The sequence below is a fragment of the Thiomicrospira sp. genome (assembly GCF_036568485.1).
Taxonomy (GTDB): Bacteria; Pseudomonadota; Gammaproteobacteria; order Thiomicrospirales; family Thiomicrospiraceae; genus Thiomicrospira.
The window spans coordinates 1-57,111 of record NZ_DATCSL010000048.1 but is presented as its reverse complement, the minus strand read 5'-3'; the positions used below and the strand labels follow the sequence as shown (position 1 = coordinate 57,111).

63 protein-coding genes and 1 tRNA gene (1 of these 64 only partly in view) are annotated in these 57,111 nt (G+C 42.9%); 53 read left to right on the top strand and 11 right to left on the bottom strand.

Features of this window, described 5'->3' with window-relative positions; genetic code table 11:
- The 51 genes from VIM91_RS05195 to VIM91_RS04945 all read left to right on the top strand — a co-directional run.
- Positions 1-683, top strand: the 3' end of a protein-coding gene (locus VIM91_RS05195) for a DUF4942 domain-containing protein (RefSeq protein ID WP_331863758.1). The gene continues 1,036 nt to the left of window position 1, outside the view; only the last 683 of its 1,719 coding nucleotides appear in the window; its start codon lies beyond the left edge, outside the window; it ends in the stop codon at positions 681-683.
- Positions 684-805: 122 nt separating this feature from the next.
- Positions 806-1,681, top strand: coding sequence for a hypothetical protein (locus tag VIM91_RS05190; RefSeq protein ID WP_331863757.1), 876 nt, complete (start codon positions 806-808; stop codon positions 1,679-1,681).
- Positions 1,682-1,859: 178 nt separating this feature from the next.
- The gene (locus VIM91_RS05185) at positions 1,860-2,075 is read left to right on the top strand and encodes a hypothetical protein (protein WP_331863756.1); all 216 of its coding nucleotides are present in this window, start codon (positions 1,860-1,862) and stop codon (positions 2,073-2,075) included.
- A 166-nt stretch (positions 2,076-2,241) separates the two neighbouring features.
- On the top strand, positions 2,242-2,700 hold the full coding sequence (locus VIM91_RS05180) for a JAB domain-containing protein (protein WP_331863755.1): 459 nt from the start codon (positions 2,242-2,244) through the stop codon (positions 2,698-2,700).
- A gap of 162 nt (positions 2,701-2,862) precedes the next feature.
- The gene (ssb, locus tag VIM91_RS05175) at positions 2,863-3,297 is read left to right on the top strand and encodes a single-stranded DNA-binding protein (protein WP_331863754.1); all 435 of its coding nucleotides are present in this window, start codon (positions 2,863-2,865) and stop codon (positions 3,295-3,297) included.
- 467 nt (positions 3,298-3,764) lie between these two features.
- Positions 3,765-4,769 (top strand): DUF7146 domain-containing protein, encoded by a 1,005-nt coding sequence (locus VIM91_RS05170; RefSeq protein WP_331863753.1) that lies wholly within the window; start codon positions 3,765-3,767, stop codon positions 4,767-4,769.
- 237 nt (positions 4,770-5,006) lie between these two features.
- Positions 5,007-5,234, top strand: coding sequence for a hypothetical protein (locus VIM91_RS05165; RefSeq protein WP_331863752.1), 228 nt, complete (start codon positions 5,007-5,009; stop codon positions 5,232-5,234).
- 28 nt (positions 5,235-5,262) lie between these two features.
- Positions 5,263-6,357, top strand: a complete 1,095-nt coding sequence (locus tag VIM91_RS05160; protein WP_331863751.1) for a replication initiation protein — start codon at positions 5,263-5,265, stop codon at positions 6,355-6,357.
- Positions 6,358-6,423: 66 nt separating this feature from the next.
- Positions 6,424-6,651 (top strand): hypothetical protein, encoded by a 228-nt coding sequence (locus tag VIM91_RS05155; protein WP_331863750.1) that lies wholly within the window; start codon positions 6,424-6,426, stop codon positions 6,649-6,651.
- A 97-nt stretch (positions 6,652-6,748) separates the two neighbouring features.
- On the top strand, positions 6,749-7,717 hold the full coding sequence (locus VIM91_RS05150) for a RecT family recombinase (RefSeq protein WP_331863749.1): 969 nt from the start codon (positions 6,749-6,751) through the stop codon (positions 7,715-7,717).
- A 130-nt stretch (positions 7,718-7,847) separates the two neighbouring features.
- Positions 7,848-8,060, top strand: a complete 213-nt coding sequence (locus VIM91_RS05145; protein ID WP_331863748.1) for a hypothetical protein — start codon at positions 7,848-7,850, stop codon at positions 8,058-8,060.
- Between the two features lie 2 nt (positions 8,061-8,062).
- Positions 8,063-8,320: a hypothetical protein gene (locus VIM91_RS05140; protein ID WP_331863747.1), complete on the top strand. Its 258-nt coding sequence runs from the start codon at positions 8,063-8,065 to the stop codon at positions 8,318-8,320.
- Positions 8,321-8,457: 137 nt separating this feature from the next.
- On the top strand, positions 8,458-9,333 hold the full coding sequence (locus VIM91_RS05135) for a hypothetical protein (protein WP_331863746.1): 876 nt from the start codon (positions 8,458-8,460) through the stop codon (positions 9,331-9,333).
- A 51-nt stretch (positions 9,334-9,384) separates the two neighbouring features.
- The gene (locus VIM91_RS05130; protein WP_331863745.1) at positions 9,385-9,558 is read left to right on the top strand and encodes a hypothetical protein; all 174 of its coding nucleotides are present in this window, start codon (positions 9,385-9,387) and stop codon (positions 9,556-9,558) included.
- A gap of 385 nt (positions 9,559-9,943) precedes the next feature.
- A complete protein-coding gene (locus VIM91_RS05125) occupies positions 9,944-10,324 on the top strand; it encodes a hypothetical protein (protein ID WP_331863744.1) in 381 nt (126 codons plus the stop codon).
- An 85-nt stretch (positions 10,325-10,409) separates the two neighbouring features.
- Positions 10,410-10,979, top strand: coding sequence for a hypothetical protein (locus tag VIM91_RS05120; RefSeq protein WP_331863743.1), 570 nt, complete (start codon positions 10,410-10,412; stop codon positions 10,977-10,979).
- Between the two features lie 67 nt (positions 10,980-11,046).
- A complete protein-coding gene (locus tag VIM91_RS05115) occupies positions 11,047-12,012 on the top strand; it encodes an endonuclease (protein ID WP_331863742.1) in 966 nt (321 codons plus the stop codon).
- 1,525 nt (positions 12,013-13,537) lie between these two features.
- On the top strand, positions 13,538-14,677 hold the full coding sequence (locus tag VIM91_RS05110; protein ID WP_331863741.1) for a site-specific integrase: 1,140 nt from the start codon (positions 13,538-13,540) through the stop codon (positions 14,675-14,677).
- Between the two features lie 14 nt (positions 14,678-14,691).
- Entirely contained in the window at positions 14,692-15,486 is a 795-nt protein-coding gene (locus tag VIM91_RS05105; RefSeq protein ID WP_331863740.1) for a PAS domain-containing protein, read from the top strand.
- Between the two features lie 277 nt (positions 15,487-15,763).
- Positions 15,764-15,970 carry a hypothetical protein gene (locus VIM91_RS05100; protein ID WP_331863739.1) on the top strand — a complete coding sequence of 69 codons (207 nt, stop codon included), beginning with the start codon at positions 15,764-15,766 and terminating at the stop codon, positions 15,968-15,970.
- Positions 15,970-16,614 carry a division plane positioning ATPase MipZ gene (locus VIM91_RS05095; RefSeq protein WP_331863738.1) on the top strand — a complete coding sequence of 215 codons (645 nt, stop codon included), beginning with the start codon at positions 15,970-15,972 and terminating at the stop codon, positions 16,612-16,614. Before VIM91_RS05100 ends, VIM91_RS05095 begins: the two co-directional genes overlap by 1 nt.
- Positions 16,598-16,837: a hypothetical protein gene (locus VIM91_RS05090; RefSeq protein WP_331863737.1), complete on the top strand. Its 240-nt coding sequence runs from the start codon at positions 16,598-16,600 to the stop codon at positions 16,835-16,837. The genes VIM91_RS05095 and VIM91_RS05090 overlap by 17 nt, the downstream gene beginning before the upstream one ends.
- Positions 16,838-16,848: 11 nt before the next feature.
- Positions 16,849-17,124 carry an HU family DNA-binding protein gene (locus VIM91_RS05085; RefSeq protein ID WP_331863736.1) on the top strand — a complete coding sequence of 92 codons (276 nt, stop codon included), beginning with the start codon at positions 16,849-16,851 and terminating at the stop codon, positions 17,122-17,124.
- A gap of 152 nt (positions 17,125-17,276) precedes the next feature.
- Positions 17,277-17,573 (top strand): hypothetical protein, encoded by a 297-nt coding sequence (locus VIM91_RS05080; protein ID WP_331863735.1) that lies wholly within the window; start codon positions 17,277-17,279, stop codon positions 17,571-17,573.
- Entirely contained in the window at positions 17,574-19,004 is a 1,431-nt protein-coding gene (locus tag VIM91_RS05075; RefSeq protein WP_331863734.1) for a hypothetical protein, read from the top strand.
- Positions 19,004-21,328 carry a conjugal transfer protein TraN gene (traN, locus tag VIM91_RS05070; RefSeq protein ID WP_331863733.1) on the top strand — a complete coding sequence of 775 codons (2,325 nt, stop codon included), beginning with the start codon at positions 19,004-19,006 and terminating at the stop codon, positions 21,326-21,328. The genes VIM91_RS05075 and traN overlap by 1 nt, the downstream gene beginning before the upstream one ends.
- Positions 21,322-22,080: a TrbC family F-type conjugative pilus assembly protein gene (locus VIM91_RS05065; protein ID WP_331863732.1), complete on the top strand. Its 759-nt coding sequence runs from the start codon at positions 21,322-21,324 to the stop codon at positions 22,078-22,080. The genes traN and VIM91_RS05065 overlap by 7 nt, the downstream gene beginning before the upstream one ends.
- A gap of 69 nt (positions 22,081-22,149) precedes the next feature.
- Positions 22,150-22,455 (top strand): hypothetical protein, encoded by a 306-nt coding sequence (locus VIM91_RS05060; RefSeq protein ID WP_331863731.1) that lies wholly within the window; start codon positions 22,150-22,152, stop codon positions 22,453-22,455.
- A gap of 64 nt (positions 22,456-22,519) precedes the next feature.
- The gene (locus VIM91_RS05055) at positions 22,520-22,825 is read left to right on the top strand and encodes a hypothetical protein (protein WP_331863730.1); all 306 of its coding nucleotides are present in this window, start codon (positions 22,520-22,522) and stop codon (positions 22,823-22,825) included.
- Positions 22,825-23,118 (top strand): type IV conjugative transfer system protein TraL, encoded by a 294-nt coding sequence (locus tag VIM91_RS05050; RefSeq protein WP_331863729.1) that lies wholly within the window; start codon positions 22,825-22,827, stop codon positions 23,116-23,118. Before VIM91_RS05055 ends, VIM91_RS05050 begins: the two co-directional genes overlap by 1 nt.
- 25 nt (positions 23,119-23,143) lie before the next feature.
- A complete protein-coding gene (locus tag VIM91_RS05045) occupies positions 23,144-23,701 on the top strand; it encodes a TraE/TraK family type IV conjugative transfer system protein (RefSeq protein ID WP_331863728.1) in 558 nt (185 codons plus the stop codon).
- Positions 23,702-23,793: 92 nt separating this feature from the next.
- Positions 23,794-24,354 (top strand): hypothetical protein, encoded by a 561-nt coding sequence (locus VIM91_RS05040; RefSeq protein WP_331863727.1) that lies wholly within the window; start codon positions 23,794-23,796, stop codon positions 24,352-24,354.
- Positions 24,351-25,643, top strand: a complete 1,293-nt coding sequence (locus VIM91_RS05035; protein WP_331863726.1) for a TrbI/VirB10 family protein — start codon at positions 24,351-24,353, stop codon at positions 25,641-25,643. Before VIM91_RS05040 ends, VIM91_RS05035 begins: the two co-directional genes overlap by 4 nt.
- Complete coding sequence (locus VIM91_RS05030) at positions 25,630-26,046, top strand: hypothetical protein (RefSeq protein WP_331863725.1); 417 nt, start codon at positions 25,630-25,632, stop codon at positions 26,044-26,046. The genes VIM91_RS05035 and VIM91_RS05030 overlap by 14 nt, the downstream gene beginning before the upstream one ends.
- Positions 26,036-26,617 (top strand): TraV family lipoprotein, encoded by a 582-nt coding sequence (locus tag VIM91_RS05025; protein ID WP_331863724.1) that lies wholly within the window; start codon positions 26,036-26,038, stop codon positions 26,615-26,617. Before VIM91_RS05030 ends, VIM91_RS05025 begins: the two co-directional genes overlap by 11 nt.
- A gap of 3 nt (positions 26,618-26,620) precedes the next feature.
- The gene (locus tag VIM91_RS05020) at positions 26,621-29,299 is read left to right on the top strand and encodes a TraC family protein (protein ID WP_331863723.1); all 2,679 of its coding nucleotides are present in this window, start codon (positions 26,621-26,623) and stop codon (positions 29,297-29,299) included.
- A gap of 69 nt (positions 29,300-29,368) precedes the next feature.
- On the top strand, positions 29,369-29,743 hold the full coding sequence (locus tag VIM91_RS05015) for a hypothetical protein (RefSeq protein WP_331863722.1): 375 nt from the start codon (positions 29,369-29,371) through the stop codon (positions 29,741-29,743).
- Positions 29,736-30,164, top strand: coding sequence for a lytic transglycosylase domain-containing protein (locus VIM91_RS05010; protein WP_331863721.1), 429 nt, complete (start codon positions 29,736-29,738; stop codon positions 30,162-30,164). The genes VIM91_RS05015 and VIM91_RS05010 overlap by 8 nt, the downstream gene beginning before the upstream one ends.
- Entirely contained in the window at positions 30,104-30,733 is a 630-nt protein-coding gene (locus tag VIM91_RS05005; RefSeq protein ID WP_331863720.1) for an EAL domain-containing protein, read from the top strand. Before VIM91_RS05010 ends, VIM91_RS05005 begins: the two co-directional genes overlap by 61 nt.
- Position 30,734: 1 nt before the next feature.
- The gene (locus tag VIM91_RS05000; RefSeq protein ID WP_331863719.1) at positions 30,735-30,974 is read left to right on the top strand and encodes a hypothetical protein; all 240 of its coding nucleotides are present in this window, start codon (positions 30,735-30,737) and stop codon (positions 30,972-30,974) included.
- Positions 30,961-31,440: a hypothetical protein gene (locus VIM91_RS04995; RefSeq protein ID WP_331863718.1), complete on the top strand. Its 480-nt coding sequence runs from the start codon at positions 30,961-30,963 to the stop codon at positions 31,438-31,440. The genes VIM91_RS05000 and VIM91_RS04995 overlap by 14 nt, the downstream gene beginning before the upstream one ends.
- Positions 31,441-31,651: 211 nt before the next feature.
- Positions 31,652-33,112: a hypothetical protein gene (locus VIM91_RS04990; RefSeq protein WP_331863717.1), complete on the top strand. Its 1,461-nt coding sequence runs from the start codon at positions 31,652-31,654 to the stop codon at positions 33,110-33,112.
- 27 nt (positions 33,113-33,139) lie between these two features.
- Positions 33,140-34,144 (top strand): hypothetical protein, encoded by a 1,005-nt coding sequence (locus VIM91_RS04985; protein ID WP_331863716.1) that lies wholly within the window; start codon positions 33,140-33,142, stop codon positions 34,142-34,144.
- Between the two features lie 67 nt (positions 34,145-34,211).
- A complete protein-coding gene (locus VIM91_RS04980; protein ID WP_331863715.1) occupies positions 34,212-34,847 on the top strand; it encodes a hypothetical protein in 636 nt (211 codons plus the stop codon).
- Between the two features lie 45 nt (positions 34,848-34,892).
- Positions 34,893-35,369, top strand: coding sequence for a metal-dependent hydrolase (locus tag VIM91_RS04975; protein WP_331863714.1), 477 nt, complete (start codon positions 34,893-34,895; stop codon positions 35,367-35,369).
- A gap of 543 nt (positions 35,370-35,912) precedes the next feature.
- Positions 35,913-36,668: a hypothetical protein gene (locus VIM91_RS04970; protein ID WP_331863713.1), complete on the top strand. Its 756-nt coding sequence runs from the start codon at positions 35,913-35,915 to the stop codon at positions 36,666-36,668.
- Between the two features lie 9 nt (positions 36,669-36,677).
- A complete protein-coding gene (locus VIM91_RS04965; RefSeq protein ID WP_331863712.1) occupies positions 36,678-37,154 on the top strand; it encodes a hypothetical protein in 477 nt (158 codons plus the stop codon).
- 1 nt (position 37,155) lies between these two features.
- A complete protein-coding gene (locus VIM91_RS04960; RefSeq protein WP_331863711.1) occupies positions 37,156-37,659 on the top strand; it encodes a S26 family signal peptidase in 504 nt (167 codons plus the stop codon).
- A 29-nt stretch (positions 37,660-37,688) separates the two neighbouring features.
- Complete coding sequence (gene traF / locus VIM91_RS04955; protein ID WP_331863710.1) at positions 37,689-38,585, top strand: conjugal transfer protein TraF; 897 nt, start codon at positions 37,689-37,691, stop codon at positions 38,583-38,585.
- A 26-nt stretch (positions 38,586-38,611) separates the two neighbouring features.
- On the top strand, positions 38,612-40,546 hold the full coding sequence (locus VIM91_RS04950; RefSeq protein ID WP_331863709.1) for a DEAD/DEAH box helicase: 1,935 nt from the start codon (positions 38,612-38,614) through the stop codon (positions 40,544-40,546).
- 69 nt (positions 40,547-40,615) lie between these two features.
- Positions 40,616-41,479 carry an ArdC family protein gene (locus VIM91_RS04945; RefSeq protein WP_331863708.1) on the top strand — a complete coding sequence of 288 codons (864 nt, stop codon included), beginning with the start codon at positions 40,616-40,618 and terminating at the stop codon, positions 41,477-41,479.
- Between the two features lie 187 nt (positions 41,480-41,666).
- Here the strand turns inward: VIM91_RS04945 and VIM91_RS04940 are convergent, their stop codons facing one another.
- The 9 genes from VIM91_RS04940 to VIM91_RS04900 form a co-directional block, all read right to left on the bottom strand.
- Positions 41,667-42,554 (bottom strand): restriction endonuclease, encoded by an 888-nt coding sequence (locus VIM91_RS04940; RefSeq protein WP_331863707.1) that lies wholly within the window; start codon positions 42,552-42,554, stop codon positions 41,667-41,669.
- Between the two features lie 96 nt (positions 42,555-42,650).
- Positions 42,651-43,082: a hypothetical protein gene (locus tag VIM91_RS04935; protein ID WP_331863706.1), complete on the bottom strand. Its 432-nt coding sequence runs from the start codon at positions 43,080-43,082 to the stop codon at positions 42,651-42,653.
- A gap of 75 nt (positions 43,083-43,157) precedes the next feature.
- Positions 43,158-45,776 (bottom strand): AAA family ATPase, encoded by a 2,619-nt coding sequence (locus tag VIM91_RS04930; RefSeq protein ID WP_331863705.1) that lies wholly within the window; start codon positions 45,774-45,776, stop codon positions 43,158-43,160.
- A gap of 129 nt (positions 45,777-45,905) precedes the next feature.
- On the bottom strand, positions 45,906-46,985 hold the full coding sequence (locus tag VIM91_RS04925) for a hypothetical protein (protein WP_331863704.1): 1,080 nt from the start codon (positions 46,983-46,985) through the stop codon (positions 45,906-45,908).
- Between the two features lie 194 nt (positions 46,986-47,179).
- Positions 47,180-50,014 carry a type I restriction endonuclease subunit R gene (locus VIM91_RS04920; protein ID WP_331863703.1) on the bottom strand — a complete coding sequence of 945 codons (2,835 nt, stop codon included), beginning with the start codon at positions 50,012-50,014 and terminating at the stop codon, positions 47,180-47,182.
- Between the two features lie 20 nt (positions 50,015-50,034).
- Complete coding sequence (locus tag VIM91_RS04915; RefSeq protein ID WP_331863702.1) at positions 50,035-50,487, bottom strand: hypothetical protein; 453 nt, start codon at positions 50,485-50,487, stop codon at positions 50,035-50,037.
- Between the two features lie 96 nt (positions 50,488-50,583).
- Positions 50,584-51,732 carry a restriction endonuclease subunit S gene (locus VIM91_RS04910; protein WP_331863701.1) on the bottom strand — a complete coding sequence of 383 codons (1,149 nt, stop codon included), beginning with the start codon at positions 51,730-51,732 and terminating at the stop codon, positions 50,584-50,586.
- Entirely contained in the window at positions 51,729-52,598 is an 870-nt protein-coding gene (locus VIM91_RS04905; RefSeq protein ID WP_331863700.1) for an ORF6N domain-containing protein, read from the bottom strand. The genes VIM91_RS04910 and VIM91_RS04905 overlap by 4 nt, the downstream gene beginning before the upstream one ends.
- Entirely contained in the window at positions 52,599-54,167 is a 1,569-nt protein-coding gene (locus VIM91_RS04900) for a type I restriction-modification system subunit M (RefSeq protein WP_331863699.1), read from the bottom strand.
- A gap of 450 nt (positions 54,168-54,617) precedes the next feature.
- Between VIM91_RS04900 and VIM91_RS04895 the strand changes: the two genes are divergently transcribed.
- The gene (locus VIM91_RS04895) at positions 54,618-54,929 is read left to right on the top strand and encodes a hypothetical protein (RefSeq protein WP_331863698.1); all 312 of its coding nucleotides are present in this window, start codon (positions 54,618-54,620) and stop codon (positions 54,927-54,929) included.
- Between the two features lie 118 nt (positions 54,930-55,047).
- Positions 55,048-55,344: a hypothetical protein gene (locus VIM91_RS04890; RefSeq protein ID WP_331863697.1), complete on the top strand. Its 297-nt coding sequence runs from the start codon at positions 55,048-55,050 to the stop codon at positions 55,342-55,344.
- 174 nt (positions 55,345-55,518) lie between these two features.
- Here the strand turns inward: VIM91_RS04890 and VIM91_RS04885 are convergent, their stop codons facing one another.
- Entirely contained in the window at positions 55,519-56,739 is a 1,221-nt protein-coding gene (locus VIM91_RS04885) for a tyrosine-type recombinase/integrase (protein WP_331863696.1), read from the bottom strand.
- A gap of 231 nt (positions 56,740-56,970) precedes the next feature.
- Positions 56,971-57,061, bottom strand: a tRNA-Ser gene (locus VIM91_RS04880).
- Positions 57,062-57,111: the final 50 nt, after the last annotated feature.

The window sequence follows — 57,111 nt, the reverse complement described above, 5'->3', positions numbered from 1 at the left end:
AGCACACAAGCGTTGATTTTAGCTTAGGTAACATCTATGCCGTACTGTCATGGGTGTTTAAAAATGCAAACAAATATTTTGACCAGCAACTCATTCAAACTTATGAGCGGATGATTGAGCAGGCAAACGTGGTGCCATATAAATCAAACCAGCGTGTATTCTCTGATTTTAATTGGCGTTACAACCGCAAGCCAGATGACTTAACCCACTTTAAGCTTGAATATCGGATTGTATTAGAGTCATGCGGTGGAATATTTAATAGCCACTGGACTTGGGAAAGCGGTAAATGGTGTGGGTTATCAGAACGTGCGGCCATCATGATTGATGATCTTATTACAGTGGCTGGAAATCTTGGGTTTAACGTGATTCACAATCACCGCAGTTTTTACTGGACATCCGGCAAGAAAAACGAAATTTGTTACATAGATTCTAACGGTAAACACGCCGTCTTGTTTGAAGCAAGAGCCTTTAAAAACGGGAATCAACACTTGCGGCTTTCTCCAAAATTTGCCGCTAAATTGAATGTCGAGTTTGGGCGTCTAAAGGGCTGGTTAAACAGTGCTGAGCAGGCGGCGGATGAGCTTGATATTAGTGTTGAGGATGCGCAATCTCATTACCGCTCAAACTATGCATTATCAGGCGGTGATAGCGTGTTGAAGTTGGTTCAAAAAACACCCAAATAAAATCTAAAAAAAGTTTTGTTTGGATCTTATTTAGTATCTTTTTAAGTGGTTTTTGGGTCGGAGGTTTAAATTAGCCTCCCCGCCCCACTCTATCCCTATGAACACAACAGGAGGGATTTATTATGCAAACTCAACCCATCGTTTATGACATTACCAAAGCAGCCATCATGGAGCTTAAGGATCGCTACCCAGTCGTAGCAAGCATTCAAGACAACACTCAATTAAAAGAGGTTAAAGCGGCAATAGCTGATGTCAGATCTCGAAGAACAGCTATTGAAGCGCGGCGTAAAGAGCTTAAAGCGGATGCTCTGGAATATGGTCGTCAGGTCGATGCTAAAGCTAAAGAGCTAACTGCGTTACTGCTCGAAATTGAGGAGCCGCTGAAAGTGGTTGCAGAAGAGTATGAAGAGCGCAAACGCCAAGAAAAACTGGCTAAAGAGCGTGAAGAAAAAGAACGTATCGAAAAAATTAACGCGCTGTTTCGTCAGTTTGACAACCCATTAAACCCAATGAGCACTCAAGATGAAATTCAATCTTTCATCAATGAGGTTGGTTCGGTATCCATGGGTGATGAATGGGGTGAGCGATTAGATGAAGCTTTGATGCGCCAGCGACTTGTTATTCAGCAGGCAAAAGCGCAACTTGAACAGCGCAAGCAGTTCGATGAGGCACAAGAGATCTTAAAGCGCGAACAGGAGCGAATAGCGGCTGAAAAGGTTGCATTATCTCAAGCAAGACCCGATCAAACTCAATCTGTATCTGGCTTTATTGATAATCAAAATGAGTTTTGGGATGACAGTATCGGTATTAGCAATGTCAAAAATATTGTTGATGCCAAAAAACCTTCCGACAAACAAATTTTTAACCAAGCCCTGATTGATGCCGCAGCACTGCTAAGACGGGCGCAAAACCAAATTGCTTCACCGGCCTACAAGCAAAGCCTCGGGGTTTTTATTGATACCCTTGAGGAAATTGAGCTTAATTCTGCTACAGCTTAATTCACACCAATCCAGCCCCTTTTTGGGGCTTTTTTGAACCTGCATTAAACCCAATCCAATATTGTTTCACTACTTAATCGGGTTCAATTTGATCCGCTTTTACAGTCATTAATTTTTGCCCCGGACTCACTACTTCTGTTGAGAACTTTTTATTTGAGCTTTTAACAGGAGAAGACCTATGAAGTCGTTGCTTTGTTTCATTAAATTTGCTTTGGTTGTGGTGTTATTTTCGTCTGGACTTGGTGCAATTGTGCTCATGCTAATGATGGACAGATCAATCCCTCAAGAAGTAATTATTGCCTCCGTTCTAATATTATCCTTGCTGGGCAGTATTGTTGTTGGAAGCGCTGTGCTTGAGTTCAAGCATGAAAACCTAAATCGAGCAGTCATTTAATTTTAGTTCAAGCAAGCCCCATTTTTTTGGGGCTTTTTTGGGTCTAAAGTACACCCGTTTTAAATCCAGTCTAAATCGCTTTCAAAACACTTAATACCGCTGGGTAGCCAGGTGTTTTTTTGGAGGTTTCACTACTTCTGTTGAGAACTTTAACAGGAGATGAAAAATGAAATTAACAGCTAAGGAAAAAAGTGTCTTGAAAGAGGCTGAGGCAATATATGAGCGATTAGCACAGGCTCACACAGGCGAGTTTTTGAACTCACCAGAGTTGGTCGCCAACATTTTCAAGGCAAGATTGGTGGGTGAAGAAAGAGAGCATTTTGAAGTTGCCTACTTAGATCAGCAGCATCAACTGCTAACGACTGAAAGGATTTTCTCCGGCACCGTAAACCAAGCAAGCGTGCATCCACGCGAGATTGCAAAGCGTTGTCTGGAGTTGAATGCGGCTGCGGCTATCTTGGCGCATAACCACCCTAGTGGAAACACATCACCAAGTGACTCAGATTTAAGCATCACTAAACAAATTAAGGATGCTTTAAAAATGTTTGAAGTGCGGGTATTAGATCACATCATTATCGGTACTTCTGGTCGCTGGCACTCTATGGCACAAGCCAATCAGATTTAGCTTTTTCAGCAAGCACTCTTCGGGGTGCTTTTTTATACCTGTTATGGGTTTGTTATGGGTTTTTAATGACCTGTTTTGAATTTATTTCACTACTAAGTTTGTCTCAAATTCAATTAACGCGAATCGCCGCACTCTATTACTGCAACAACAAAGGAGTTTGTCATGTCGGATTTAAATAAAATGATGCTTATCGGAACGCTTGGACAAGATCCTGAGTCGCGCTATGCAGCCAATGGAACCTGCTTTACTAACCTCAGTGTTGCAACCAATGAAAAATGGACTGATCGGGCAACCGGTGAAAAGAAAGAATCAACAGAATGGCACCGTGTAGTTATTATTGGCAAACTCGGTGAGATCGCACAGCAATACTTGAAAAAGGGCTCCAAGGTCTATCTTGAGGGTAAACTTAAAACCCGTAAGTGGCAAGATCAAGCTACCGGCCAAGATCGTTACACAACAGAAGTCGTGGTAGATATGAATGGGCAAATGATTATGCTCGGTGGTGGACAGGGTTATCAGCAATCACCGTCTAACTTCCCCACAAGTTCGGCTGCTACACAAACTGACTATCCGTTAGCTGAAGATGATCCGTTTTAGGATTTCCAATATTTGCGGCACGAGCATGGCGTGCTATCTCCTGTAAAGTTCTCAAGGCCGGTTAGCCTTTCATGTAAACCCAACCTAGCCCCGTTTCGGGGCTTTTTTGTATCCAAACAAAACCCAATATGACACCGTATTAATACCAAAACAGGCTAATAAAAACCCTGCTCTTCTGTGGAGCGCTTTTTATTACCTATTACCTCAAGCTTTTTTCATCGTCACTCACTATTTAAGACGTGAACCTTTTACTCACTTAGAAACTTTACAGGAGACTTGTCATGTACTCGGATACCGATACAGACATGGGCGATGTGTTGACGCTGGATGATGTTTTGTCCTCGCTTTAAGCCATTCCCATTTATTCAAAAGAGCACTCTTCGGAGTGCTTTTTCATTTCTGCCATCTGTACATCATTTAATCAAATCGCACTATTCCTGTTGAGAGCATTTAACAGGAGATAAACAATGAACTTTAAAGAAGCAACTGAGCGCCTACGGGGGCAATATGATGCATTTGCTGTTGCGTTTGCGCCGCAGCTCCGAGATGTTATCTTTGCACCTAAAAACAGAAAAATGACTTGCCCTGTTCATGGTGTGGCACAAAAGTTTAATGTACACCCTAAGTTTGCAGTGAATGGCAAATGGTACTCGTATATTGATCAAGATGTTCCACACGGCGTTTTTAACCTACTAATGTGGGCTACTGGCGCAACAACCCAAGAAGTGCTGGAGTTTGCAAAGCAATACTTGGATGGCTCCAATCCTGTTTCTCAAGCTGAAATCATTCAGAGAGAAACACAAGCGAAAGCTAAACAGGAACAGGAGTGGGCAGAAAACGCGAAGCGTAATAATGCGATCTGGAAAGCATCGAGAAATGCTGAAATTGAATTAGCAAAATACTTGCGAGTTCAACGAGGCATAACCAATGCTGCTTTACCCCAAAATGTTGTGTTCAATTCTGCGGTTTTTTATCGTGACTTTGAAACCAACACTACAGGTAAAAGCCCTGCGTTATTAGTTAAGGTTGATCAGCCAAGCGGTAAGGCCGTTGCGCTTCATCGTATTTTTCTGGACGCTAATTGTAAAAAGTCATCATTGGGAAAAAAAATGTTGCCGCCAAGCGGTAATGTCATGGGTGCAGCCGCAAGGTTGTACCCAGTTGTTAATGGGGTACTGGGTATTGCTGAAGGGGTTGAAACTGCTGTGGCTGTTACAACCTTTTTTGGTATCCCAACCTGGTCTGCAATATCCGCTCCAATGCTAAGTGCGTTTGTTTTTCCAGAAAACATTCACACTCTTGTTATATGGGTGGATAAAGACAGGTCGGGGGATGGTGAACTTTATGCCAAGAAACTTGAGCAACGCGCTCTTGATGCTGGTTTAAAGGTTATCTACATGCTTCCACCTGGTGACATTCCTGATGGTTCAAAAGGGATTGATTGGCTGGATGTGTGTTATCCAGTTAATTGACAATTCAAACCAAGCACTCTTCGGAGTGCTTTTTATTTCACCTTAAAACAGCCAAAAACACCTCTCTGCGCGATTTTGATAAACTTTAGCACCCTAACCATACCCAAAGCAAAAAACACTGTCACATCACCACCATTATTCATCTTTATTTTTTAATTTAACAAATAAAACACCAGTAAGGCCTTCTTCTATATTTCTATTATTCTTATAATTCTTATATATATAAGCACAGGTTGTTTGCAAAAAATCAATGACTTAAACGCAATGACACCCAGTGATACGAGAAAAGATAAAGATTTACGGCGAAAAGATAAGGATTTACGGCGAAAAGATAAAGATTTACGGTCAAAAGATAAAGATTTGCGGCGAAAAGACAAACATTTACGGTCAAAAGATAAGGATTTACGGCGAAAAGATAAATGGCCGTTTTTTTTTGCTTTTGGGGTTCCTCACTATTTAGTTTGAATGTTATGTCAATTAGTGAGCGTATGTCATGTCGTCCTTTAGGATTAAAAAACTACCCAAGGGTGAAATAAAACCAATCTCAATGAAGGCCAACAACTTGGCCAGAGCAATTTACAAATTTAGCTTGGTAGAAAAGCGTGTTATGGAGGCGCTTATATCTGCCTTTGAGGACAATGCTGACAACACAACAATTGAGCTTTGCGCTGAAGATTACGCAAACTTATACGACTGTAATCTAAAAAACGCTTACAGAGACCTTGATGAAGCCAGCCGATCACTTGTTAGAAAAATCATCACAATTCAGGATGATAAATCCATTGTTGATGAAATCCCGCTGCTTTCAAGAAGAACCTACATGAAGGGTAAAGGGATTTTATCTACTCGATTTAATGATGAAATCATCCCTTATCTTGCCGGGTTAAGAAGCCACATGACACTGTTAGATTTGACCGGAACCGGTAAATTCACATCGTTTTATACTTGGCGAATTTATGAGCTTTTATGTTCATGGAAAAGTTACGAGTGTTTTGAGGTCGGTGTTGATGATCTAAGAACTTGGTGCGCCATCCCTGCCGGATATAAATACTCAATGATTAAGAACGGCGTGATAAAAAAAGCGCTTTGTGAGATCAATCAGAATACTCAAATTAGAGCGGCTTTTAGTGAGTTGAAAAAGAAGTCTGGAAAAAGCATTACGCACCTATCTTTCCTTGTAGAGTCAAAAGAAGAGGACTCATCCAGCACAATTAATGCACCGGCTCTACCAAGTATTAAATCTAGGTTACTAAATAGATTTTTGGCCGAAGGTTTTTCCAATGAAGATTTTAATGAGCTTCTTAAAATAAGAAAGCTATCTCGACTACCCACTACGCAAGATATTATTGACGAGCTTAGCGCTGAAATAATCAAGGCTGCAATCACCTATGCAAAAAGCCATCGAGAAATAATAACTCTCATAGGTACAAAAGGCTGGCGAAGCTTCAAGGCTGACTGGCTGAGTCAGGATGCAAAATCTCAAGCGCTCCCCCGTGCATATCCGGCAAGCTTGCCAGACAACAACCAAGCCTCCACCAAGCCCTTATATCCCCTATGGGAAGACATTAAAAAGAAAAACGGCTACTAGCCCAAGGAAAGTTCAACTTAGTCCCCTCCACACACTTCTAACCGATGGAAATAAGTGGAGGTGATTATGGAAAACATCAAGCTCTTTAAAAGCCAGCGCCCTTTGGTGTTCGGCAAACATCACGGTAAAACATGCGACCAATTATTTAAAGAAGGCAATCTATCCTACATTCAGTGGTATGCAAGCAAATGGCACAACCTTGCTGAATTGCGCGAAGGTGTTATTGGAAAAAATGCGGCTACTTGCAAGTATTGGCTGGAGTTCAATTTGGTTGGGGAAAAGAAAGCATCTTAATTGGACTTCCAAAAACACCGTTTTAGGTTCACTTTGAATTCAAATTGGAATTGTTTTAGCTCTTTAATCCATTGAGCATAACAAAAGGAGATATGCCGTGAATCCACAACAACAAAATTCACTTCAAGTCGTCCAGACTAATCTAATTAATGAAGCGAAGCTAATTGAAGCCTCGCTTCCAAAGCACATGACCATGGAAAAGTTTGTATCCATGGCTAATGCCGCACTTCTGTTTAATCCTAACTTGCTTGAGCTTGAGCCACGATCTTTAGCTCAGGCTTTTATTCGAGCAGCGTTGGACGGGCTGGCAATAGACAATCGTGAGGCGGCTATTGTCCCTTACAAAGGAAAAGCACAGTATCAGGTAATGGTTGATGGCGTACTTAAAAAAATCCGCAATGCAGGATCCGTATCCACTATTGTTGCAAAAGCGGTTTTTGAAAAAGATGAGTTTGAATACTATTTCGATGAAAACGGCGAACATATTAAATACAAACCTCACTTAGGTAATGAGCGTGGTGATTTAGTGCTTGCCTTTGCTTCGGCGAAATTAGTCGGCTCAGATGAGCCAATTATCGAGGTTATGACACTTGAAGAAATTGATCGTGTTATGGCCGCCTCTCAATCATCATCAAACGCTTCCTCACCTTGGAGAAACTGGAAGGATCGGATGAGTGTTAAATCCGTATTGCATCGTATTTCAAGAAGATTACCCAACGCCAATGAAGTGCGTGAGATGCTGGAGCGCGAAATTCAAATAGATGCTTACAAGACATCCGTTAACCCCAATCTGGATGGGATTGTGCAAAGTGAAACGCATTCCAGTGTTGGTAATATTGAGCTAATTGGGTCTAAAGAAGTTGCCGACCTGAAAGATCTTGTTGCCAAAACCAACTCGAATGCAAATGAAATGTTTGCATGGGTGTCGGCAAAAACATTGCGCCAAGTAAGCTGTTATGAAGATATTGATAAGAATCAATATCAGCACCTCTTGCATGCAATTAATAAAAAAGCCCAAAAAATGGTTGCCGCAACAATGCCCCCTGATCAGATTGCCGCCGCTTAATCAAGCTTGGCCAGTGCCCCTCTTGACACTGGCCAAGCATTATTAAATTTGAGGCTCACTATTACTGCTGCACGATTAAATAATCCTGGTGTTTGTTTGGTCGAGGGTTAATTTCCTTCTGGTGTAAGAAATGAAAGATGAAGCTGATAAATTTACTAAGGATATGTTTTTCGCAGAGCTGGTTTTTTCTAACTGGGTCGCGGGATTGTGTGATGTCACAAATCATGATTGTGATAGCAATGTTAGAAAAACTCAAAAAGCAAAACCCAAGAAACTGGTTGCCAAGCCTCAAATGTCATGTCGTTTAGAGTCAACTCTATTACCCAGAAAGAAGCTTACCTAAAGATGGCTTGCAAACAAAAAAGCCATGAAGTTATTTTTACGGCACTGGTTGTGTATCGCCGTCACGATGAAGTTCGTATTGAATTTGCTTCAAAGGGTGAAAAATGGGCATTTATAAAGCATTATCTGCCGGAGATGGTAAAGCCAATTGAGCACTTCGGTGCCTCATTTGGATTTGCGCAAACCCCCATACTATTGGTTAATGAGGAATGGTTGAAGGCACTTTCCGGGGTTGTTGTACATGACTGCATTTCTGAGTAAATATTCTGGCAAAAAAATCTAATTTGGACTTATTTCAGGTGCGTTATGGGTCTATTTTTTTTGTTATAGGTTTTAATTAAGTTCAAATTAAACCCAGTTCCGATCTTTATTCCTGTGAACAGAGACAGGAGTTTTCTATGGAGATATTTAACCTTATTCAGGGTAGTGATGAATGGCATGCCTTTCGTAAAATCAATCTACCGGCTAGTGAAGCCCCTGTTGTAATGGGGTGCGGCTTGTTTGAGGCGAAGAATGCACATGACTTGGCCATGTATCGACTGGGTATTAAGGATATGGTGGTGAGTGAGTTCAAGCAATTCTTGTTCGATGAAGGTCATCGAATGGAAGAAATGGCTCGCCCACTGGTTGAAGCTATAATTGACGATCAATTGTCACCTATTGTTGGCCGAAGAGTTATTGATGGTTTGCCCTTGTCTGCTTCGCTGGATGGTCGTACCTTTGCCGGTGATATTTTGTTTGAGCATAAAAAATGGAACCCGAAGCTGGCGGATCAAATTGATCGCCGAAACTTAGATCCTGGTTATTACTGGCAGCTTGAGCAGCAACTACTGGTATCAGGCGCAAAAAAAGTTGTTTTTGTTACTTCTGATGGCTCATATCAAAACTTCAAGTTTTTAATCTACGAAGCCGTACCTGGCCGAGCTGACGAGTTAATTAAGGGGTGGAAGCGTTATCTTGAAATCGAAACCACTTATCGTACAAAAGATGAGCGCTGGGAGTCACTGGTAGCGCCTTGTGTTGATATTGAGTTGCAAGTAGCTGAACTACAGGCGCAAATAAAAACACTAAAAGCACAATTAAATCTCACCCCTTTAATTCAGTTCGCTCAGTCAAAGGGGCTTGATTCAATGGCGGGAGAACGCTACGCCATAAGAAAAGTTGTAACACGTGGTGAGCTGGATGAAGATCTTTTAATGCAGGCGCTTGGTGTCAGCTCACTGGATGCCTTTAGAAAAAATCCAAAAGAGTATTGGAAAGGATCCTTGGTTTAGTTTTAACTCGATCTCCACTATTTAAGTTGTGTTATTAATAGTGGAGTATTTATGTCAAAACACAGTATTTCAAGAGTTGTAGCGTTTTTTGAGAAACTGTTGGGCACCGAATCCTTGGTCGCATACATTCATTGTAAGAAGCGCTTTTTAAATTCTCGTCCGATGTTTGCAGAAATAATTTCAGAGCTTGAACTTAAACATGCGCTGATGAGAAAAGAGCATTGAAGCCTTCACACCACTCACTACTAAATACCATTCATGCTCTTCAGGTGGATATGGGGATGTTGCCATATTCACCGATTAGCACGAGTGATCAAATTGCGCTATTTAACGAGCTGCATAAACAAGTTAGAAATAGGAAGCGCCACACAATAAACAGCTTGCGGAATGTAAGCAAGGGGTGCTGTTATAGTGCTAATCCCGAAAGTTTTCAAACTTTCGATAATTAAGGTTTATCGAAAGTACGCTACCTCTTCTAACCTCGGGCGGTTTTTCCTCGTATCTAGGTGGTTGCTTTGTGGTTTTTTGATTCCTTCAATCAGAAAACCTATTGTGTAATAATTAGGAGGAGTTACGCTATTCAATCAACATAATCTACAAGAGGGCAAACATGGATACCAGTGAAATAGAAGGCTTGTTAACTGGGTTAGTTAAAGCCAAAACAGAAAATGATGTTCGAGGAATTTTAGACACTTATGGTTTTTCAGACGATGAAGTTGATGATGTTTTGAAAACGTGTGAAATCACAGATATTAAGTGCATTGTTTCAAAGATTTTTCAAATCTTGTTAGACAAACAGCTTAAAGAGTGGTGGATAGATGCCGCTGTTAAGCAGGCTAAGCGTCGAGAGGAAGCAGATGAATCTGCTGAGGCAAACCAAAAAGCGCTCCAAGACATTTTTAACAAACTGGACGTAAGTCTGCTGGAACAGCTTTGTGAATCCCTGAGTTCGCAGTCAAGTATGCGGCAATCCATTACCTTTACTCCGTAAGGATAATGATATTCCCGCTGAGCTTTTGGGGTTATCGCTCATAAAAAGGCTGCTTAAAACTTAAACCATAATTTTGGAATCCAATATGCATGATATATATAGATGCCGCCAGCTATTAGATACGGCGATTTCAGATAAAAAATTTACTTCAGTGTGGGTTGATTTGTCTGGCTCTAAGCTGGATGTCTTGGCTCAGCGAGCAAGCACTGATGAGTACAACAAAGGAGCTGGGATAGGCGCAAGTATAACCAATAAAACACATATAGGCATAAGTTATCTGTACGGATTTGAGGGGATTGGAACATTTATAATGAACACTTGGATTAATTTGGCGCGACAGATGGTTGGCGACCCAAGTAGTGTAACTGTTTCGGGTTTCATTACAGAAACAATAGAGCCTGCTCGAACAAGAGTTGTTGATTTTTATAAAAAGTTTGGCTTCCAAGTTTCAAAGAAAATAGGGCGTGATTCAGATATTTATTTCTCTGCAAATCTGGCAGATTTATTGATTATTCCACACAGATCAGACCCAAGTATCGACTTTCTATTGATGCCAAGTATGTTTTTTAACCAAGAGGGTGAGTCGCTTTCCAGTCGAATAGAGTCTCTCCCCCCCCAACCTACTCCAAAACGCCGAGTTTCATCTCAAACCTAATGAAAATGTTGCGATCAGTTAAAACCCTTTTTGCGAAAATTCGCTTTTGATCCCAAAGGCTCTAAAAATGAATTTGAAGCAAATCAGCTACGGAATTGTTTTATCGATTCTTTCAGGCCTGTCCTTTGCGAGTGTCATTGCAGCACCAGAAAGTTTTGATCGCGCAAAAATCGAGGCTAAGCAATACGTTTACCATGATCGCAATCACTCAGGTGGCGAGTTTTATTGCGGTTGCGACTGGGAATGGGTTGGTCGCTCTGGTGGTCGAGTTGATCATGCTTCATGTGATTATCAAGTACGCGCTCAAGAAGTCCGTGCCGCGCGTACAGAATGGGAACATATCGTGCCGATTAGTTCAGTCGGTCAGCAGCGCCAGTGTTGGCAAAATGGCGGTCGCCAGAATTGTCAGCGTACCGATCCGGTGTTTAATCTGATGGAGGCCAACCTTCACAATCTTACCATTTCAGTCGGTGAGATAAATGCAGACCGCTCTAACTTCCGATTTGGTGTATTACCGAGTACGCCTTACCAGCATGGACAGTGTGATTTTAAGGTTGATTTTCAGCAGCGTGTGGCTGAACCCCGCGATGAAGTTAAAGGCATGGCCGCCCGGGTTTATTTTTACTTTGCCGATTATTATGGCCTACAGCTCTCTCGACAACAGCAACAGCTTTTTATGGCCTGGGATAAGCAGTTTCCGGTGACAGATTGGGAGCGTGAGCGTGATCGTCGTATAGCAACGAGAATGGGGCACAATAACCCATTCGTCACCGGTGAGCAAACCTGGCACATAGGTTTTAAACCCTCACTGTCAGGCCTGGTTTCAGAGATACCGGCGAGTCATCCTGCATCACCTGTAAAATCGGCAAGTGATGCGCTAAATTTACCAGTTAGGGGGAATCGAAATAGCAAAATATACCATCTGCCTTCATGCCCTAGCTATAGCACGATATCTGAGCGCAATATCGTTGAGTTTCAGTTTGAGGATGAGGCAATTAACGCGGGATACCGAAAGGCAAAGAACTGTGATTAAGTAGTATTTTCTTGTTGTCGAAAGTTCATCGTTAGATGGGGAGGGCCGCGCCCCAGCCTTACCATTCTGTGCAGCAGGCTAATCCAGCTAACAGTTATAGTCGAGGCTGATGGATGGATATCAGTCCCGGTTAAGAAAAAAGCTTTAACAAATAGCCACAGCAATACCTCCCAGTATTCCAGCTTTCGCATCTTATAAAAAGAAGCGAGTATGTCTTCAGATGTACCGGGAAAACAGAGTAAATCTGTACCATTGAGAGCTCTGATAAAATGGAGATAACATTGCCTCCCCATTGCCTTATCTTCTGGCTCCGTGGTATTTGAAAAATCTAATTCATGTTTCACTATTAGCAAAATATTCCGTTCTAAATGGAAGTTAATACTGCTTTATTAACGTGCCATCTGGCCATGAGAAATATTAGCTCTCTCATGATTTTCAAGTGTTTTTATGGTTTACAGCACAACACTGCTTGTTTGAACATAAAAAACTCCACGTAAAAATTTAATCAATTAAGTCCCATGCCTTGGTTACGTCATTTTTTCACTCCCGGTTAAAAAGGTTGAAATATGCAAGATTAACTACACATCATTTGAAAAATTAGAAAGCTTATTCGATTGTTGTAATCTCCTTTGCTTAACAAAACAAATAGGCAAACAAAAATGCAACACCCCTTTTCAATCAGGCGACGAACATTTTTTAATGTCTTCTTTGTTTTCTTGGATAAAATTTTGCATTTCTTGCTCAATATTGACTCCTTGCCAATAATCGAGAAGAACTAACAAAACACCTGAACTGCTAGGAACGGAACATATCTAGCAATTTATAAGCAATCTTCTGGAAAATTGCTTATAAATTTGAGAGCCTACCATTTGACTGATAGACTCGATGAGCATGCCTATCGTGGTGAACGACGGCAGTATTGTCTGACCCGTTCTAGGCGACCAAAGCGCTGTCGAACATAGGCAGAGACAAATACAGGTTTGTAGATATTACACATCTGCATTAGCCAACTCCTTATCTTTTTTGGATACGAATAGACAAATTGACAGACGTTCTATAAAATCAAAACTTCCACATCTCGATTTTCTTTGAAAGTCGTCAATTAGTGATGGAGGATAGCATCCGTTATTCCCCATCACACTTCCCTTGTCCACCAGCTACAAAAGCAATGAACACCACGAATATAATAAAAACATTCTCGAAGTGCAATAATAATTTTGTTCAGTTTTTGCACAGCAAACCACAACATATTGTGTGCAAAATTAAAGCAAAACACAGCATATACAACCCCCGACCCTGTGGATAACTTTGTGTAGATCAAACATGCTGCATCTGAAATTTAATTATTAAATTGTGCGGTATTGATTTGCAAACCGCTTTTTCTTGCAAAAGGAGCAGTTCACCGAAAAACGAATGTAGTTAGATGCGCCTACAACCGAATAGTTTTCAATCCTCTAATCAGTTTGTTCAAATTAGAAAACCGCATCACTTTATTTTTCAAAATATAAATTAAAGCGGTGGTCAAATGAGCCTAGTGTCATACAAAAAAAATACGCCTTCGATGGTGGTATCTCAAGAAAAGCACTCCGCCAAGATGCTATTGCGTACGGAGTCCCTTGCCTCTAATACACTTCGAGCATATATGTCCGACTTATCTATGTTTTGCTACTGGCTATGCGGTGAGACTGTTTTAAAGGATCAAGAGAATCGAGTCATCCAGAAGGATCAGAATGAAATTTCGGACATTATTCTTGGCTCAAATTTATCTGATGCAACAATTTGTAAGTATCTTGAAGATGTAGGGTTTCAGCATAAAATCAACACTATCAAGCGTAAGCTGGCCTCATTATCTTGGGCTCTGGGGCAGTTAGGGATAACCGATCTCACTAAATCAATTTCTGTCAAAGACAGTTTCAAAGGGTTGCGCAAGCTTCACGCACAATATGCCGCCAATCTTGTTTCAGCAGAGGAAATTGCCAATAAAGGCGTTACCCCGCCAGCGCTTGATAGCGATTTTTATACAAAAAAATCAGCGCCCGCTTTGCGAATTAACACCTTGCTAAGGGTTATGGCTCACATAGATGATCAGGCAAACAAAATCCCTAAAGCCAGACTTTTACGAGACAAAGCACTACTATCGCTATGGTGGGCTGGCGCTTTCCGCCGTTCGGAAATCGCCTCGCTGCAATGGTCTTTCATAACTTTTGAGCCAGAAGGACTTAAGATCACGCTACCCTTTTCTAAAACAGACCAGGCTGGAAAAGGCATTACAAAAGGTATTGCCTATGCCAGCAAGTATCCTGAATTATGTGCTGTATCACATCTTAAAAACTGGCTTGGCTTTCAAAGTACAAATATTGGACGATACGTTTTTTGTCGAATAAGCCATAAGGGTACATTGGTAAGTGGAGAGATTGATAATCACCTTACAACAGTTGCGATTGTTAATATAATGCGAGGCCACCTACAACGCGCAGGCATACCCAAATCCGAGCTTTATACCGGCCACTCTCCTCGGCGGGGTTTTGTTAGCGATGCTTACCATGCAGGAGCACCAACTAGATCGATCCAAAAGCAAGGTGGATGGCGCTCTGAGGCCATGTTAAATACCTATATTGAAGAAGAAAGTGTTTTTGACCGTAACGCAACCAAATCGGTTTTTTAAAGGAGTACACGATCATGCAAGAAAAAGATTCTGCTTTACTTGATTCCCTGCCGGATATGATATTCGTCTATGACGAAACTGGCACTTACCTTGATGTTAAGGGTGGCAAAGACAGTCAGCACTATTCTCAAACCCATTCTTTAGTTGGAAAGTCGGTGCATGATGTACTCTCCAAAGCTGATGCTCACCGCATTGTCGCCCACATTGGATATGCCATCGAGCTGCAAGGGGTTGTCGAGTTTGAATATGAAATTGACCACTATTCTCTTTACCCTGACTCAGGGCTAAATAAGCAATGGTATCGCGCAAGAATTCGCCCGCTAGATGCATCCATATACAACACGCCTGCTGTAGTGTGCATGGTGTCAAACATTACTCGTGAAAAGGTGTTTCAGTCACAACTATTTGAGTATATTGAAGTAGATCCGTCACTGGATGTTCGGGTGCTTAACCATCGTGCATTTAGCGATTTTGTGAAAGAAATTGAAAGTGGAGCTTCCTCCGCCCTTACCTCTCAATCTCAGGCAACTATTTGGATAGAAGGGTTTGAGCGCATAGAGGCAATGGCAGATACGAAGACCTTAAAAAATCTTGAAAACAGTGTTATTTCAGCTTTATGGCGTGTACGTCATGATGCAAGCTATCAAGTAGGTAGAATGTGTTTTGGGCAATATGTTGTTACAGCCAACATTAGCCCCCATAACCTTCAAAGCTCAATTAAGACCACGCTTGCCAGTATCGATGGTAAAACGGTTTCACTGAGAAATGGTGAATCCGTTGCTATTCAATTCGAGATCGCTGACAAATAATCCTTTTCTCCCCGGTGCAATCAAGTTATCAGCTTAATTGCATCGCGCCTACGTGTTTATTAAATTCCAGTTTTTTTAAGCCGCAAGAATAAAAAAGCCTCTTTTTTTTAATTCCCTTTCACTATTTCCAATGACTGTTTTGGGTTTCTAGTGGGTCTATTTTGGTTTTGTTTCAAACGGACTTCAGACTCAATTCAAATTAAGAATAAGTCCGCTCTCTACTCTTCTGAGTTCAAGCCAGGAGGTATGAGCCGTGACTTAAAGAGAGGACTTTACGATGCATTTTTTAACAGACTATATCGATGTAAAGCTGTTGCATCGAATCATGTTAGCTGGGGCTGTTGTATTTTTAACCGTGGGCTATTACAGCTTGGCGTATGGTGGTGAAGGATTTTATCACTTTGGTTTGAGTATGGTGGGTGCAGGCCTAGTCGGTGCGGTTATTGGATTTTTAACAGATCAAGCAGCTTGTGGAGGTAAATAATGATTATTCAAGTTGGAAATCAAAAAGGTGGTTGTGGTAAAAGCACAATTGCCGTCAATCTAGCGGCACATTTGGCCAAGTCAGGTAAGGATGTCATTATTCTTGACGCCGACAGACAAGCTACATCAACCAATTGGGCACTGGATAGGCTGGAGTCTAGCGAAGCTTTACCGACTGTTCAGAATGTCCAGGCTTCTGAAAACATTCGTGAGCTGGCACTCGACTTGGGACGGCGATATGAGTTCGTCATTATTGATACTGCTGGGCGCGATAGCAAAGAGCTGCGAACAGGTATCTTGGCCGCGGATTTGTTATTGGTGCCATTTAGACCATCACAACCAGATCTTGATGTAATGCCAACACTTTATGAAATCATCACGAATGCACAGCTTTTTAATGAGAAGTTAAAAGCGCTTGCTGTGTTGAGCATTGCGCCTACAAACCCTATGATCAATGAGGTTGCAGAAGCACAGGATTATCTTGCTGAATATGCTGATATTCCTTTGCTGAACACCGTGGTTCGAGATCGAAAAATCTATCGTGATGCAATGGGGGTTGGCAAAGGCGTAGTGGAGATGGACAATCCCAAGGCGATTGAAGAAATTACAAGTTTATGGGAGGAGATTCGTGGTCACAAAGCGTAAACCCAAATCAATTGAGGAATTTGTCGATGCGGCTGATAAGCAGCCTGTCAAGACTGTAAACAATGCCTCTTCACAAGCTGACTCTGTGCGCCACATGGGGGCATCTTTTAGTGAGGAGGAGTATAATCTGCTCAAGATGGCAGCTAAGCAAACCAGCCGTTCTATGAAGGGCTATATTCGATATGCGGTAACTAAAGCCGCTAAAGAAGATTTAAATCAATAGGAGTTTTAAATATGTCAAAAGAAACACTTGTTAACCGCATTGTTGAAGCCGAAGGCATTTCTCGCCGTGACGCAGTTAAGGCCGTCGATATGGTGTTTGGTGCAGTACAGGCATCGCTTGTTGCCGGTGATGACATTACGATTGTGGGTTTTGGTAAGTTTTCTGTCAAAGATCGCCCTGCCCGCACAGGACGTAATCCTTCAACGGGTGAAACCATTCAAATAGCAGCTTCTAAAGCTCCATCGTTTTCTGCTGGCAAAAGCTTAAAAGACGCTTTAAAAAAATAATGCTTACAAGGGGGCAGCCTGCCCCTTTCTACAGTTGCTTTGCGGCGTCCGATCAAAACCTCTCCTTGCGTCTTTTTTGACGCACTCAATCATGTCTTTTTAACTCCACATCACTATTTAGTTCAGTTGGTCAAAATAGGTCTGTCATATCTATGTTTGCTGAATTGTGCCGTGTTGTAAGTCCTGGGCAATTAAAAACTGCTAAATCAGGCAAGTGTTTTTTGCAAATTGAATTCTCTTACTCCTATTTTAGATTTGGCAAAAAGCACGAGCAAATTGTTGAAGCCACACTCTGGGACAAAAGAGCAAAAGCACTCTTTCCAATGCTAATTGTTGGCTCTTGGGTTTTTATAACCGCTTCCGATATTCATGTATCACCGCATGGTGGCGAGTTATCAAAACTTGTTTGCACCATTGTTGATATTAAGGTTGTTCAAAAGGATTTATAAATGGTTTCGCTTAAGCACTTTCAGAAACTCATGTTTGTTTTGGTTTTTGCATTTAACTCAGCAGTAGTGAATGCAATGACTCCCGAACAAATGGCCAAGGGAGCATTTAATAATTTAAAAGGCCAAACCGGTCAGAGTGTTTTGGGAAACATGGGGATTTCAGGCTCAGGACAGGGCAACATTGGATCTGGAAAAGGCGGGTTAAATATTAGCCAAACAGCTACTGGAAGTATTTCGTGCCCCTTTAGTGAAGATGTATATGGATTTGGTACGGTCAATGGTGTTTCGTTTGCGTGCCAGCAAAGCGTCTCAGGGCGCAGTCTTTATTATTGCACCAATACCCTATCTGGTGCGATTTGCGGCGATGATGACTTCAAGCCAATGCAAACAGTCAAAACCGATGGAGAGGCCACAATGATGCTCCAGAGCTGCGCCTCAGATGGTTGCAGTATCAAAGTTGATATAAAGCGTAAACAAACCTTCGATGGAAACAACCTTGATTCACACGGTCAATCGGCACTGTCTCAAAATTACGCTAACGAAAATTCTATTGCGAGCTTAACGCTTGGCTCAGGTGTTTATGATGATCAAGGCAATGTCATCCATGCTGGTAAGAATTCCAACATGGGCAAGTATCAAGAAACCTTGTTAAGCAAAGACCAGCAAATTGATTGTGCCCAACGTCAGTTTAATGAAATTGAATCCGATGGTGAAACTGGAACCTGTGCAAGACCCGATGTACCGGTAAATGTTTTTGACATAGATTCCAGTCAAAGCACTCAGTGCCAAGATGTTAGCCAGTGTTTGGACATGGTTATCAGTCAGATCAGCGAACAAAAAACATGCACACTGTCTATACCTTCTGACACGATTGAGCAGAATGATTTAACTCCATATATAACCTGCTCTCATCGTGAGGTTTATACTTGCACTGAATCTAACGAGTATGAAATTGGCTGTAGTGTCGGGGTTTTATCAAATGGTGAATGTTTGCAACAATCCTGTACGCCCGGCCAAGTTTTATCGCACAAGTCGAATCACTCTTGTCCCTCTTGCTGGGCAGCACAATGGGCTCACCACCAAGCGGTCTGTGTTGATAATGCCAGAATAAGGGTAAGGCATTACTGGGGTACGTCATCTACAACCAGTTGGGAGGCTAGAGTCCAGTTATCAGGCTACCCCACCGAAGACAAAATCTACAATGCATCACCTCTTAGCACCCTATCCGTTACTGGGAGCAATATGGGAAGTGGCTGCACCTATCGAGTTCACTACACCCAAAACTGCAATGCCACACAATGCTCTGCTGCCCATAGACTAGAAAGCACGTGCAACGCAAATGGCTATACATTACATGACACCTTTGCCATTCCTGTAACAAAAAGTAGCCCAACACTTGTTCCTTCAGGTACCAGTCGAGTATGCAGCTAATGAAGAAAGTCATATTTTTGTTCATGATGTTGGCTTCGTCGCCAATTGTTTTGGCTAGTGAAAGCTGTATTTTGGAATCGCAAACCTGTATGGATAATGCATGCCGTAATGAGGGTGGTACTTGGATTTGCTTTGCTGCCTCACCCAACAAACCGGCCAATCATGTCATTATTGAAGGTGAATGTTGGGACTTGAAAAAAAACTACAAATGCTCCAGTGATAATGTGTCAAGTACCTGTGCTAGTTCATCAATAAATAGTTGTGTGTTGGCAACCAATAACTGCTCCATATTTAATGAAGCGTTAGGCGTATGCCAACAATCTTCGCGTCAATATGTTTGTACGAAAGATAAAGTTACGACTTACTCCCCAGTTCAACCCGGCTCAAATTGCGCCCAAACCAGCGAAAAAACTTGCCATGAAAAAATTGGAAGCTATTGCGTAAATGAGGACAGTAAATGGTCTTGCGCGATTGACCAAGGGGATTGTATAACCGAACCCGAATGTACAAAAGTTGCAGAAGTGTGTCTTGATACAGAGAATGGCCAGTGCTCGTATGTCGAACAAACCTATGACTGCACTTATCTACAAGAGCAATGTAATGCCTATCAAACAACTAACAGCTGTACCAATATTTCACTTGAAACGCCTAGCATCACTCAAGTTCAGGATGGCAGTTTCAACAAGGCAATGCAGGCATCAAGCATGGCTGAAATGCTCAAACACGGTGCAGCGGGTGATCCATTGCGCGTATTCGCAGGGAAAATGCAAAAATGCAAAGAAGTGGATGGGTGTAGTGCTCTAGGAACATGCTGCTGTGGTAAGGATGCTGAGAGAAACGCTAATTTTTTGGGTGTTGTTAAATGCACTGAAGAGGAATCAGAGCTTTATGGACGTAAGAAAAAAGGATTGGCTGTTTCCGTGGGTAGTGGCTGTACCGCAGGGGTAGACGGTTTCAAATGTGATTGGGGTGGTTGCAAAACGTGGAACTGCGCATGGTGCACTGAGAAAACCTATTGGTACTGTACCTTTGATAACAAGCTGGCTCGTGCTGTTCAAGAGCAAGGAAGAGCGCAACTTGCCGCACTTGCTTCGCAAGGGTTTGCGGATGCTCAAACTCAAAACTATTCTTTTTCCTTTTATGGATCTACTGGAAGTTGGATTGACATGGGCACCGTCAATGGCAATCGATTATGGCGCTATCAATACAATGAACAATGCAATTCGATAAGCCCGCCCGCAGGTGAGAACTGCCCTGCTATTCTCACCACTTATTTTGCTGTGTGTGACAACAATAACTGTCATGCCCCGAATAATCCACCGCCGCTAAAGCAGTCTGATGACCGCTTAAATATTGTTGGCGTTAACCCAATAGACAATACGCGAATCGCCCTGTCTCGCAATGTTGTTGTAAAAGGTGATTGTGATTCAAATGCCAGTTGCAGTTATGCCGTATCCGCATGGAAGGGTGGTAACTTTCAAGTTCCACTTACCTTTTTATTTAGGGATGTTATTGAAACAGGAGTATGGAGCGATCCTTCAACGATTAGAAATCTTGAGATTTCAGCCTATACCTATGGTGAATCAGAAGCTGGGGATCAAATAAAGTTAAGGGTCAAAGCCGGTTCCAATGTCTTCAATCATACGCTTCCCAGAGAGATACCACCCTCTCCCGTTCAGTATGTACCGGGTACTCAGGTAAGAATATTTGGTGGGTGCGATGTACACGGTTATTGCTCTTATACGCTTTTAACCGATGTAGCTGCTTACGCCAAGCCCTTCAGAACGAGTTTCCAGACCAAAGGTTCGCTTGGATGCAATACCAAGCTTACGGCTGATTGCAGTGGGTTCACAATTGAAGAGTTTAGTTTGTTGGATTTAGGAAAAATGGATCTTTCGTTTTTAGCCAATGACCTCAAACCTACGCCGCCAGATCAGTCTGTCGTGGCAACACAGGCTACTGAACAAATTGAATCGAATAGTTTTCAACCTAAAACCGATGATATTGTGGCGAGAATTAACCAAGGCTATTGTGAGGATGCCTGTACCGTCAAGCTTTCAACCGTTCAAAAGTGGTTGCCCGCTAATATAACAGTGAGTCATGTTGCCGTTGACTGGGGCGATGGTTCAACCAGTGGCGGTGGTTACATTTATGAATTTAGCCACCACTACTCTAGCATTGGCGATTACGTAATCAAGGTTCACTTTACCCTGCAAAATGGTGATAAGCATTATGCTGAACTTAAGGTTCGCGTGAAAGATCGCTTTGCACCACCAGCAATGGGGCCCGTTCATGTTAACTTGGAGGCAAAAGCTTTATGGTAGGCCTAAAAACCCCTTTGATATTTACAATCACCTTGTCGCTGTCATCCATGCTTTATGCCGACAGTGCCATTGATCCGGGAGAGGTGTTTCATAACGCCTCCAAACACGAAAGCTTAAAACAATATCGTTCAATGCTTGAGGAGCAGCAAACCTTTAAGCGTGAGGATTATGCGCACTTTTTTGAAAAATCTATGCCCAGTGCATCAATGAACCCTGAAATCAATGCTTGGGTGGAAAAGTTTGCGAATGAAGCCAATACGCCGAGCCTTTACATCCTAATTTCGACCTCAATGCCAGAAGGTCTAATTCGCTCATACAGTCTTGACAGCTTGGTTTACGGTATTCCAATGGTGTACCGAGGAGTTAAGGAAAACGATACGCTTGGGAAGTTTATGAATGAACACATTCTCAAGTATCACAGCCAGCATGGAGCGCCAAATTTTATGATTGATCCAAGGTTATTTACGCTTTGGAATGTACGCTCTGTCCCCGCCATTGTATATACAAAAAAACCACCAACCTGTGATCAGATGATTGATGCAGGAGGATACCAAGAGTGCAATAAAGCTGACCCAGAAAGCTATTGGAAGATTGAAGGAACGGTTGATGTTGCCTGGGCTTTGAGTGAGTTTAAAAAAGCTGGCGCACCCATTTCTGAAAGTTTTCTAAACTTAAAATCATCATCACTCAGTGCTGAGCTCACAAAAGATGACTACGAAAAGCTCATGAAAAGCCTCTCGCCCAAAGATTAAACCTTTTTAAAAGTTATCACTATTTAGATTGGACTCGTTTTGGCTCCAAGAAACTTAGAGGTAACTTTTATGAAGAAATTTTTAGCTTTATTCAGTGCAGCATCTGCACTTCTTTTCACGTCTATTGCCAGCGCCTCATCTACCTACACGCCCGGTGCAAATGATCCTTTTGGTGAGTTTATGACAACCGTTGATAGCTGGGCGAAAGGTGCTTACGGCGTGGGTGCGGGTATCGCCTCTATTCTTGTCGGTGGCGCTTATGCCGTTGGACAGAACTCTCCCATGCCAGCTTTAGCCGGTCTCGCAACTGCCGCCTTCATCTACTGGGGGCCGGGCGCTGTTAAAACAATGATCACCGGTGCGGTTATTTTTTAGCCAGTCTTCACTATTACGTTGTGTGAAAAAACTTGGTTTAACGATGATTTTACGGAGTATTTATATGAAGAAATTTTTAGCTTTATTCAGTGCAGCATCTGCATTTCTTTTCACGTCTATTGCCAGCGCCTCATCTACCTACACGCCCGGTGCAAATGATCCTTTTGGTGAGTTTATGACAACCGTTGATAGCTGGGCGAAAGGTGCTTACGGCGTGGGTGCGGGTATTGCTTCCATTCTCGTCGGCGGAGCTTATGCCGTTGGAAAAAACTCACCCATGCCAGCTTTAGCCGGTCTTGCAACTGCCGCCTTCATCTACTGGGGGCCGGGCGCTGTTAAAACAATGATCACCGGTGCGGTTATTTTTTAATGGCCATGAATGAGAGAAGCGTTCCAACCCGGGTAGACAATGTTGTACCGATTTTATTTTGGGATCCAGTCGAATTTGTTATTGCTGTTGTTCTATTTGGATTCTCATTTCTGGCGGGGCTTCTTTTGGTTGGAGTTTTTCTTGTTTATTTTTTCTTGAAAATAACCAAGCGCATGAAAAGGGGCGCGAAAAGGGGTGCGGCGCAACATGCTGTATGGGCTTTTGGGTTATCAATAGACCCAACACTCCGAAAGCGCTTCCCTCCTCCCTATGAGAACGAATTTATAAGCTAACCAAGACTATTAACGAGATATTTTTATGTCACACGCTGATACAGTTATTACGCTGTCAAAATCTCGCAGAGCATGGCAACTGGCATCTCTATCACTTGCCACAGTTTCTATTGTTTTGAGTATTTCATTATTGGTTGTATCCAATAATACCAAAATCGTATTGGTTCCATATTCTGCGCTGACTGAAAAGCAGCCTATCACTATCAATGGTGAAATTGGACTTGATACCGCCTATCTATCCCTGCTGTCAGATGCTGATCTTGCATTGTTCTTAAACTGGACACCTAAAACGGTTGAGTCACGCCTTGACCAGCTCAAGTTTAGGTTATCACCCAGCGCCCTTGCTGCTAACTTGGAGGCTTTGACTAAGGATGCCAAGTTTTATAAAGACCAAGGTGTGACCCAAAGCTTCTTTCCTACTGAGAAAAAGTTTGAAGCGCCCAACAAGGTTATTGTTAAGGGCTTTTTAAACAGATCCGCAGGAACGAAACCCATTTCACCAGTCGAAGCCACTTACGTTATTACCTACGCCCAAGTTGGGAGTGGCATGTATGTGATCAATTCTTTAGAGGCCTCAAAGTAATGTCTATCCGAAACGCATTCATAATCTCTTTATCACTGTTGTTTTCTAGTCAATCCGTTATGTCGCAAGGCGTCTCAATTGGTAGTTACAACATGATTTCAGCAGATTCAAGAATTTTAAAAATTGTCTTCCCTCCTGACACTCCGATTGAAGGCAATCCGATTTTTTCCGATGACAGTAAAACCGCAATGGTTCGTTTTTCAGATAAAGCTGAAGGCCAAGTGGTTAATGGCGTTCTTGAAACCGTGTCGGGCAAATACATCCTATCGCTTAAACCCAGCTCAATCATACCTCCTCAAGTAATACGAATTGGTGGCGCTGGTGTATCACTAGAAATAGGGGATGCCAGTAATCCCAATATCCTATTTATCCCTGTGGTTTCCTCTGTTGCTCAGGGGATTCAACCTCGTGGCTACCAGGAAACCAAGGTTAACGAAGTTCTTAACTATGGTGCTTTTAAGGCTTATCCTCAAAAATCTTACTCCAACAATCGTTTCGAGGTAATTAGATACAAGCTCATATCTAAAGAACGTTCTGTTCAGGTTGAAGCCAGTCAATTCTATGCTGCCGGTGTAAAAGCGGTACATATTGATTCATCAACAATTTCACCTGAGCATGAATCTACTTTAATTGTCTTGAGGGTTGCGCAATGAGCGAGGTTAAGGTCAAAACACTTTCTGAAAAGAAAAATGCCATAAATAAGAAGTGGGCACTCATTTTAGGTGGTGCGGTTGTGAGTGTAATCGTTCTCAATGGAACGCTTAACAAACAGCCAGAGCGTGCAGCCCCACCTCCGCCGCTGGTTAATTTAACGCCTGACAAATTAGACCAAGCAACACTTGCCCAAAAAACCGACGCCGAAATAACTATGCTCCGTGACAAAACAAATGAATTAACGCGAAATCTCTCAAGCACAACACAATCTGTTGAGGATCTAAAGGCGCTCGTCCAGCGCCAGAATGAGTCTGCACAAAAAAACTTCGAGGCAATTAATAAAGGGTTGCTAGAAATAAACTCAAAAATTAACGCTGATGATCGGAGGCTCCCTGCCCCAACACCAACTAGGGGTCGGATACCGCAGGAACCACCGGCTCCACCATCACTTGATGCTGTGAAAAAGCAGCATGAAATTACTACGGGCACACTTCCCGACCTGCCTCCATCGCCAGTAGCGTTTGGTTCAATGCAGGATGTAACGCCAAAACAAGCTGAGGAGGCGCAGAAGACCAATGGAATTTACAGCCCCAAGAATGAGGATGCAAAAATCTTCTCCCCTCAGCCTTCAAGCGCAACCACTGAACAAGGGAGTAGGTTTGCTGGATATTTAACAACCAGTTTTGCGCCGGGGGTAATGTTAACAGGTGTCTCTGCAAACACGGCAACGACCACAAAAGCCAATCCACAACCCCTCTTGATTAGGATGCAGGATAACGCTTTTTTACCCGGCGAGGCACGCTATCGGGTTCAATCCTGTTTTGTGATGGCTTCAGCTTATGGTTCCCTGTCTGATGAGCGTGCTCATATTCGATTGGCTTCGATTTCATGTGTAGATAAAAAAACAAAACGCCTACTTGAATCACCTGTAAAAGGCTATGTAGTTGATGGTGACGGCACATTCGGATTGCGAGGAAAGCTAATCGAAAAACGCGGGGCAATTCTAGCTAAAACGCTGTTAGCAGGCTTCGCCCAGGGGTTAAGCGATGCTGGGTCGTCCGCTTCAACTGCATCTGGAGTGGGGGCTCTTGCAGGCCTGAGTGTCCAGCAAACCGCTGAATCAGCCGCCTTTGGCGGACTGTCCTCTAGTGCAGGAAAACTCGCTGATTTTTACATGAAAGAAGCTGAAAGCATGTTCCCGGTGATTGAGGTCGGTTCGGGTCGCAAGCTCTTTGTCGTATTCTCTGAAGGTACGCAGCTTCAATGGAGTGATTATGAAAACAAATAAGATACAACAAAAGACCGTCGCCATTTTATTGCTCATTGGCTTGTTTAGCTTTTCTATTGGTCTGGCTTTAGGATTTATGGTTTGTGGTGGGTCGGATGGTGACACTAAGCATGTATTAACAAATCAAGACCCATCTCAAGATTGGAAGATGCTTACCCTAGCCAACCCAGCGTATAGCCCAGAAAACGCGCTCAACATGGCAAAACTTCACCTTCCCACTACCAAGTGGTTAGGCGCAGTTGAATCCACTTACGCACCAGGTCTCATCGAACTTCAAACGAACAATCGCACGGCAAACTTCTACTACGAGCCACGAACAGGATATTTTTTAATCGGGCTAATTATCAACCCCTATAACAAGAACGGACAAATTGCTCAGGGAGAATTTTCAAGTGAAGAATAAACACATCCTCGCTGCCTTAGGTTTTGCATTAGTCGCTTCAGGCTGCTCTAGCAATGGCAAATTTTCTTGTCCTTATGGTGAGTCATGTGCTCCGATTGACAAGGTATATGAATCCTCTATTAACGATACATCGACCGAAAGCTGGTCTGTTTGGGGTAACGAATATGATCTCATAACACAAGATAATTGGGCTTGCTCTAAATCCGGCAATCAATGCGATAAATCAAAAACTAAACCAACGGAAAAAACCGTGTCCTTAGCCTTGCCTTTTGCTGATAGTCTCCCGGGGGCTGTGTACCACCCGCCTAAACCACACAAGGTTTGGCTTGCCCCTTGGCAAGACAAAAGTGGCGTATTGCATTCTGGTAGCTATGCATGGTTCACCACACCTTCTTACTGGACTTATGCTGGTGTGAGAATGGATCAGGAAGGCATGACAAGTCAATCAGACAGAGAGTTTGATGTTGAGCCTGCTTACTTTGATGGTCTGAATGTCGCGCCTCCTAACGAAGGCTTGGTGGAAGGTTTGGAGGGGGTGGCTCAAAACCTCAACCAAACATTTGGGAGATAAACAATGCTTGAATCGACCTTTGATAGCGCCCAAAAATGGATGGACAAACAGCTTAAGACGGCAGTTAATTGGTTAAAAATTGACCCCCCGGGGCTACAATCAACTCCACAGGGGCTAATCGAAAACTTTGCCGAACGTCGTCCTCTATCGTCTGTTTTGTACTATCGTGATGTTGATGATGATGGGTTGATTTTTATTGATGATGGTCGTGAAATCCGACTTGGATTTATGATCGAGTTCACACCCTACCTGTCGGCAGGAACCGACTCTGAGCTGCAAATTGCAACCATTTTGACAGCGATCAACGTACCCGACACCATTATGCAATTTGGTATTTTATCGCACCCCATGATTTCACCAATCCTGGATAAATGGGGGAAGGCGAAACAGCACGCTAATGATCCAATGATTGATGCCATGGCAGACTTCAGAAGAAACTACTTCCTTTCTGCGGCTTATAAAACATCACTCATTGAAGGCAGAGAATCACACCCAAAAGATCACTCCTATTTGCTAACTGTCACGCTTCCTTATAAGGGCGACCATGATGATGAGTACCAGTGGAGGGATTTTAAAGAGATGGTTCTTAAATCTCGCTCATCCATAATTGGCGTAATGAATGGTGCAAAACTACCAGCCATAGCGCTTAATCGAACAGGCATAAAGTTTTATCTACGGATCTTGGCAAACCCCCATCTGTCTGCGGATTCACTTGCCAGAACTCCTTATGATCACAAGGGAGTTGCTGATATTGTGATGAAAGGTAGCCGTCTCTCAGTAGATCGTGATGGATTGTTAGACTTTTCTGCATCCGACGATATGGATTCGCAGCGCAAATCTGTCGTATGTATGACGATGGATGGCTATCCTAAACAGAACTACCTACCCCTTACCGCAAAGCTGATTGGCGACTTTGTTGCAACTAACGAGAACATTCCTTACCCCTTTTGGATGTACTTAAATGTTCGGTTGCTTGATAGCGGCAAAACAAAAGACAAATTGACGGTCAAGCTGGCGGGTATTAGTCGTCAATTGGTATCGGACTCACCAGCCTATCAAGCCATTATGTCCCACTTGTTTGAGCAAAGAGACCAAACACACAGCCTGATTCGAATGTCAGAGGATGGAAACTCACTGGTTACTTCCTACATGGGGCTAAATATTTTCGCGCCTAAAAAAGAGGCGTTAAACGCGGCCAAGAATGTGACATCTATGTGGGCGGGACATGCGTTTAGAGGGTCTCAGGAAACATTTATCTCTTTTCCAATCTGGTTTTCATCTTTACCGGGACTCTTTGTACCTGACGCGGATCCAACCAATTTTACCGGCCTACAGCGAAGCTCAACCATGGCCACCAAGCACGTCTCAACCCTTGCGCCCATACAGGGAGACTGGAAAGGCACAAATCCGGCAGATGGTGGGTTATTGTTAACTTCGCGTCGTGGGCAATTGGCAACAGTTAATATCATGGATAAACACGTTGTCACCAATTACAACTTTACGGTTGTGGCTGCTTCTGGCATGGGTAAAAGCTTTGTTGCCCAAGAGATAGTAACTGACTTTCTATCAAAAGGTGGGCTTGCGTTTGTTATAGATGCTGGTCGTTCATATTACGAAATGTGTGAGCTTATAGGCGGCACAAACCTCGTCTTTAGCGCTGACAAGCCTTATGACATCAACCCGTTTGCTCAAATCAAAACTGAGTTCGATCTTAAAGAATTTACAGAAATGCTTAAAGAGCTGATTGCTTACATGGCATGGCCAAAAAGTATCGAAGGCGGCGTACCCGACTGGGAGTACGTCCTGCTTGAGCATGCCATTGAAGATTGCTGGCATCAAGCTCGTGAAAAAACCACGATGAAAGATATTCGCGCATGGCTTTATGCGCACGAAGATGTACGTGCGAAAGACATTGCGGATCAATTAAGGCCATACACAGAGGGTAGATTGGCTGCCTGGTTTGATGGAACCGGTGCGCCGATTGACTTAGGAAACCGATTTGTTGTTATTGAACTTGATGACTTGAAAAGCCAAGGTGCATTCCGTGATGTGGTTTTAACAATGATGATGCAGCGTATCGCAAATGCCATGTACAAAACCCAAAACCCAGACCAGCCAAAATTGATGCTTATTGATGAAGGATGGGATCTTTTGGCTTCAAATCAGGCGGCTGGATTTATTAACCGTGCTTATCGGACATATCGTAAGTTTGGCGGATCTGCTGGGGTGATAACTCAATCTTTTGGTGATTTTCAGATGTCAGCAGCCGCAAAAGCTGCGTGGGATAACTCCGCTTGGCTTTTTGCTTTGGGTCAAAAGGCCGAATCGCTTGAAGCCGCGTTTAAGTCTGGATTAATGGTCGCTGATGAGTTAACTCAAAAACTTCTAAGTAGCGTACATACCATACCAGGCAAGTATTCCGAAATTTTTGTAAGATGCGGTGGTGGTTCTGGGGTTTATCGGTTTATATCGGATCGATATACCTACTGGCTTTACACCTCAAATGGAACGGAAAAAGCTATTCGCAAAAAACGCTACGAGTCCATCATGGATAAAGACCCTACGCTATCCTATCAACAAGCGATGTCCATGGCGATTGCTGAGCTTGCCGATGAAGACTATGCCAAGACGCTTGGTGATTCACCTCGTAAAATTATTCAAAATTTGGGCGTAGATGTTTAATTTTTTGGAGTCTTCTCACTATTACAGATGTGAGCTATTTTTTTGACTATTTAACGTGAGGTTAATTTTATGGGATTTAATAAATTCTTCTTCAATGGTGAAATTGTTGATGTCGATCTTCGGGACAGCGGAAATGCGATGGTTTGGGTAAAAACTTCAAACCATCCTGAGGTAGAGATAAATCACTCACAGATCCCGTCTTGGTACACATCTATTATTCCGGTGCGAATTTCTAAAAAAACACTCGACGGCATCATTGAAAACCGGAAAAAATCGAACAACGCTAAAAAGAATTCAGGCGATAGCTCCGTGCTTAACGCGTTTGAGATTGGTGCGATTTATAACATTGAGGGTTCGATTCAAGGTATTAAGCGAATCGTTGATGGAAAGCCTTTCTACTCTTCTGAGATTCAAGCAGCACGTATTTTTAAAGACGATGAGTGATTTGCCAATCGTTCAGCAATGTATCGTTGAGGCATCCAGCCTCTATGAGGTGCCTGCCCCGCTTATCAAGTCAATTTTAGACGTTGAGGGCGGTGGCAAGGGAGTGGTGGCCAAAAACCGAAATGGAACAGAAGATTTGGGTTGGGCGCAAATCAATACGGTCTGGCTACCTGTGTTGGAAAATTACAGAATTACGCGCCACGATCTTTTGCATGATCCATGTATCAACATCGGTGTTGCGGCATGGATTCTGCGCAAAAGATTTGCGAAATATGAAAACTGGGAAGATGCTATAGCCTCCTACAATGCAGGCTTTAGGCTTCAATATGGCAGGAATTATGCCAAGAAGGTTATGGCTAAATGGGTCTTATACAACGAGCAATACAAAGTAAACAGCTTTACTTTTGCTATGAACCAATAGTGATGACGCTAAATGGCATGACGGTAGGATATGAGCAATTGGTGAGGCTTAAAAACGGCAATGGTACCGCCGATTTTATAAGTGGGCTTAGCTTAACTGATCGTTACAATCTTGATGTTTATACTATTGAGCAAGCCGTATCATTTATCAATTTGAATAACGTCCCGGTTACGGTAAACATCTTTAACGAAAACCTTGAGCTGGCAATCAAGTCTCTTGATGGGGTATCCCTCAAGCAGCGAATAGGTATTGAAATTCATGAAAGCGTTATTGATGACCGAGCTCATAAGCTCATGATGATGCGTCCTGATTTCTGGTGGTTATTGGATGACTTTACAAGCAGAGAGAACTTTGCGCACACATCCATGTCAACAAGATTTCGTGAAATCCCTGTGACCGCAAAACTTCCCTATCTTCATGCAGAGGCATTGCTTAGTGGGCAGTTACTCATTGATCCAATTCCATCTAGTTGGATTTTGATTGCCGAGGGTGCTACACGCGACAACCTGACTGAATTATTTAAAAAAGGGGTCTTATTGGCCCAGGGACGACAATTATTGGAGGATTAAAATGTCGATTAAGTTACAGCTTCCCAAAAAAGAGAAAGTAATTAAGAAAACCATTTCCTTTAAGCAAAGTGAAAATGAGCGAGTTGGTAAATATTTCACTTACTTGGAGCAACAAGGCTACGAGGTTGACCAATCAAACGTGCTGGCTCAAATCGTATTGCAGTTTATTTCTACAGACAAGGGGTTTGTTGCTTATGAAAAGCGTCATGTACAAAAGGAGGTAGCACATGCAGACGATTAAGCGCCTTTTATTTGTTGCGCTTTTGATTAGTAGCTTTTCGGCCTTGGCATCGAAACATTATATTGGACTAGACCATTTTCCAGAACTAACCATTCAGTCATCGAGCGCTAAAGATCAGCGGCTTAGTGGGTCTTCTTTGATCTACGGATATGAGCCTTCCGCAAAAAGCGGCACCAATTTGTTATATGAAATTGGGCTTCTTAAGGGGGTTGGCAAGGGTGATTTATCTTTAGATCTAGCGACGTTTAAGCTTGGCAAAGCTTGGGTTTACTCTTGCTGGCGTCTTGCAGGTTTTGGTGAAATTGGCTACGGCACGCAAAAATCTACCACAACTGAAACCATATCCAGCTTAGGCGCTGGAATGTCGGCAGGATACCTTGCTACCCCAAACCTGTATATCGGCATTGGTTACATTTACAACTCCCATCACTCCGGTTTTTCAGCAAGTCTAAAAATAGGCTTCTAATCCACACCCTCCCGCTTTAACGATTTACCCGTTCTTTTTGGCGGGTACCACTCCCTCCTGGCTCCATAGAAAAGTTCATCATTTCACGCATGAGTTAGCGCTGCTCAATCCATAAACAAATCTTATCTATGCATTAAAAAACAAATAAATATTTGAAGTGTTTTTTTATTTTTTCTCACTATTTCACTCGGTGTCATAGAGGAAATTATGGATGAAACGGGGTCTTCTTCGAGCGTATTTAACACTTTTTATTTTTTACTACGTCATCGCAATAGGTTTTTGGTTAGCGTCGAATGAGCTTATTGAGCAAACCGCAAAACTTTACGAGCCGGACATTGAAGTTAATGCGGCCAATGCATTGTTGGTGGCTGCTGGGTTGTTGGAAAAAGCGATTCTGAATCTTTGGTACCTTCTTGGTATCGCTATAGTTGTTGCGCTTACAGCCACCCTTCTTACGGTTAAGTTTTTAGGGGTTAGAGTCCCAAGATCGGATGAATGGCTAGGTATCTCAACAAATATCGGCGTAATACCTAAGCCCACTTGGTTTCTTTTGCCTAAAAACATCGTGGAGTTGGAGTTTGCGGACAAGGCTCAAAAAAGCTTTTTAAAGCTGCCAGAGACCCATCAAAGGGTTGTTACCGAAGTTGCCTCTCTTCTAAGCGAATACCCAGGTGTCTCCGCTGGCCTTGGGCATCAGAACAGCTTGTTAGACCACTCGTTAGAAAACCTTTCTAAATCCTTACTTAACGAGGAAGCTGATCCTTTGCTTCCAGTTCTTGCCATAAGTCACGATATTGGGAAGATCATTTCGGAACAAAGCGGAGGGAATAACAAACCTCATCATGATGACTTGTCAGGATTGATCCTAAGTGGCCTGCCCTCTTTTAGGCACCTTTCCGCCAATGATCAAGAAGTCCTAACCTTACTTTTAAAGTACAACCACAAGCCAAGATTACGTCCAATCCTGCCAGACCCTGCATCTGAAGCACGAGCAGAAAAGCTCTTAACGTCACAAAAATGCATAGATGCAAACGTAACCATTGAGGAAAAAGAGCACGTCAAGTCGAGCTTTGATTTTCAGTTATTCGTTGAAGAAAACATCCATCAAATCCTGGGGTCTATTACCTACCAATCCTACGGGCTACCAAAGGGCACCGCAGCGGGTGGTTGGCGTGATGGAAGCACTTTATATCTTCTGGAAAACAAGTTAAGGGAGGCATTAAAAAACCTGCTACCAGAAGGCTTTGTTGCGGCGCATCACCAAACCGTTTTCAGCAAGGCGGCCATTCAGCCTTTGTCTTTAATGCTAATTAACCTTTTTGAATCAAAAGGTTGGCTGCTCAAACACTTCAATGGGGTGTCTGCCCGTAACGGGCTTTGGAATATTAAAGCCGGGGCAATGCTCTTTAAAGCAGTGCTGGTAATCAAATTGCCCACAGAAATGCACTTCCTCCTACCAAATCAGTCCCCGTATGAAATCACGATTGATGGCCCAACACTTCATGCACCTTCAAAGCGTGTCACCCCAAAAGCGGCCAAGAGTGCGATTTCCATCCTCGATGAAATCAAGAAAAACCGGGCTACTAACAACGCGAGTGACGTAGAGGCGGATGAGGAAAAGCGACTTAAAAACGCACGCATGATTTCTGCAACTTTGGGGATCCCCTTGTAGCTGGGATTTTTCTGTGGAGACAATTAAATGTTGAGTAAAAACCCTTATGTAATTAAAAACTGTCACAAGATTGCTGACAAAGCGGCACGCGGGATAAGAAAGGGTGATGCCCGATACAAACACATCCCTTTTGAGGACATGGTGCAAGATGCTTGCTACTTAATACTTTCTGGGCGGCTAGACACCTTCACCTCAGAAAAAGGGGAGCCTAGCGAAGCCCATCTTGTAGCCTACACAAAAAGGGCGCTAGAGAACGAAATGAAGCAGGGTGTTGGGCGCAACTATGGTTCTGGCATAACGCTGCCTTATAAGCGAAACGATGCTAAATCCAAGTTACCAATAATCACTTCACTGGATGAATCATCCAATGAACTTGATGAGGGTGTTCAAGAACTATCATCTCCATTGCTTAATGTTGAGGCAGGTATTGTACTGTCAGGCTTTGACTCTGACGACATCTATGATGAAAAGTCATTACTTACCGGCCCAAGTGAAGAAGATTTTCGAGGCTCGCTCGATGAGCCCGACGCACTTAAGCAGCTTGTGATTAACAATGTTGCAAGCGCTCCTGCCCTGTTGTCTTTTTTGATACTGGGAATCACGCCGGTAGATCTTTTTTATGATGATCTTAAGGCTGAATTTGAAGCAAAGAAAAGCGGTCGGTATAAAGCTGAGTCGGTACATTCTATTCTTCCACAATTGCTTGCCGAAGTGGTTATGAGTGAGCTTGCTCAAATCGACCCTGAAGGGCGCTTTACTGTTGGACAAAGAAGTATTGAGCTCTTCAAGAAACATTTTGATGCGCTGATTGCCACAGAAAAAGAGCAAGACGCTCCTTTTTCCAATCGAACGTCGGTTTCTGACTGGATTTCAAGCATTAGCCCAATACTTCTTGAAATGGGCTTGAAGGAAAAGCAAGTTTATCGGTATATCGCTTGGTTGGCGGCTTTTGGAGACTGCTTGCGTGGAAAAATCCCATGCATTAGCACAATAAAGCTTTCACGAAAGCTACCCGCGCCCTGCGCTGCATGATTCTGTTTTTACCAAATATTCACTACTCCTGTTGAGAACTTTTTTAGATTTTTAACAGGAGAAAGATATGTCGAGTTATGACATGTATAAAGAGGATATCGCTCAGGAGCAAGCGTTAGCCTTATGGCTTGCTGAACAGCAGTATGGCAATCAAGTAGATGACCACTTAAAGAATAAAATCAAAGCGAATGCTCGCAAAAATTTTAGCGCTAAGTTCATCTATGGTGGTGCGGTTTCGATCCCGTTGCTGCGTTCCTGTGACTCAGAAGAGTTGAAGGAAATTAAGCGAGGTATATCAACATCAATTGATGTTGATGATCAGGAAAACCCGCTACACCTAGAGTCGTACAGTAATACCGAAAATGAAATTATTACTGAGGAGCTGGAAACGCTCCTGTTCAAAAATGCTCCGATTTTTTGGGGTATTTTGGAAGGCTCTATTGGCTTAATGGATTTTAATACACACAGCCGTCGTAAGGCGGTCATGAGTGAATTAATTCCCCTGCTCCATGATCTTCACCCTGACAAATCTCACGACGAGATTGAAGATTTGGCCGAGGCTTGTTCTCGAATCACCTGGCGTGATCAAGATCGTGAGGAAGGTCAAAAAATCATTGTGAAGAAATGCTTCCGGCGTCAACCTGAAGCAGAGGTGTACGACAATTCGGAACAATTCCTTACTGCACAAGGAACCTTGTTCTAATTTCAACAAGCACTCTTCGGAGTGCTTTTTTATTGGGCATTAAGTTTGACTGGATCATCCCATATTGTATTTGGCGCTGGCTCAGCGCTACTTGTCTCGACACTCATGCAAGTCGAACCATTTATTATCGCTATCACAATGCCGTTTGCGGTTATTGGGGCGCTTCTGCCAGACATTGATGTTTACCGGTCAAGGCTTAAACGTAATTTAGTTGTTCGTTTGGCGACGATTCCACTGACGCTGTTTGGCCACCGCACTTGGTCTCATAGTGTCGCAATGCTAATGGTGGTTGCCTTGCCGAGTTTGGTTGCAGAGGGGTTTTGGTTTTATGCCTGGTTATTATTTTTTACAGGTTTTGCGTCTCACCTTTTGGGTGACTGGCTAACCCATTCCGGCATTCCACTGTTCTACCCTATTCAAAAACGCTTTCGCAGCCCTTTTCCCTTTAAAACAGGGGGTATGGCAGAGTATCCGGTTTCATTCGCGCCAAGTATCGCCGCCCTCCTAATCATGCTTGCGTAAGCCTTATGGATTTTAGGTATATAACACTGATCTCTGCCATCTTGTTTTTGGCTCTAAATTCACACCTGTTGAGTACAAATCGATTTTGGTTATTCTCTGCCATTAATCTACTGGCTACATTAATGCATGAACTGTCTCATTACCTTGTTGCGCTTGTACTCAATGCAAAGCCGGTAAGATTTTCAATTTTCCCTCAACGATCCGCTGATGTTTGGGTTATGGGTTATGTGCAATGCACAAATCTTAGTTGGTATAACGCGGCTCCCGTTGCGCTTGCACCACTGACACTCTTCATCCCGGTGGTTATGGTGACGCCCTCAAACATTTTTTGTGCAATTTTTTTAGGCCTAGTCGCGGCTAATGCCGTCCCTTCCCGTGCTGACCTAGCAGTAGTTTTTAATTACCCAATATCCACCCTCTTCTACTCCCTTACTCTGTTTGTCATTTTTTTAGGGTGAAATCACTATTTAGGCAGAGTATTCAAATATCCAGCGCACTGCACTGATGTTTGTTGTTTTTAACGCCATTAACATGAGGTTATTTATGAAATCAAAATTTCCACGTTTAGCCATCACAATTCTGTCAGCGTCCTTAAGTTTGGGTGTAGGTGCCAATCCTGAGTCAGGAAAAGCATTAACTTCTGAACAGCTTTCGCATCTACCCTTCTACATCAAACAAGGCTACGAACAAAAGCTTTTCACTGTTAAGGATGCACAGCATATTAAAGAAATTGACATGACCATGTACGCCGTTCACTCACCACAATCCGGTGATGGGTTGTTTTTCGCCAAAAACGGCTACTTGTTTATTGGCAATATTATTGATGGTGCCGGTGTGTCCATAACTGAAAAACTTGCACAAAAATACGCAACGCCTCTCGACTTTACAGCCAAGATTGATCATTTAAAAAGTGCCAACATAATTTCTTATGGATCCGGCCCAAATGAGGCCTATGTGTTTCTTGATCCCCGATGCCCTCATTGCGTAAACAGTAATTTAGTCGCCCTCGAAACCAACCCTAATGTCTTACAAAACTACACGCTGAAAATTGTCATGGTTGGATTTGTAGCCCCTAACTCCAAGCACATGGCTGAGCAAATCATTAGCCGAACTCAAGCCGGTGAGGACTTTGTAAGAGTTTGGCGCTCATTGCTTAATGACAACATTGAGACTTCAATCAAAACACCGCTAGTAGATGAAAATCTAAACGTCATGCGACAAGTTGGCGTTGACTCAACACCTACGGTTATTGTTCGTCACGAGGACAAATGGCTGAAAGATGACTCTATTTTTAAGTGAGGTTGAATGATGAATTTTATACAAATAAACCGTTCGCATATTGCAACCGGTGCAGTCGCTGCGATTGCATCCATCGTCATTAGCGCTGTTCTTATCCATGCATCAGACTTTAAAAGCCTGCCGATTGGCTCTGGACAACAAGTTGTAATTGTTGATCCTATAAAAATTGCTAACGCTCAACGAGCAGCTGCTGCACAAATTATCGGCGAAAGTGCAAACAAAGATGTCGTGCTCTCTGATGTGTTTCAGGTTTCAAGGCGTGTGCAGGCAATTCTTGAGGAGCAATCAAAAGGCCGAACCGTGTTGGTTAAGCAGGCCGTTCTATCCAGCAACCTTACCGATATAACCGATGACATATTGAAGGCTGCCGGTTTGCCCACAAATGTACCCTCCATTGATATTGGTAAGCAGTTACAGATTGCTCCCACGAGCCATTTACATAGCGATAGCAACCATGAACTTAACACTCAAAACTCGGGTAAATAATGTGGCACGAGGCCTAGTGCCTTATGCCATTATCGCCTTTCTTCTTGGTTTAGCTTGGGAAGTTTCGCCTTTTAGAATTGGCATCAATACAACACCCTCTGTTCCAAAGGGGGTTTACTTTTACATGAAAGATCATTTGCCTTCCCTGTCTCATGAAGACTATGTACTCTTCGAGTATTTTCCTCATGCGCCCTATGATGAAAGCTTTGATCGTATTCGCCTAACATCAACATCTTTCGTCAAACATCCTTTAGGGCTGCCTGGTGAGGTAATTGATGTCGATGGCTCCAATTTCTACCGTGTTGAAAAAGATGGAAGTCGAACCCTTCTCTCTATTGCCAACACCGAAATGCCCCTTATTCAGAGCTATGAGAATCTGATAATCCCCAATGACTACATCTTCATGGGGTCAGACAACCCAAGGGGCTTTGATAGCCGCTACTTTGGTCTCGTTCATAAATCACAACTTATCGGAAAGGCATGGCTGTTATGGCAATTCGAGTAAGGCTTGTTTGTGGAGCTATGGTGCTATCCATGCTAAGCCAGTCGGCTTTCGCATTGGTCGAGCCCGGTAATCAAGGTTATTGGTTTTATAAAGAGCCGCCGCGCATATCGCCGCCCAAGGAATCCACTCTTCCGCCGCAGAGAAACCCAACCCCTCAAGTGATCATGGGGGACACCAAGCAAGAAGATGATTGCAATACTAATTGGCGTTTAGAGTGCGGATTCATTGAACCCAGCACCTTTGCACAACAAGAAAAGATGCGTGATGCCTTAATGCAAAACGCCTACATGAATCCGAATGATGCCAAGGCTGTAAAAGAGTTGCAGAAATACACTAAGTGGATTATTGATCAATCTATTCAAGCATCAAAGTTATGGCGCTATAACACAGTACAAGACCCTTCACTTGATCCACGAGCAACCAATCCTATTAGCGCCTATGGTCTGAGACTGTCCATGTCGATTAACAAGGACAAAAAGCAAATGGTGTGGGATACGATCAAAGATTGGAATGGCCAAGTCATCATGTTCTCCAAAGATGATTGCATTTTTTGCCATGAACAAGCACAAGCTGTTCGTTGGTTAAAAATTAATACCGACATTGATGTTCACGGTGCCAGTTTGCTCGGCGATTGCCCTGCCTTTGTCGCATCATGCTCTAAAGGTGAATTGGTTGATAAAGCGGCTCAGCTTCTTAATATTGAAGTGGTTCCGTCTTTTTATGTATACCTGCCCGACAACGTATGGATTCGGGTTTCTAACGGGTTAATTTCAGCCGATGAATTAGAAGATCGCATTTATAACTTCTTTATCGCTTGGCGCTCTGCTGTTCAAAAGGGGCTCAAGTCTAATGATGTTTCAGCACCCATGTCTTTTGATGACCCGAAGGATATGAGTGAGTTTAAGTCACTATTGATGCGCAAGTAGGCTTTTGATGTGGATGGAGGCCTTGTGTGATTAAGTCGATGGTTTATGACCAGTATCGCGTTTGGGTGCAAAACGACTATGGCACAGCTGATGTTTTTAAGGCATACGCTAAAAAGCACAAAGCCTACTTTCATCCGGTCGCTAAGCGCTGGGTTTTTATGCGAAAAAACGCACGCATTGCCCTCTCCGAAATTGCACACCGGCTAAATGTTTCACCAGAGAAGCTTGATGCACTGATCCACGCATCAAAGGCCTCCGATGAATTTGTGAAGCTGCTGACATTCAAAATTTACCCTGTTGCTGATGACGATGAGAAACTCATCATATTTTGTGAGTTTGACTGGGCTTCGGCTTACTTTTTTCGAGGGCTTGCCGGAAGGTTTGATGCAAAAAACAAGGCCTGGATTGTTGAATATGATGTTGAGTCCCTTGTTGATGAATTGAATGAGCTAAACGGCATCCCATTGTCCAGTATTGTTTACTTCAACTCTCCCTTAAAGATTGATACTGACTCTCAATCAAATCTGTTTGAGCGCAGCGCAGATGTGCTTGGACAAAAGGGTGATGACATAATTCGGGCTCGTGACAAAGAGTTTGAAACTCTCTCCGCAACAATTCTTCATTCCATTAGAGGGATTGAGTCTCGCGGATTTAATCGTCAAAAACTGAATGAATATTGCCAACAAATAGATGCACTACCTCACCAGTCCGTAGGAATTGAATTTTTATTAAGCCGCACCAGTTGTTTGTTAGCTGATGACATGGGCTTAGGAAAAACCTTGCAGAGCGTGGTAGCTGGGCATTTTACCGATGGCATTAAAATCGTCCTGTGTCCCAAATCATTAACTCGAAACTGGGGTAATGAGATTGCCAAATGGACTGGAAGCACCAAGTCTTACTACGTGTGTCCAAGTCGAAGCTCAAGCATACCGTTAGGCAAGGAATGGTATATCTTCAATTATGAAATCTCGGACAAGGCTATCGCTTTTTTAGAAGAGAATAAAATCAAAGAGATCGCCATGGCCTTTTTTGATGAAGCTCATGAGCTAAAAAACCCTCGAAGCATCAAGTCCCGCAATGCCTTCCATATCGCATTCAAGGCCGCAAACCGTATTTTGGTAACGGGAACACCTGTGCTAAATAAGCTCAATGAGCTTCATACCTTGCTGATGTTGTCCGGCCATCGTCTTGGCAAGCTGCCACGCAAGGCGTTTTTAGAGGAATACGGCAATTCAATGGCCGATGCTCGTCAGCTTAAAGATGAGCTGGCAACTTGGATGTTACGCCGCGAAAAATCAATCTTGGGTAATAAGCTGCCCGGAAAGATAGAGCAAGTCGTTGAGATTGATCTTGTAGGTTCAGACCGAGAGCAATACTTGGCGATACTTAACAATGACAACCTATCCTCTATCGTTAAATTTGGAAAATTAAGACACCTGCTTGAGGATATTAAGGTTTCATTTATCGCTGAACAGATCACATCCATTGCCGGTGAGCATAAGAGCTTAATTTTTTGTGAGTACAAAGAAACCGTTGAGCGTTTTAAAGACCTTTTTGAATCTCGCGGCATTGAGTGTGTCACCTATACAGGATCGGATTCCGTTTCCAAGCGTGATAAAGCAGTGAATGCCATTCAAAATGGCACAGCACGGGTATTTATTGGCAATACGAAAGCCGCAGGTGTTGGTATTACGCTAACCAGTGCCAGTCATGTATTTTTTGCATCCTTGCCTTGGACACAAGCCCTTAAAGAGCAGGCCGAAGACCGCGCTAATCGAATTGGCCAGAAACAATTGGTCAGAATAATCACGCCGATCATTCTTGGCACCATCGACAATCACCTCAAAACCATCATTGATAACAAAAAAGCGCTTGGCGAGTGCGTTGTTAAGGATGAGTTATCGCCTGATGTAAAAATGAAAATCATGGCGGCGGCATCGAAGGCGTCCCGAGCAGCTTAAATAAGATTTGCCGCACATTCACTACTCCTGTTGAGAACTTTTATTTGAGCTTTTAACAGGAGAAGAATCATGTCGCATAAAGACTTATTTAAAGACCTTGTAAACGAAATAATTAGCTTGATGGAGTCTGATGATCTGAATTGGTCTAAACCCTTTAGATCAGTCAAACATCAGAACCCTGTTTCGGGTTCAATTTACAGAGGAATCAATCCATTTATTCTGGCGCTTAAAGCTTACCGTGAAGGATGGGATGAACCCTACTGGTTGACCTTTAACCAAGCTAAAAAACTAGGTCTAAAAATAAAAAAGGGAGCAACGACAACACCTGTTTTCTTTTACTCATTAGTTGAAAAAGAAGACGAAAAAACTGGCGAGAAAAATACCTTTCCGGTTTTCAAAAGCTATCGGGTTTTCAATATTCAGCAAATGGATGGCGTTGTTCACAAGCTGCCCAAAAAAGTTGAGTTGATAGGAAGTCTGAAAGTTGGTTATTGCCGCCCTGTTGTCGATGCTTTTATCGATAACACCGGTGCCGACATTATTACCTCTGACAAGGCTGCGTATAGCCCTATTCGAGATAAAGTTATGATGCCTGCACCAGGCCTGTTTCATTCTGAAGAGAGTTATTATGCAACCTTGTTGCATGAAATCGCTCACTGGACAGGTCATAAATCGCGTCTTAATCGTGACGGTATCACTGATCATAGCGCGGTGTTTGGCTCGGAAAAGTATGCCTTTGAAGAGCTTATTGCTGAGTTAAGCGCTGTTTTTCTATGCTCACATCTTGGGGTTGAAAAAGGCGGTGTTGATCAAAATCACGCGGCTTATATCAAGCACTGGATTAAGGGTCTCAAAGAAGACCCAATGAGTTTATGGAAGGCCGCTGCAAAAGCTCAAGCTGTCTTTGACTATCTCTGTGAACAGCAGAAATAGTTTTTCAATCGAGCACTCTTTTGGGTGCTCAATTCACTTTGTCACCAACCGATCATAACGGCCATTATGGTGAGTTGGGTTTTTGATACCAACTACTTAATGATTACACCAAATCCTCTAAAACTACTATCAACTCTTGGCCTGACTCCAACCCTTCTTCGTACACAAAGACAAGTTAAAATGTAACTCAAATAGTTGACCCTGAAAAACTCAAGTCACTTTCATATCGCAGTTTTGGGGTGGGGTTGTTTTCTTTCTGCCATTCTATTGGCGGCCCCTCGGAGCCTACACCACTTATTGGCATCGTATCAAAAATATATCCGCCAAAAAGTGAGTTAAATTCTTCCTCTATATCTTTGAGGAACTGTAAAATCGAATCTAAAAGGTCACGAAAAGTTACGCAGTGCCATTCCACACCAGGTGAAATCTGAGATAAGACCTCTTTTTTAAAAGTATCTAAGTCGGCCGGAACATTTAGTAAGGTACCGGTTTTCAGGAGTGGGCTCACGTGCTCAAAATTAAACATCGAAAACATCCAAGAATGAACAGTGTACCTTGATCGTAACAGGTCAAATGTTTTTTTATTTTTCTCCGATAGGTTTTCGTAAGCTTTATCTCGCTGACCATTAAATTCTTCTGTGTACTGCAAAACGCGATCAGCTGCATCACCTATCCGGGGGCAAAAGTATCTTCTCCACCCAGCCTCAAAATATCGCTGCTGAAGTTCTAGATAGGTTAATCCAGTAATATTTGTATTACGAGTGTACTGCTTCGCCCCGCATTGGAGGCCATACTTCGATACGATAAACCCAATGTTAGCTCCAGTCTCATGCATAACCGTGGTGAATGAATGAACCACAGATTGGGGCACTGTGGTGTTCCAGTTCTTGCATTCCACAATATATTTGATTTTATCCAAGCTACGATGGTCTACAGCGCAAACATCTACATTGACGGTGCCACGCGGTGTCTGAAGGTCAATCTCAACATCAGCGGCCAGCCCTACGTTGCGAAATAGTCGCTTCACACCTTTTTGTAGGTCCTGCCAGCTCTCTGGATACGGGTCATCAATCATGAATTAAGGTTCAACTCCTAGATTCCTAACGCCGCCATCACCTGTGACAAATCCAGAGCGATGCGGAGGTTTTTTGGGATCCTTTGACTGGGTTTGTTAGGCATTTATCTTATCCATTATTTCTTTTATTTGTAGCTCTACCTCAAAAAAATTTTTAAAAGCTATGTGTAAAGCTCTGATCCAGTTTTCACTTTCAGGAAGCTCTAGGAATTTCATTGCTTTTTCGGGTATAAGCTCCTTCTGAAAATGAAATGTCGAGTTTCTAAAAAGTCGAAGTGCGTCTACAAAATCTTCTTGAGAAAGGAGCTCATCCACTTTTGGGTTGGTACATTTAAGCGCCTTGTAGCCTTCTACTACGACGTAGATCAGCCCGTAGAACACAGATAGCCTTGCAAATGACGAATGAAACTCTGCAAATTCCAACAAGCCCTCCTTAAAGCCATGATCACCCTCGATCTTTGTTGCAGCAACTTCTTTTAAAGCATCTGCCTTGAGCCAGTGCTTGTGGAGTGAAATTAGTTTTTCCATGCAACCTCGCATTGCCCAGCACCGCACTCAGCCGGAAGCTTGTCCGGCAAAATATTATTGATATGCATTCAATTCCTACGCGGTTGCCTTTGCGGACTTTCTCCGATTCTGAATAGTTTCAACAATAGCTTTCAAGGCATCGATGTCATTGCCCAAGTTAGCCGCTGAGGGTACGGCAGCAGCCTTTGCCGACGATGCGTCGTGGGCCGTTACAACGTCACAACTTCGCTTATGCAGCTTTTCAATAGCTTCGTATTCGGGACGGCTAAAACCTACAACCTCTTCAAGTGAGTCCACACGGATCCAGTCGCGGTATCGCTTTACGACGCCATTAAAAACAACGTCTTGAATTACTCTTTCGAGCGTTGCCCTTAACCGGTCATACTGGTATCGCATATCTCCAATCTCTTTTTCATTAGGATATGCCGGCCACGTCTTCGCAAGCTTGCTCTGCGCCTGCTCAAGAGCGTTTATTCTTGCTTTATAGCCTTGATGATCCCACGGGAGGCCATCATTAACACAGCCAGGGGCTCCTCCTCGCCACTCCAAAAAGAATGTTGAATTAGGAATATCTGCTGCCTCGATCTCATCGGATAATTGGCCAAGAAATGATGTATCGTGAGTAAACACTACTACTTGCCGACTCTTAGCCTCCTCAACCAATCTCCGGGCAACATTTCGTCGCCGCCAATGATCCAACGACGAAACCGGATCATCGAGGATAATTCCACACGAATGATTGGCGAGCGCCAACTCAGCAAAGAATGAACCCAGCGCGATTGCACGTTGCTCACCTTCGCTAAGAATCTCATCAATTTTGTTCGTGACTGGAAGATCTAGTAGAAGTTGATGGTACATCTTCCCGCGGGAACTACGCTCCTTTAGTTTTGTTTTGATGTGCCCAATGCCAAGTGCTTCAAACTCTTTGTCAAGAGCTTTCCTTAACTCATCTGTTACCGCCACAGTAGCAAATTCCTTTGACTTATCAGAAATCGAACGTGTTTTTAAGGCGGAGCGACATTTCTCAAGGGAAAACTTCTTTTTCATCCGATCCAGCAACTCGACTACAGCACTCAAACTCTTAGCTAGGCTTTGTCTTGCAGTAAGTTCACTCAATTCTCTTTCAAGCTTCATTCGCTTCGTCTCATCCGCCGCTCTTGTAAGCGTTCGGAAAACCCTTAATTGCTGAGCTGCAAGCTGGCGAATTCGCGCTCTTGGCGAGACGTTCAAAGCAGGAACCTCTGCCCATTTTGATGTTTCGAGACACTGGAGCATAAACTCTCTACGCGCATCAATCGAAGCTTGAAAATCTGAAATTACTTGATGGATTGAGCCGTCTAAGACCTTGAGCTCTTCACTAAGGGCATCATCGGCAGCAATCATAAGATCGGCTGCTTTGATCTTAGTCTTGGCTATTTCTATCTTATTACGTGCTGCTTCGGCGGTCTTTGCGACATCATTCTGGATGTACTCATCAAATCGCTTAAGACGATCAATCCCTGATACGGGTAAATTTTCCTGGCACAATGGGCACACTTTACCCTCAGTAGACTGAGGAAACTCTTCTCCGGGAAATGCTGCTTCAGTGGAGTAGCGCCGTGCGGCGTCAAAAAGAAGCTTCCATACTTGCCCTCCAGTTCCTGAAAGTAACTCTTCACCGGAGCACAACGCGTCGGCAGCTTTCTTCTCAGCGTTCTCCGCGGAGATCTTCTCATCATTTATTTTCTGAAGTTTTTCAACAGCTTCTGAGCTAACCCATACCAAAGGTTTAGCCAACTTGTCGGCAAAAGCTTTCAGTCGCATCATAGAACGCTTCGACTCTTCCGCCTTAGCCAGAGGATTACCCTCCTTGAGAGTATTCTCAAGCTCGGCAATTCGTTTAACATCGCCTTCAGTGATGGTTCCAAGTGAAGTAATAGTTTCTGCGTTTGACTTTATAGAAAGGTTTGCAATAACTCTCCCGACCTCTGTATCGCCAAGAAGGTGGTGGAACGGCAACCTACTTACATCAATCCCACTAATCTCTGACTCGAGCATCTCTGAGAGTTTTGGGAGAACTCTGTTGGCTAGATTTTCAATAATGTCTAGGCCGTATGGTAAGTAAGCAACATCTTGCTCCGCCGTGATATAAGAGCGAGCACACTTGGAATCAAAGACTGAGATTGAGGAGAGCTGATCTGGTGAAGTTGTATCGCGCGCCCAACAAACTTCATGTGACACACCCATTACCTTTACATCAAATTTTGCGGTGGGCACTCTCTTGGAGGCCGCCGGATCATTTGCATCTGGGTGGACAGGGTCAGATTGATCTCTAGCCCGACAAGCTCTTTTCATAACACGAGCATAGCCCGACTTACCCGAACCATTTCCTCCATAAATCACAGTAATGCCAGCTTCGGCGAAAGTTAGAATACGGTCACTCGGAATCTGATTGACGTTTTGCAGGTCTCTCAAAGCGACTAGAGTAACTTGCTCCCCTAGGGCAAGTTCAGCAGGAAGGTGCTCTTTAGCCAGTGGTATCGGAAGCAATTCACCATCACTCTCCATACCGTATTCTTTCTTAAGTAGTGCGTATAGCTCGGACAGGTCGGTGTCAGTTAGTTCTGATTCCTGCTGGAAGAGGCGACGACAGGCGTCTCGTTGCCATGACTGAAGAGATTCTGTCCAATTTAATATTTGATTAAGTAGGGCCATCCATTTCCTCGCTTGATTTCGTTGCGGCTGTGGTCCAAAGCTGCTGTACTTGCATAACGCCCGCAGCACGCGCTGCTTTGGAATGGAGGCGAAGCCGCAGTGTAAAAGCCGTCGCTGTGCCTGCGTTTGTTAGAAGCGACAATTATCATTGATCAGATCTATAATTAAAAGGATCAACATGCTTGAAAGCCAAGTTACTTCTTCTTCCTCTTTATTTAAAGGAACCAACCTAAATCCAGATTCAATATTTTCAGCATGTATTAGCTTATTTCGGACAAAATACGCATATTTAATACACAATGTTGCAGCCAAGTGAGAGTCGTTTACCGTAGCTTGATTGTCATTTAGATGTTTCATAACTTCATTATAAAAGCCTTCCGCCTCAAGGAAATCTTTGCGAACAGGGAGGGTATCCTTAAAAACTTTCATCAGTCGATGGTCTTCATTTCGCAACAGAAATTCCTTAAAAGCACGAGTTTGCCCGGCTGTTGAAAAGTCATTATGAATAAACTTAACCCAGCGAGTATTTCTTCTAATCTCTTGTTCCTCTAGCATCGACACTTTATTTAAAACTAAAGGATAGGAGTTTGGATTATTAACTAGATCACTTCTGATAATCCGGTGACAATCGAAGTCCTTAGAAGTATTTGCGACTGCCTTATAAATTGCATTAAACGCTTTCCATTGATTCTCAAACATGCCATGCTTACTATCAGCGTGAAGCGACTTAATCAAATACGTTAAACCAAAAAGAAAACCATGTGCCTTGTTGTTTTCTAAAAAGATAGTTTTCAAACCAGTTAGATTAATATCTTTGAGTGCTTCCAGTGACGCATTATTGTCAACAACCTGCTTTATATCTTTTTTATTCAGTGTAACCTGTTTTGAGGACTTCTTAGCCACATGTTCGATCTTTATTTTTTTGATTTGCACGGGCTTTCTAACCGCACAGTAGTAATACACAAGTGACTTTGTAATTTGGCGATACAACGCGCTTTGATGATTGGTAAAAATACCATTTAAATCAATAGCACCAGAACGATTCGCAACTATATAAATCTTATTTTCCTTGATCGTAAGCTCATCACAATACGATTGAGATTGAGGGTAAGGGACCTGTTCTTTGTCTAAGAGCAAACGTGAAGAATTTGCATCCATATCAATTGTTATTTGATATTCATTGGTTCTAGTATTCTTTACTGGAGTCAATTTTTTCTCCTAGCCTCTAACGTTTAAGCTATGCAGCGCGGCGTAGTGTGTATCAAAACGAGCGCCCTGTTAGCTATGTGTAAATTGTCACTCATAAGCCAGAAATTACATTAGGCATTTACGTTGCGCACCCATCACGGTCTGGATAATTTCATTTATAAAAAATCAAGTAGAATAACATTGCTTACCATCAACTACTCCGGCGCTCCATCCACAAACGTCCCAATATAATCCAGCACCTTATCCAAAATCCGTTGCGACACCGCCCTGCGCTTGAGTATCGTTGGCCTGTTGATCATCGCTTCAACCACGTCATCCCGATATGGCAGTTTTTCAGTAAACAGGTAGCTTGAGATCAGCTTTTTGAGCTTTTCGTGATCAAGCCCCTCCTCTTCACTTAATCTAAGCAAATAGGCCTGGTCTTGCTCATCCCAGAAGCGTTTGAACTCAGCCTCTATGTCGCCACCGGATTGAATCTGTGGCAGATTCTCTTCGATGAACTTCTCAATCAATTTTTTCTTCGAGCGCATTTCAACATTGCCCGATAGCATATCGAGAATGCCCTTCTTCTTAGCTTCGTGTTCTTTAGGCTCGGTGTCTTTTAGTTGGCCAAGCAGCTTGAGGATATAGGTGACGTTTATCTCATCACGGTGAATCAGCTCTAACTCAAAATCAATATCATTGAGAATAGAGACCTTTTCCGTCATTCGATTGCTTTTGACCTTCTCATGCAGATCAAGGTATTTACTGCCATAATCGGCATACTCCTGCTCCTCAATACCCACATCCTCAAACTGAAAGTCCGTAAAGGTGTTGAGAATGTTAAACACACGCATCAGTTCACGGTAGGCACGAATAAACTCAAACTCGGCCTCTTCGTCCGGCAACTTGTTGACATCATCCAGTTCCGGCGCAATCGCTTTGAGGTTGGCCAGAGCCTCGTTGAATGCCTTAACATAATCCTCATACGGCTGCATGATTATGGTGTCTTTGGCCTCCTTGTTGGAGAACAAGCCAATCGCATCATCGGTCGCTTGTTTAAGATTGCGGAAGCACACAATGTTGCCCTGTGACTTCTTTTCACCCATGGTTCGATTGGTACGCGAAAACGCTTGAATTAAGCCGTGGTACTTGAGGTTCTTGTCCACATACAAGGTATTGAGCGGCGGTGAGTCAAAGCCGGTGAGGAACATATTGACCACCAGCAGGATGTCGATTTCCTTTTCCCGGACGCGCTTAGCCAGCTCGTTGTAATACTTGTAAAAGGATTGGCTGTCTTTGGTGGTGTACTTGGTGCCGAACATGGCGTTGTAGTCGGCAATATAGGATTCCAGCTTGTCACGGCTATGCTCGTTCACCACCTTGCCGGTCATGTCGGTGGTTTCTTCTGCAATGTCATCATTCGCGTCTTTATCATCTTCATTGGCGGCATAACTGAAGATGGTGCCAATTCGTAGATTGTGCTCACCGGCCTCTTTCTTGCGCTGGAACAAGTCATAGTAAGCGGTTAACATTTCAACCGAACTGACACAGAACATACCGGTGAACTGTTTAGAATGGGTTTTGCGGTCGTGATTGGCAATAATGTAGTCAGTGATCGCATCAAGTCGTTCCGGCGCTTCCATCACTTCTTTGGTATCAATATCTTGCACTTCAATATCGGCAATGATGTCGCGCTTTTTAAAGGTATTGATATACTCCACCGAGAACTTCAACACATTCTCATCACGAATCGCATCGGTGATGACATACTTATGCAGGCACTCACCAAACAGATCTTTTGTGGTGCGCTTACCCAGTTTGTTACTGGTGACATTCTCGACAAATATCGGTGTACCGGTGAAGCCGAACATTTGGTGGTTTTCAAAGAACTCTTTTATTCGGCCATGGGTATCACCAAACTGACTGCGGTGGCATTCGTCAAATATAAACACCACACGCTTATCGCGTAAGTCGTCCATGACATGAGAATAGCGTGCCTTGGTGATGGCGGTATTGAGCTTTTGAATCGTGGTCACAATCAGCTTAGTGTCACCGGTTAGCTGGTCAACCAGTTTTTTGGTGTTGTCGGTGCTATCAACACTCCCCTGGCTAAACGAATTGAATTCCTTAGCGGTCTGGTAATCAAGGTCTTTTCTGTCCACACAAAACACAATCTTATCGACTTTGGGCAAGCCGGTGAGAATCTGACTGGCTTTAAACGAGGTCAGGGTTTTGCCTGAGCCGGTGGTATGCCAGATATAGCCGCCATGAACCGAGTTTTTCACCTTGTCGATAATCGATTCGACCGCATAAAACTGGTATGGACGAAGCACCATCAAGATTTTATAGGTCTGGTTGAGAACAATGTATTTGGTGATCATCTTTGACAGATGACATTTTTCCAAAAAGCTTTTGGCAAACTGATCCAACTGGGTAATCAGGTTGTTCTCGTTATCCGACCAGTAAAATGTCTGTTTAAAGGATTGGTTTTTGTTGTTAGCGTAGTATTTTGTATTTACGCCATTGCTAATCACAAACAACTGAATGAATTGAAACAGGCCTGCTCCCGCCCCAAATGAATGGCGCTGGTAGCGGTTAGTCTGGTTGAAAGCTTCTTTTAGTTCCAAGCCGCGGCGTTTTAGCTCAATCTGCACCAATGGCAAGCCGTTAATCAACAAGGTCACGTCATAGCGATTTTTATAACTGCCTTCCATGGTGATTTGATGTGTTACTTGGTATTGGTTTTGGCACCACTCCACTTGGTCAATAAACTCAACATAGAAATTAGTGCCATCATCACGGGCGAGATTGAATCTATCGCGCAAGGTATGAGCTTTTTCAAACACATTACCTTTCTGAAGGTGGTTAAGGATCTTGACGAACTCGCCCGGTGCAAATTTGGTTTTGTTGTGCTTTTCAAGCTGACTCTTTAGGTTCGCCAACAAGTCAGCTTCGTTTTCAATTTTAACGCGCTCATAGCCTTGGCCAATAAGCTGGTCAATGAGATTGTTTTCTAGGGTTTGTTCGGATTGGGTGGTTAAAATCATTGTGTTGGGGTCTTTTTTAATCAAACAACCTTTGTAGGCTGATAATAAATTCTATGCATTAACCTAAATGCTTTTTGACAGTTCTCTTTCATATCAAGTTTCATGCTTTCATCAAAACATGACGCAATCTTTCCAATATCTTGATCATGAATAATGTCGTTTCTTATTTGGCGCAATTCATCAAGTTCAATTCCATAACCTGATTTCTCAATCAACCCTTTAAGGTTTCCCTTTTTTTTCTGATAGCTGGCGTTAAATGATGCTTCTATTGCCGCTAAAGTTAAAATAAATGAGGCAACATAAGCCCCTACAGAATAACAAGTTTCGATCTCATGAAGCATGTTGAACGACTTCCAACTCCCTTGTGTGGGTGGACAACCTCCCAGTTCCTCTAAAACTTGGAGCTCAATATCTCTAAATTCCTGAAAGCCATTATTAATTTTTTCCAACATCTTTTCGTCAAACCATTTCATTTCCTAAACCCTAGCAATATGAATCAACTCGTTATACAAACTCAAATCAACCAAGAAAACCTGTATGTTATTTAATGTATGGCTCAATTAATTTCATTACACAAACAGCCTCTGCAACAAGCCTTTTTTAAAAGCTTTGGTTTGTTCGAGTTTTAACCAGGCTTGGTCGATTTTATTGTCGATTTCGGTTAAGAACTCGGCGATTTTTTGCTGCTCATCTATATTTGAAGGAAGATTAATTTTGATTGAACCTAAGTCCGATGAGTTAATTGCTGGATAACTTGTGCCTGTGCATAGAGCCATCACTTTATCAACAAAATCTTCTAAATGCAGTGCATAATACAAAAACCTCGGGGCATCTTCGTATTGAATCTGAGCATAGCCAGTGGATGCAACAAAATCCCCTTCATCATTAAAAAAGTAATTGTTCTTTTGGTATGGTCTTACCATTTGAAACAAAATATCATTCTCAGTCAAAAGTCGTTGAGCCCGACTTGGTGCAGAATCTAGCTGAACCACTTCCTGTTTTACTAGCCTACCTTTTTCAACACTTTCAAGGTCAATGTATATGAATGAGCTTGGCAAAGATGAGGCACGAGGGTTAATCGTGGCTAGTTTATTTAAGCGAATCGATACCCACTCAGGATACTCATTACCCTCATCATCTTTAAACCGAATCTGTTGACTGAAAATCTGCTGCATCACGCCTTTTTTGTATTCGGTGAGCAGGCGGTGTTTTTCGGTGAGCTGTTCGATTTTTTTATCGACCGCAGAGAGGAAGTCGGCGATTTTTTGTTGTTCTGATAGAGAAGGAAAGTATGCTTTTATTTTTTCAATCACATCTACTGACAAGCCAGGCTGAGCCTGACCTGTCGCATACCTATTTAATTTTAGAGTGTCCAAAAGGTAATATAGCCATAAAGCATCATTTTGCTCACTTGCTTCAACAACAACTGCATGTTCAGTTGCATGAAACTGACCATTGGCTAGCTGTACATTCCCGCAAAGAGCTCCCTGCCTACCAATTAATGGATAAATTCCTTCATGAGTTTTTGATCTCGTATAACCTCTGAGCCCATTTCCTCCAAAACATGGATACATTCCCGACTCTTTTTCGTTATGTATTTCAGAAGCTTGAACAAACTTACCAGCTTTCATATTACAAGCTTGTGAAAGTTGATGTACCAACCACTGCCCCTCAAATCCAGGAAACCTCAACTCAGGTACATTTTTATTCTCGCTCATGGCTGCAATCCTTCAATCAGCTTGTAGGTGTCGATATTGAGTTTGGAGAAGCCAAATACCTTCCTGCCTAAATCCTTTAAACTCGCCCCAATCAAATAGCAGGCCTGGTGATCGATGATTAAAAACCGGTCGTGGACGTGTTTAACGGTATTCACTTGAAGCGGCTTGTATTGGCTGTTGTATTTTTCAATATCCAAGGCGAGTTGCTTGTCTATCTTTTGGGTGTAAAGCGTGATTTGAGCTTCTTGGTTCTTGCTAAGCAGCGTGAGCGTAGTGTCGTCAATATAGTTATCAATCAGCACAATGTCTTTTTTGGCTTGGCGCACTAAATCGCTGACAAACGCATAGGCATCAAATATCTGTCCGTCGTAGAAAATGCCTTGCTCTTGTTTAATGTTTTTCGATTCCAGTGCATCTAAAATCTGCTCGACTTTGCTATCGGTGCTAAATTGCTTGCGCTCTATCGCATCCATTCGTTCAAACACTAGCGCGTGTTGGCTCATAAACTGACGCATAGCGACGAATGTATCCATAATGCGAATACTGGTTTTTATCGCGGTCTCACTTTTGAGAACCGTTGAAAGCATTGATACACCTTGTTCACTAAAGGCGTATGGAAGCGTTCTTCTGCCCCCGTGTTCACTTGAGGTCACAAATTGTGACTTCAAGTTTTCAAACTCTTCTTTGGTCAACTGAAAACAATAACGCTCAGGAAATCGCAAGCTGTTACGTTTCACTGCTTGGTTCAGCGCCTTGGTTTGCACACCGTATAATTCTGCAAGGTCACTGTCCAACATTACCTGTTGGCCGCGAACCGTATGGATGCGCTGCTGTATCAGATTATCTTGATTAACGAGCTGGTTCATTTATAACGGTGCCTCAATACCCAGTTCTGCACAGTAACCCATAATTATCATATCGGTATTGGCCATTGAGTGGTTGATTGCTTTGATTTGCTTCACCACATCATTTAAATCAACAGGCTCTTCCTCTTCAAAGGTATCCACATAGCGCGGAATGTTAAGGTTATAGTCGTTTTCTTTAACCTCTGATAGCGGTGCCACGTAGCTGTATTTTTCGATGGTTTCACGGTTATGGTAAGTGCTGATGATTTTGTCGATGTGTTCAGGCAAAAGACGGTTTTGGTTTTTGCCTTTTTCAAAGTCATTCGAGGCATCAATAAACAAAATGTCGTCCGGGTTGGTGCGGCATTTTTTCATCACCAGAATACAGGTCGGAATTGAGGTGCCATAGAAGATGTTAGCCGGTAGCCCTATCACCGCATCCAAGTAGTTGCGGTCTTCAATCAAGTATTGGCGAATATGCCCTTCTGCCGCCCCTCGAAATAACACACCATGGGGTAACACCACCGCCATAGTGCCATCATCATCAAGGTGGTACACCATGTGCTGCACAAACGCGAAATCCGCTTTGGTTTTAGGTGCCAGCTTGCCATATTGGGAAAAACGGTCATCACTTAAAAACAGTGGATTGGCTGACCAATGCGCCGAAAACGGTGGATTGGCAACGATGGCTGAGAAGCGTTTATCTAAATGCTGCGGATGCTCAAGGGTGTCATCTTGCTTAATGCTGAACTGACGATAGTTCACATCGTGCAGAATCATGTTCATACGGGCCAAGTTATAGGTGGTGCGGTTAAGTTCTTGGCCATAGAAATGACCGACTTCTTTTACTTCCTTGGCAACTCGTAATAACAATGAACCTGAACCACAGGTCGGATCATACACCGATTTTAAGTATTGCTTATTGTCGGTCACAATCTTAGCGAGAATAGTAGAGACGGTTTGCGGCGTATAGAACTCACCGGCTTTTTTTCCGGCACCTGATGCGAATTGACCAATCAGGTATTCGTAGGAATCACCCAACACGTCTGCATTGGCGTTTTCGAGTTGGAAGTCCACCTTGTCTAGGTGAGTGAGGATTTTAGCGACCAGCTCATTTTTCTGCTTCTCGGTACGACCGAGTTTGGTTGAGTTCAGATCAAGGTCTTCAAACAGTTTATTGAAATCGTCTTCTGATTCCGCACCCATTGTGGACTGTTCGATATTGTTGAGGATGGTTTGCAACTCACCAAGGATGAAGTTGTCTGTCGATTCGCCCTCAATTGCCGCGCCCTTCTTAGCGATATTGGAAAACAACTCAGACGGCTTGAGTGCATAGCCCAGTTTTTCTACCGACTCCGCGGCAACAGCCGCAACAATCTCTTTGCCTTCAGGTGTGTTTTCATCAACCGAGGCATAATCAAAACCGTCTTCTAAGCTGTTAGCATAAAGACAAAGTTTTTCTGACAAGTATTTATAGAAGATAAACCCTAAGATGTAATCACGAAATTCATCGGCATCCATCTTGCCACGCAAAGCGTTAGCGATATTCCAAAGCTGTTGTTCAAGGAGCTTCTTTTCTTCTTCTGACATAGCGTTTATTCCAGTTAGTATTAGTATGTATCATACAGTAAAACTCTTCGCTGTTTTAGGCGAATAGTGGCCATGGGTCTCGCTCCATCTCAACGCCAGAGCTAAAAAATAACAAATCACACATAAACTTATGCTTATATAAATAGTTACAGTTGTGACAATTAAATAATTTTCTTCCAATTTCCTTTAAATTTTAATCTGCATGTCTCACTATATATAGTGAGAACCTTTAACAGAAAAAGCCGCGCACTCACCTTGCCTTAAAGCTCGGAGTGATTGAAAAGCTGAGATATTAAGAGTCGGTGATTGACCTGAATTGGTCGTCCGTTACTCCCCCTTTCTGTGCAATGAGTGCGCTTTATTCAAGAACCCCTCTTCTGAGGGGTTTTTTATTTGCGCCTCACTATTCCTGTTGAGAACTTTAATTTAGCTTTTAACAGGAGAAGCAGTATGAGCATGACAAAATTGGGTAACTTGGTTTTTTCTTCCGGTAAAACTGGAAATAAAAATCACTGGGTGAAGTCTGGAGCCTTGTATCAGCGGCCAGACGGTTCGTTTGCAGTAAAGTTGGATCAATTGCCAATTGGCTTTGATGGGTGGTTCTCGGTCTTTCCTGAAGAAAATCAGGCAAACCATCAACCACAATATAATCAAGCTCAGCAAGGGTACCAGCAGTTTCAATCTGCACAACAACCGGCAAGCATAGAAAGCTTGTCTGCGGAACAAATCCGCCAACTACTGCTACAACGACTTCAGCAATAGTTGTCTTCAACCAAGCACTCTTCGGAGTGCTTTTTCGTTTTCCTCTACCGATATTTAATCGGCCTCACTACTCCTGTTGAGCACATGTGCTTTGAGAACTTTTACAGGAGATGACAATATGCTGAATCCGTATGATATTGGTGGGCTACTCCTCATGGGGGTTGGGTCACTGCTGTTTTTTCTTGTTCTGGTAACAAGGATTTCACGACAAGAGTTAAAAGCAAAAACAAAGGCTAACTTCTCACTGGGCTTAGCTGCTGGGCTTGCGCTTTTTTTGGTGGATACCGTTCTAAAGCTTTTTGACACCATCGCATTAGGAAGCATCGGTTTAAAAGCTTGGGCTTTGTGGTTGGCTACACTAGCACTAATCGGCTTGATTTACTTGCTGGTAAAATACTACAATCAAAATACTTGATGAAGGAACATCGAAATGGAAGAAGTAACTTGGTCGGAGATCATCTTTATCTGGTTCATTATTGGCATAGGGGCGCTATTCCTATTCTTTCTTGAGCGTAGCTCTAAGGATAAAAAACAGTAACTTCAAACAAAAAGCCAGCATTCAAGCTGGCTTTTTTCTTAGCGTAAACATTTAATCCCGCTCATTCTTCTGTAAAAAATAGTTAATTTTTTCAAAATCTCTAGCTTTAAGCGCGTCGATAAAATCCGCCCAGTCCTGCATCATTCTTGTTCTGTATTTCATCTTCTTGGCGTGATTGTATGTCATCCTTACCGTACCGCCTACAACATGGGCTAATTGAAGCTCTATCGCATCCGCATCGTAATGCATTTCATTTAAAAGCGTTGAGGCCATGTGCCTAAATCCGTGCGGGGTAAACTCATCGGGCGTAACCCCGGCAGATCGCATTGCCTTGCGAATTGATTCAGCATTGATTGGCTTGTCGAATGAATTAGGGCTAGGGAATACAAATGGTGAATCGCCAGCGACTTCAGAAGCTTCACGTATAATTTCGTATGCCTGATTTGAGAGAGGGACTAAATGTGGTTTACCAGTTTTTATTCTTTCCGGCAGTATTTTTATCATCCGCTCGTTAAGGAATACCTCCTCTTTTCTCATTTCAGCCACTTCCGATGGGCGCAGAAACACATAAGGCATCAGCTCCAAGGCTGCACCTACCGAATACCTACCCTTATGTGTTTGCAGCTTCTTAAAAAGCTCAATTGCTTTTTCTTTTGTCGTTGCGGTCGCGTAGTGTCGAGATTTTGCTTTCAGGAGCACATCGTCTAAATCCCGGCTAGGATCTTTATCACAGTACCCTGAAGCCACCCCATATCGAAAAACTTGTCCAGCGGTCTGCTTCATTCTTTTTGCAGTATCAAGCACACCCCTCTTTTCAATCAACTTGAGCGTCTGTACTAATTTTGGCGGGTCTATATTTTTTATTAATTCCTTGCCGATATATGGAAACAAGTTTTTTTCCATTCGCTGCAATACATCTATCGCATACCCTGGACTTAAATCAACCTGCTTTCGCTCATGCCACTCTCTTGCAACTTGTTCAAAGGTTTTGTTGTGGTGATCCACGCTACCTGCATTGGTCGGATTTTCGCCTTGCTTCAGTTTCTTTTTGACATCAAAACACATCTCCCTGGCCTCAGACAGCGAGACCGTTGGAAATGCACCCAGAGAAATAGTAGTTTGTTTCTTCGTTATTCTGTCGATATAACGAATTTGCCACAACTTAGAACCATTTGATTTAACTAGCAAGCTTAGTCCATTCCCATCGCTATAACGGACATCTCTTTCCAAAGGTTTTATGGCTGATACTTCTCGCGCCGTGAGCTTACTCATATCTGTTACCACTTTTTTTAAAAAACAGGTATTTGTTACCACTTTGTTGAGAGCACTTATGATATTTCTTATAGTTTCATAGAGTATCTATTTTCAATAAGCGCTCTTGGTTTGGAATGATTATACCCACGCAAACCCTTTAAAAACAAGGACTTTAGAGTGTCAAATAGTGTCGATTGATTTCTTTCAGACGAAAAAAAACCGGATGTCAAAATCCGGTTTTTTATGTAGTGGCGGAGAGCGGGGGATTCGAACCCCCGATAGGCTATTAACCTATACGCGCTTTCCAGGCGCGCTCCTTCAACCGCTCAGACAGCTCTCCAAATTGTGTGCGGATTATATAGGCTATTCATACCTGTGTCCAGAACAACT

Excerpts from the sequence above, each read along its gene's own strand:
- VIM91_RS05135 (WP_331863746.1), top strand. The coding sequence starts at position 8,458 with ATGGAGATATTTAACCTTATTCAGGGTAGTGATGAATGGCATGCCTTT.
- VIM91_RS05115 (WP_331863742.1), top strand. The coding sequence starts at position 11,047 with ATGAATTTGAAGCAAATCAGCTACGGAATTGTTTTATCGATTCTTTCA.
- VIM91_RS05190 (WP_331863757.1), top strand. The coding sequence starts at position 806 with ATGCAAACTCAACCCATCGTTTATGACATTACCAAAGCAGCCATCATG.
- VIM91_RS04915 (WP_331863702.1), bottom strand. The coding sequence starts at position 50,487 with ATGAAATGGTTTGACGAAAAGATGTTGGAAAAAATTAATAATGGCTTT.
- VIM91_RS04970 (WP_331863713.1), top strand. The coding sequence starts at position 35,913 with ATGAAATCAAAATTTCCACGTTTAGCCATCACAATTCTGTCAGCGTCC.
- traN (WP_331863733.1), top strand. The coding sequence starts at position 19,004 with ATGAAGAAAGTCATATTTTTGTTCATGATGTTGGCTTCGTCGCCAATT.
- VIM91_RS05075 (WP_331863734.1), top strand. The coding sequence starts at position 17,574 with ATGGTTTCGCTTAAGCACTTTCAGAAACTCATGTTTGTTTTGGTTTTT.
- VIM91_RS05055 (WP_331863730.1), top strand. The coding sequence starts at position 22,520 with ATGAAGAAATTTTTAGCTTTATTCAGTGCAGCATCTGCATTTCTTTTC.
- VIM91_RS04910 (WP_331863701.1), bottom strand. The coding sequence starts at position 51,732 with ATGAGCGAGAATAAAAATGTACCTGAGTTGAGGTTTCCTGGATTTGAG.
- VIM91_RS05170 (WP_331863753.1), top strand. The coding sequence starts at position 3,765 with ATGAACTTTAAAGAAGCAACTGAGCGCCTACGGGGGCAATATGATGCA.
- VIM91_RS04885 (WP_331863696.1), bottom strand. The coding sequence starts at position 56,739 with ATGAGTAAGCTCACGGCGCGAGAAGTATCAGCCATAAAACCTTTGGAA.
- VIM91_RS04920 (WP_331863703.1), bottom strand. The coding sequence starts at position 50,014 with ATGATTTTAACCACCCAATCCGAACAAACCCTAGAAAACAATCTCATT.
- traF (WP_331863710.1), top strand. The coding sequence starts at position 37,689 with ATGCTAAGCCAGTCGGCTTTCGCATTGGTCGAGCCCGGTAATCAAGGT.
- VIM91_RS05105 (WP_331863740.1), top strand. The coding sequence starts at position 14,692 with ATGCAAGAAAAAGATTCTGCTTTACTTGATTCCCTGCCGGATATGATA.
- VIM91_RS04900 (WP_331863699.1), bottom strand. The coding sequence starts at position 54,167 with ATGTCAGAAGAAGAAAAGAAGCTCCTTGAACAACAGCTTTGGAATATC.
- VIM91_RS05095 (WP_331863738.1), top strand. The coding sequence starts at position 15,970 with ATGATTATTCAAGTTGGAAATCAAAAAGGTGGTTGTGGTAAAAGCACA.
- VIM91_RS04965 (WP_331863712.1), top strand. The coding sequence starts at position 36,678 with ATGAATTTTATACAAATAAACCGTTCGCATATTGCAACCGGTGCAGTC.
- VIM91_RS05160 (WP_331863751.1), top strand. The coding sequence starts at position 5,263 with ATGTCGTCCTTTAGGATTAAAAAACTACCCAAGGGTGAAATAAAACCA.
- VIM91_RS05035 (WP_331863726.1), top strand. The coding sequence starts at position 24,351 with ATGAGCGAGGTTAAGGTCAAAACACTTTCTGAAAAGAAAAATGCCATA.
- VIM91_RS05080 (WP_331863735.1), top strand. The coding sequence starts at position 17,277 with ATGTTTGCTGAATTGTGCCGTGTTGTAAGTCCTGGGCAATTAAAAACT.
- VIM91_RS05140 (WP_331863747.1), top strand. The coding sequence starts at position 8,063 with ATGGCTTGCAAACAAAAAAGCCATGAAGTTATTTTTACGGCACTGGTT.
- VIM91_RS04905 (WP_331863700.1), bottom strand. The coding sequence starts at position 52,598 with ATGAACCAGCTCGTTAATCAAGATAATCTGATACAGCAGCGCATCCAT.
- VIM91_RS04930 (WP_331863705.1), bottom strand. The coding sequence starts at position 45,776 with ATGGCCCTACTTAATCAAATATTAAATTGGACAGAATCTCTTCAGTCA.
- VIM91_RS04990 (WP_331863717.1), top strand. The coding sequence starts at position 31,652 with ATGAAACGGGGTCTTCTTCGAGCGTATTTAACACTTTTTATTTTTTAC.
- VIM91_RS05120 (WP_331863743.1), top strand. The coding sequence starts at position 10,410 with ATGCATGATATATATAGATGCCGCCAGCTATTAGATACGGCGATTTCA.
- VIM91_RS04935 (WP_331863706.1), bottom strand. The coding sequence starts at position 43,082 with ATGGAAAAACTAATTTCACTCCACAAGCACTGGCTCAAGGCAGATGCT.
- VIM91_RS05100 (WP_331863739.1), top strand. The coding sequence starts at position 15,764 with ATGCATTTTTTAACAGACTATATCGATGTAAAGCTGTTGCATCGAATC.
- VIM91_RS05050 (WP_331863729.1), top strand. The coding sequence starts at position 22,825 with ATGGCCATGAATGAGAGAAGCGTTCCAACCCGGGTAGACAATGTTGTA.
- VIM91_RS05145 (WP_331863748.1), top strand. The coding sequence starts at position 7,848 with ATGAAAGATGAAGCTGATAAATTTACTAAGGATATGTTTTTCGCAGAG.
- VIM91_RS04890 (WP_331863697.1), top strand. The coding sequence starts at position 55,048 with ATGCTGAATCCGTATGATATTGGTGGGCTACTCCTCATGGGGGTTGGG.
- VIM91_RS04895 (WP_331863698.1), top strand. The coding sequence starts at position 54,618 with ATGAGCATGACAAAATTGGGTAACTTGGTTTTTTCTTCCGGTAAAACT.
- VIM91_RS05155 (WP_331863750.1), top strand. The coding sequence starts at position 6,424 with ATGGAAAACATCAAGCTCTTTAAAAGCCAGCGCCCTTTGGTGTTCGGC.
- VIM91_RS05000 (WP_331863719.1), top strand. The coding sequence starts at position 30,735 with ATGTCGATTAAGTTACAGCTTCCCAAAAAAGAGAAAGTAATTAAGAAA.
- VIM91_RS05045 (WP_331863728.1), top strand. The coding sequence starts at position 23,144 with ATGTCACACGCTGATACAGTTATTACGCTGTCAAAATCTCGCAGAGCA.
- VIM91_RS05065 (WP_331863732.1), top strand. The coding sequence starts at position 21,322 with ATGGTAGGCCTAAAAACCCCTTTGATATTTACAATCACCTTGTCGCTG.
- VIM91_RS05130 (WP_331863745.1), top strand. The coding sequence starts at position 9,385 with ATGTCAAAACACAGTATTTCAAGAGTTGTAGCGTTTTTTGAGAAACTG.
- VIM91_RS05085 (WP_331863736.1), top strand. The coding sequence starts at position 16,849 with ATGTCAAAAGAAACACTTGTTAACCGCATTGTTGAAGCCGAAGGCATT.
- VIM91_RS05010 (WP_331863721.1), top strand. The coding sequence starts at position 29,736 with ATGAGTGATTTGCCAATCGTTCAGCAATGTATCGTTGAGGCATCCAGC.
- VIM91_RS05020 (WP_331863723.1), top strand. The coding sequence starts at position 26,621 with ATGCTTGAATCGACCTTTGATAGCGCCCAAAAATGGATGGACAAACAG.
- VIM91_RS04945 (WP_331863708.1), top strand. The coding sequence starts at position 40,616 with ATGTCGCATAAAGACTTATTTAAAGACCTTGTAAACGAAATAATTAGC.
- VIM91_RS04985 (WP_331863716.1), top strand. The coding sequence starts at position 33,140 with ATGTTGAGTAAAAACCCTTATGTAATTAAAAACTGTCACAAGATTGCT.
- VIM91_RS05180 (WP_331863755.1), top strand. The coding sequence starts at position 2,242 with ATGAAATTAACAGCTAAGGAAAAAAGTGTCTTGAAAGAGGCTGAGGCA.
- VIM91_RS05185 (WP_331863756.1), top strand. The coding sequence starts at position 1,860 with ATGAAGTCGTTGCTTTGTTTCATTAAATTTGCTTTGGTTGTGGTGTTA.
- VIM91_RS05060 (WP_331863731.1), top strand. The coding sequence starts at position 22,150 with ATGAAGAAATTTTTAGCTTTATTCAGTGCAGCATCTGCACTTCTTTTC.
- VIM91_RS04980 (WP_331863715.1), top strand. The coding sequence starts at position 34,212 with ATGTCGAGTTATGACATGTATAAAGAGGATATCGCTCAGGAGCAAGCG.
- VIM91_RS04940 (WP_331863707.1), bottom strand. The coding sequence starts at position 42,554 with ATGATTGATGACCCGTATCCAGAGAGCTGGCAGGACCTACAAAAAGGT.
- VIM91_RS05015 (WP_331863722.1), top strand. The coding sequence starts at position 29,369 with ATGGGATTTAATAAATTCTTCTTCAATGGTGAAATTGTTGATGTCGAT.
- VIM91_RS05005 (WP_331863720.1), top strand. The coding sequence starts at position 30,104 with ATGGGTCTTATACAACGAGCAATACAAAGTAAACAGCTTTACTTTTGC.
- ssb (WP_331863754.1), top strand. The coding sequence starts at position 2,863 with ATGTCGGATTTAAATAAAATGATGCTTATCGGAACGCTTGGACAAGAT.
- VIM91_RS05125 (WP_331863744.1), top strand. The coding sequence starts at position 9,944 with ATGGATACCAGTGAAATAGAAGGCTTGTTAACTGGGTTAGTTAAAGCC.
- VIM91_RS05040 (WP_331863727.1), top strand. The coding sequence starts at position 23,794 with ATGATTTCAGCAGATTCAAGAATTTTAAAAATTGTCTTCCCTCCTGAC.
- VIM91_RS05030 (WP_331863725.1), top strand. The coding sequence starts at position 25,630 with ATGAAAACAAATAAGATACAACAAAAGACCGTCGCCATTTTATTGCTC.
- VIM91_RS04995 (WP_331863718.1), top strand. The coding sequence starts at position 30,961 with ATGCAGACGATTAAGCGCCTTTTATTTGTTGCGCTTTTGATTAGTAGC.
- VIM91_RS05110 (WP_331863741.1), top strand. The coding sequence starts at position 13,538 with ATGAGCCTAGTGTCATACAAAAAAAATACGCCTTCGATGGTGGTATCT.